We start from the raw sequence: 57671 nt of genomic DNA on the forward strand, positions 1-57671 counted from the left end.
TTTATAGGATTATCAATTCTGAATATGCCATATACAATGCTGGTCAGCGTGATCGTAGGAGTGACAAATGTAATTCCATTCTTTGGACCGTATATCGGAGCAATTCCGAGTGCAATTCTGATTCTGCTTGCAGATCCATTGAAAGGACTCTATTTTATCATTTTTGTTATTGCATTGCAGCAGTTTGATGGAAATGTGCTGGGACCAAAGATTTTAGGAAATTCGACAGGACTTTCCTCGTTCTGGGTTGTTTTCTCAATCCTGATCGCAGGGGGATTATTTGGTATTCCGGGAATGCTTTTTGGTGTACCGACATTTGCGGTGATTTATTATATTGTAAATATGCTGGTTAATTCTATCCTGAAGAAAAAAGAACTTCCAACAGATACAGAGTGCTATGGAAAGAACGGATATGTAGATTCCGAAGGAATTTATATACAGAAAGAAAAACAGGAAGAGATAAAAGAAATACAAGAAGAAAAGGGAGATAAGGACAATGCCGATTCGAGTACAAAATGATTTGCCGGTAAAGGAAATATTGGAACAAGAGAATATCTTCGTGATGGATGAGATGCGTGCGGCACATCAGGATATCCGTCCGATCAGTATCGGACTTCTGAATCTGATGCCACTTAAGGAAGATACAGAACTTCAGATTCTGAGAGCGCTTTCAAACTCTCCGCTGCAGGTGGATGTTACTTTCGTAAGAGTGACAAGTCATGTATCAAAGAATACATCAACAAGTCACATTTATAAGTTCTATGAAGCGTTTGATGATATCAAGGATAAAAAGTTTGACGGATTTATTATCACGGGCGCACCTGTAGAACAGATGCCGTTTGAAGATGTAGATTATTGGGAAGAACTGAAACGTATTATGGAGTGGACAAAGACAAATGTTGTGTCTACACTTCATCTTTGCTGGGGAGCACAGGCTGGTATTTATTATCATTATGGAATTGATAAGGTACAACTTCCGGAAAAACGTTCAGGTTTGTTCTGGCACCACGTAAGGAACAGAAAGATTCCGATTGTCAGAGGATTTGATGATAAGTTTCTGGCACCGCATTCAAGACATACAGAAGTTCCGCAAGATCTATTGGAAAAAGATGACAGAATTACAATTCTTGCAGATTCGGAAGAAGCAGGAGTTTATCTTTGCATGGCGCAGGATGGACGTCAGATCTTTGTAATGGGACATCCGGAGTACGATAGAATGACACTGGATTCCGAGTATAAGAGAGATCTGGGGAAAGGATTGAATCCACAGATTCCGGAGAATTATTATCCGAATGATGATCCAGAGAAGAAACCAATGCTGAGCTGGAGAGCACATTGCAATAACCTGTATACGAACTGGTTGAATTATTACGTATATCAGGTAACACCGTATGATCTGTATGGAACGCCGTTCTAAAGGTTTGGATTAGAGAGTTTTAGTATAACGATAAGAAAAAACAAAAAAGCACCTTCGGAAGATACTGTTCTTCCGAAAGTGCTTTTTCTATATCCTGTTGCCGATTACGAATATTCTCAACAACTCTGAGACCAATTCCTATCGCCCAATCCAGTTGTCGAAAGGATCCGGTTTTACAGATATGAAATCATTCTGTACATCCGCGCTGTTCAGCTTGATCTGCTGTCGGCTCTTTTCAGCAGCTTCTTCAGATTCAAATAGCTGATCTTCCGGCAGTGTCAGTGCGCCGCAGGAGCCGATCAGCTGAATGATATAGTTCTCCCCCTGCTTGCGTGCAATCTTTCCTTTACGGATTGTTGTGTTGTTCTCAAGAATATATATAACATCATCTTTGTTGTACATCATTTCACATCCTCTTCATCAAATTCCAGGGTGATATAGTTGAATCTGTCGTCCTTCCAGATCTTAATGACTTTGCCTTTGCGGGCCTTCAAGCGTTCCCGGTTCTTGAAATTCGTGCTTGCGCCGTAGGCATGCTCAAGCATATACCAATAGGAAGTGGGAAGCTCATGTTCGACAATCTCCAAATAATCACCGACAGAGCAGCAATCTGGCTGTTCTGTAGTAAAGTCCATTGTTCGCATACTCTCACCTTCTGTTTCGTGTCTATAAAATCTATTATACTCTAAACACAGAATATCTCAAGAGAATTATTTCACCAACTTGTTTTTTACTTTCAAGTATTTTATAATAATGAATTACAGTGCTTGCGGGCAGGAAAGAATAAACTTCCTGTATACGAGGCAAGAAGAATGAGAAAACAGATAAAATGTGAAAATAAATTGGAGGTTATTAACAGAGATGAATCGAATTGCAAGATTTGAAAAAGTGAGTAAAGAAAAGTTTTTTGAAGGGTGGAAAGACACATTTGAGACAGCGGAAGAAAAAGAGATGGAAGCAATCTACGAGTCTTTAAAACTGCCGGGAAGAGCGACAGCCGGAAGTGCAGGATATGACTTCTTCGCACCGGTGAAAATCACACTGAAACCGGGAGAAACCGTCAAGATTCCAACGGGAGTCCGTGTGTGGATGGAACAGGACTGGGTACTGAAGTGTTATCCGAGAAGCGGTCTGGGATTCAAGTACAGACTGCAGCTGAATAATACAGTAGGAATTATCGACAGCGATTATTATTATTCCGACAATGAAGGACAGATCTTTGCAAAGATCACAAATGATTCTAATGAAGGAAAAACCGTAGAAGTAGAAGCAGGAGATGGATTCATGCAGGGAATCTTCGTACAGTACGGAATTACATTAGATGATGACGTGACAGAAGTAAGAAATGGTGGATTTGGAAGTACAACAAAAAAGAAATAAAAGGCTGACAGAATAATTTGTAAGAAAAAGGGAAACCTAAACTCAGTGAAGCCAAGGCAAATAAGAGGCAGAAAAAGAGGGTTAGGTTTTATGATCAGAAAGATTAAAAAAGAAGTCGGTTGTTCTTTTAAAGAAAATATTCAATATATGGATCAGACCCTTCCGGTGGAGAAAAGCTTTGACATTATCCGCCGGGAGATGGAGATCGGTGGAAAAGAATCGGTATTCTACTACATTGATGGATTTATAAAAGATGAAGCAATGTTAAAGATTATGGATTCTTTTCTTTCTATTACAGCAGAAGATCTTCCGCGGGATGCGAAAACTTTTTCAAAACAGAAGATTCCTTATGTAGAAGTGGATGTGCTGAAATGTTTTGATGATATTCTGAGGAATGTACTCTCCGGTACAGCGGTGTTTTTTGTAGAGGGTTATGATGCGGCACTGTGTATGGACTGCAGAAGTTATCCTGCCCGCGGTGTAGACGAGCCGGATAAAGATAAATCGCTTCGCGGTTCCAGAGATGGTTTTGTAGAGACAATTGTATTCAATACGGCACTGATGCGGAGAAGGATCAGAGATCCACATCTGATTATGGAAATGACAGAAGCAGGTCAGAGTTCCAGAACGGACATAGCAGTCTGCTATATGTCAGACCGTGTAGATGAAGAACTTTTAAACAATATAAAATCAAGGATTGAGAAACTTGAGGTAGATGACCTGAGAATGAATCAGCAGAGTCTTGCAGAAGCACTTTTCAAGAGAAAATGGTTCAATCCTTTCCCAAAGTTCAAATTTACAGAGAGACCGGATACGGCAGCAGCCTGTCTTTTGGAAGGAAAGGTTGTGATTCTGGTGGATAACTCGCCGTCGGCAATGATACTTCCAACGTCTGTTTTGGATATGATAGAAGAGGCAAATGATTATTATTTTCCGACATTGACCGGAATGTATCTGAAGATTTCCAGAACCCTGATCACAATCGCAACGGTGTTTTTTACACCATTGTATCTATTATATATGCAGAATCCGCAGTGGCTACCGGACGTTTTTTCATTTGTAATGGTGCGTGATCAGATCAATCTTCCATTGATCTGGCAGTTTCTTCTGCTTGAACTGTCAATTGATGGTTTACGGCTGGCTGCGATGAATACGCCAACGATGCTCAGTACTCCGTTGAGTGTGATCGCCGGTATTGTGATGGGAGAATTTTCGGTAGAATCCGGTTGGTTCAATTCAGAAGTAATGCTATATATGGCATTTGTGGCAGTGGCAAATTATACACAGCCGAATTTCGAACTTGGATATGCATTAAAATTTATGAGACTGATGCTTCTTGTACTGACTGCAGTGTTTAATCTGTATGGATTTGTTGTGGGATGTATTTTGGTATTATGTTTCCTCGTGTTTAATAAAACACTTTCAGGAAGAAATTATCTAAATGTAAAAATTAACTGACAAAATCTTAATTTTGTTAATATATCTTTGCTCTTTATTATAAAAGGTGGTATGATATAAAAAATATTGCTTATCCGGAAAATACATGTCTGCTATATGGAATGTAGTGGTGGTTTCCGGAAGAAAGAGAGCAGGAGGTTATTGACATGAGAGAGTTCATTATTACCGTGAACAGTACTGTAGACTTACCGAAGGAATGGCTGGAAGAGAGACATGTTCCGGTTCTTCCGTTGAAATATACAATTGATGGAGAAACTTACACAGATATGTCAGGATTGACAGCAAAAGAGTTCTTTCAGAAATTAAGAGAAGGCCATATGTCTGTGACTTCTCAGATCAATCCGGAGGAAGCACGCGAGATGCTTGAACCGTTTGTGAAGGAAGGAAAAGATGTACTTCATCTTGGATTCTCTTCCGGATTAAGCGGAACATGCAATAGTATGCGAATCGCGGCGGAAGAACTGGCGGAGGATTATCCGGAAGCAAAGATTATCGTGATCGATACACTTTGCGCCTGCCTGGGAGAGGGCTTGCTTTTGTACTATGCTCTTAAGTTGAAAGAAGAAGGTAAGACGATTGATGAGATTGCAAAGTGGGCAGAAGAGAACAAGCTTCACGTTTGCCATAATGTTACGGTGGATGATCTGAATCATCTGCAGAGAGGTGGACGTATTTCCAAAGCGGCAGCAGTTTTGGGGACACTCGTGCAAGTGAAACCAATCATACATATGGATAACAATGGAAAACTTCAGGTGATTGCGAAAGAACGAGGTCGCAAGAAGTCTCTGAATAAAATTGTTGATATGGCAGTAGAACAGTCGAAAGGCTGGGAGAATGAGATCATAATGATCACGCACGGAGATTGCCTGAAAGATGCAGAGTATGTTGCCGGACGTGTCAGAGAGAAGATGGGAATAGAGAATATTCTGATCAATAATATCGGAACAGTGATCGGAAGTCATACAGGACCGGGTGTTGTTGCCGTATTCTGCATGGGAAATGAAAGATAAATTTCGAAAAAAATAAAAAAACAAAAGAAAATGCATTTAAAGTGTTGACAGGAAAGAGTGGATATGGTAGATTAGATGTTGCGTTAAGCAAAAAACAAAGTAGAGTATCCACTCTCACCGCAGCACAATTGAGTGACTGATGGTCCGATATCGATAATAAGGAGCTCCTGTTGGAGTTATTACATTTGTCGGGTGGATATGATATTCACTCGTTTTTTTGTGTTTTCGCGTAAGAACCTAAAGGAAATTCATTTGACGGAGGTATACGACAATTAGCGATTTAATGATTAACGAGCAGATCAGAGATAAAGAAGTAAGATTGATCAGCGCGGATGGGGAACAGTTAGGCATCATGTCATCCAGAGATGCAATGAAGCTTGCACAGGAAGCAGAGCTTGATCTGGTGAAGATTGCACCGGGAGCAAAGCCACCGGTATGTAAGATCATTGACTATGGCAAGTACAAATACGAGCAGACTCGTAAAGAGAAAGAAGCCAAGAAGAAACAGAAAACTGTTGAAATCAAAGAAGTGCGTTTATCACCGAACATTGATACGAATGACCTGAATACCAAAGTGAACAATGCTAAGAAGTTCATTTCCAAGGGAAATAAGGTTAAGGTGACACTGCGTTTCAGAGGTCGTGAGATGGCTCACGTACAGCAGAGCAAGCATATCCTTGATGATTTTGCAAAGCAGCTGGAAGATGTTGCTACGGTAGAAAAGGCAGCAAAATTGGAAGGCAGAAATATGAGTATGGTTTTAGCTGAAAAACGTTAAGACAATATGATCCGGGATGAAGATCCTGTAAGGCAGCACAATAAAGGAGGAAATTATCATGCCAAAAATCAAAACAAATAGAGCGGCAGCAAAGCGCTTCAAAGTAACAGGTACAGGAAAGCTGAAAAGAAATAAAGCTTACAAGAGCCATATCTTAACAAAGAAGTCTACAAAGAGAAAGAGAAATCTGAGACAGGCAACTATTACAGATGCAACAAATGTAAAGAACATGAAGAAGGTTTTACCATATCTGTAAGATTTGGAAGTAGATTAAGGAGGAGATTAGGAAATGGCAAGAATCAAAGGCGGAATGAACGCTAAGAAGAAACATAACAGAACACTGAAACTGGCTAAAGGATACAGAGGAGCTCGTTCCAAACAGTACAGAGTTGCAAAACAGTCTGTAATGAGAGCACTCACATCTTCTTACGCAGGAAGAAAACAGCGTAAGCGTCAGATGAGACAGCTTTGGATCGCTCGTATTAACGCAGCTGCAAGAATGAATGGACTTTCTTACAGCAAATTCATGTATGGTCTTAAACTGGCTAACGTTGACATGAACAGAAAGATGCTTGCAGAGCTTGCAGTAAGCGACAGAGAAGGATTCGCAGCACTCGCAGCAGTAGCAAAAGAGAAACTTGCTTAATTTGAGCTTGTATTTTCGCCCGGTTTTCTTCGGAAGACCGGGTTTTCTTATTGTATTAATTGTATATAAAAAATAAATTTTTAAAAAAATTAAAAAAACTGTTGACATTTAATGCCGCAACGTGTATTATAGTCGTTGTGGCAAGGCGGTAACGCAGATGACCACGGTAAAATGATGATATGCGGAAGTGTCGGAACTGGCAGACGAGCAAGACTAAGGATCTTGTGATCAATGCGATCGTGTGGGTTCAAGTCCCATCTTCCGCATCATTTTCAAAAAAATATTTTAGAAATGCGGAAGTGTCGGAACTGGCAGACGAGCAAGACTAAGGATCTTGTGATCAATGCGATCGTGTGGGTTCAAGTCCCATCTTCCGCATCATTTCAAAAAATATTTCAGAATGCGGAAGTGTCGGAACTGGCAGACGAGCAAGACTAAGGATCTTGTGATCAATGCGATCGTGTGGGTTCAAGTCCCATCTTCCGCAGTAAGATAAGACCAAGAGTACAGAACAAAGTATTCTTGGTTTTTTTATATATAAAACCGTTCTGCTTGGAAAATAATATTGGAAAAGAAAAAAAGAAGAAAATTAAAAAAATAAAAAGGAAAGAGAAGAGTTTTGTCGAATATATATAATAGAGTATTCTTTAAACATTAAGCGGAGGCATTCATGTACTACTCAGAAGAACTGATAGAAGAAGTAAGATCAAGGAATGATATTGTAGATGTGATTTCCGGATATGTCCGGCTGCAGAAGAAAGGCAGCTCTTATTTTGGATTATGTCCGTTCCATAATGAGAAATCACCATCTTTTTCTGTGAGCAGACAGAAGCAGATGTATTACTGCTTTGGATGTGGGGCGGGAGGGAATGTTTTTACATTTCTTATGGAATATGAGAATTTTTCTTTTGTAGAAGCAGTGAAGTTTCTTGCGGACAGAGCAGGAATCGAACTTCCGGAGATGGAATACTCGAAAGAAGCGAAGGAAAAAGCAGATTTAAAGTCTACGATTCTTGAGATGAATAAGCTGGCTGCAAAGTATTTCTACGTACAGCTGAAATCAGAGCGTGGAAGTCAGGCCTACAGTTATCTTAAGAACCGTGAACTCTCAGATGAGACGATCACAGCGTTTGGACTGGGATTTTCGAACAAATACAGTGATGATCTGTATAAGTATCTGAGAGAGAAGGGATACAGTGAAGACCTGATTCGACAGGCCGGACTGATCAACACGGATGAACGTCAGGGTGTGTACGACAAGTTTTGGAATCGTGTGATGTTTCCAATTATGGATGTCAATAACCGTGTGATCGGATTTGGTGGTCGTGTGATGGGAGATGGGAAACCGAAATATCTGAATTCACCGGAGACGGTCGTTTTTGATAAGAGCCGGAATCTTTATGGTCTGAACCGTGCCAGAACATCAAGAAAGCCATACTTTCTTCTTTGCGAAGGATATATGGATGTGATCTCTCTCCATCAGTCCGGATTTACGAATGCGGTAGCTTCATTGGGGACTGCATTGACAGCAGGGCATGCAGCTCTGATCAAGCGTTATGTCCAGGAAGTGTATCTGACTTATGACAGTGATGAAGCCGGTACAAGAGCAGCACTTCGCGCAGTGCCGATCTTGCGGGAGGCCGGGATTTCTGCTAAAGTTGTAAGGATGGATCCATATAAAGATCCGGATGAATTCATTAAGAACCTTGGAGCAGAAGAATATGAGAAGCGGATCCATGCGGCGCGTAATGGATTCATGTTCAGCCTGGAGATGCTGGAGAAAGAATATGATATGAATTCTCCCGAAGGCAAGACAGATTTTTTCAGGGAAGTGTCGAGGAGATTGCTTGAATTCGAAGATGAGCTGGAGCGTAACAACTATATCGAAGCTGTTGCAACAGCATACCGGGTCAGCCGGGAAAGCCTGGAGAAGATGGTCGCAAAGATGGCTGTGAATGCCGGAATGGCGAGACCGGTCGCAAGACCGAAACGGGCAGAGGGATCTGAGAAGAAGCAAAAGGAAGATGGAATCCTTACTTCACAGAAAGCATTGTTGACCTGGATGATCGATGATGACAGGCTCTTTGATCAGATCAGTCAGTACATAAGCCCGGGTGATTTTACAGAAAGTCTGTATCGGACGGTTGCAGAACTTTTATATGAGCAGAGAAAGCAGGGAGCCTTGAATCCTGCGAAGATACTGAATCACTTCACAGAGGAAGAAGATCACAGAGAAGCAGCCTCTTTGTTTAACACAAGAATCAAAGAGCTGAGGACAAAGGAAGAGAGAGAACAGGCTTTACAGGAGACAATCCTGCGGGTGAAGAGTTATAGCATTGAGCATCAGACAATGAATCTCGACCCGACAGATATGCGGGGGTTACAGCATTTGATGGAAGAAAAACGGAAGCTGGAGAACCTGAAGAATTTGAATATTACAATTCAATAAGGATAAAATAAAACAAGACAGGCTGCGGATGCGCGCAGCGAAGGAAGGAAGAACACATGGACGATATTACACAGAAATTTCTTGAGAGATTGAAAGACCTGGTTGCACTTGGTAAAAAGAAAAAGAGCATACTGGATGTTCAGGAGATCAATGATTTTTTCAATGATATGGAACTCAATACAGAGCAGATGGAGAAAGTATTTGATTACCTTGAGGCAAATAACATTGATGTGCTGCGCATTAGCGGAGATACACCGGACGAGGTGGACGTAGATCTGGATGACATTATCATATCTGAGGAAGATGAAGTGGATATGGAGAATATCGACCTGTCAGTTCCGGAAGGTGTGAGCATCGAAGATCCGGTCCGTATGTACTTAAAGGAGATCGGTAAGGTACCTCTTCTGAGTGCGGAACGTGAGATCGAGCTTGCACAGAGAATGGAAGAAGGCGATGAGGAAGCCAAGAAAGAGCTTGCAGAAGCGAACTTAAGACTTGTAGTCAGCATCGCAAAGAGATATGTTGGAAGAGGTATGTTATTCCTTGATCTGATCCAGGAGGGTAACCTCGGTCTGATCAAAGCAGTTGAAAAGTTTGATTATCACAAGGGATATAAGTTCAGTACTTATGCTACATGGTGGATCCGTCAGGCAATCACAAGAGCAATCGCGGATCAGGCAAGAACAATTCGTATCCCGGTTCATATGGTTGAGACGATCAACAAGCTGATCCGTGTATCCAGACAGCTTCTTCAGGAACTGGGAAGAGAACCGCTTCCGGAAGAGATTGCCAAGGAGATGGATATGCCGGTAGAACGTGTACGTGAGATCCTGAAGATTTCACAGGAACCGGTTTCTCTTGAGACACCGATCGGTGAAGAGGAAGACAGCCACCTTGGAGACTTTATCCAGGATGATAATGTACCGGTTCCGGCAGAGGCAGCTGCACAAACACTTCTGAAAGAGCAGCTGGATGAAGTACTGGATACATTGACAGAGAGAGAGCAGAAAGTCCTCCGTCTTCGTTTCGGAATGAATGACGGAAGAGCACGTACACTTGAAGAGGTTGGACGAGAGTTTGATGTAACAAGAGAGCGTATCCGTCAGATCGAGGCGAAAGCACTCCGTAAGCTCCGTCACCCAAGCAGAAGCAGAAAACTGAGGGATTATCTGGATTAATGATGGAATTATCGAAAAGATTACAGGCGGTCGCAGATCTTGTGACCGCCCATTATAAATTAGCGGACATTGGAACGGATCATGCATATATTCCGATTTATCTGACACAGCAGAAGAAGATTACAGAAGCAGTTGCACTTGATGTCAATGAAGGACCACTGCAGCGAGCAGAGGAACATATCCGCGAGAATGGACTTGAAGCAGAGATAGAGACGAGACTTTCCAATGGATTTCAGGCATTACAGCCGGGAGAAGTCCAGTCTGCGGTCATCGCAGGAATGGGCGGCGGACTTGTGATCCGGATCCTGACAGAAGGAGAGGAAGTGGTGCGAAAGCTCGAGGAGTGTATCCTTCAGCCACAGTCAGAGATTGAGAAAGTGCGGGCATTTCTTCTTGAGAAGGGATATGAATTTCTGGAAGAAGATATGGTCTGTGAAGATGGAAAATATTATCCTATGATGAAGGTAAGACCACCGGTGGCTGATACAGCAGGCGAAGATACAGAAGTAAAGTGCTGGGATACGGTTCAGTTAAAATATGGAAAGCTTTTGCTGGAGAAACAACATCCGGTACTCAGAGAGTATCTGGAAAGAGAGATACGCATTTATCAAAGTATTTTAGAAGGATTGAAAGCGAAAGATTCTGACCGGATCCGTCAGAGAAAAGAAGAATTGGAACAGGAACTTGTAGAAGCAGAGAAAGGGATGAAATATTATGCAGTGTAAAGAGATTATACAGGTAATAGAGGCAACATTCCCGCGAACAGCAGCTTTGGGATTTGACAATGTAGGACTGCTTGCAGGACGTTCAGAGAAAGAGGTGTCCAGAATTTATCTGGCACTGGATGCAACAGATGTTGTGATCGACCGTGCGATCAAGGAAGGCGCGGACATGCTGATCACACATCACCCACTTTTATTCTCAGCAGTAAAGAAAGTGACGGATGAAGATTTTATTACAAGAAGAATAGTGAAGCTGATCCAGAACGACATTTCCTATTATGCAATGCATACGAATTATGATGTGCTTGGTATGGCAGAACTGTCCGGAAAGATCATGGATCTTCAGAATGGGGAAGTGTTAGATGTTACCTATACAGATGAAGAAGGGAATCCGGAAGGAATCGGAAGAATCGGTAATCTGGAGAAAGATATGACATTGGAAGAGTGCTGTGTCTATGTGAAACACAGACTTGAACTTGGAAGTCTGAAAGTATTTGGAGATATGCAGAAGAAAGTACACCGTCTTGCAATTTCTCCGGGATCAGGAAAGAGCTCGATTGCAGTTGCTCTCGAGAAGGGGGCAGATGTTCTTGTAACAGGAGATATCGGGCATCATGATGGAATTGATGCAGTAGAGCAGGGGCTTGCAGTAATTGATGCAGGACATTATGGCACAGAATATATTTTTATTGAAGATATGAAGCAGTTCTTTGAGAAGAAACTTCCAGTGCTGGATGTACTTACAGATCCAATCGAGCATCCATTCCAGATCATATAATCAGAAGTGAACGCATAATAATGTTCAGCAGGGCAGCTGTGAGCGGAAAGCAGTTCACAAAGACAGTGGAGGTGGCTGAGGAGTTGGAAAGTCAGAAATGTAAGGTTACGATAAGCGGAAAAGAGTATCTTTATGAGAAGGGGACGTCTTATCAGGAGATCGCGAAGGATTTTCAGGAAGAGTATAAACATCAGATCGCACTTGTGATGCTGGATGGACATCGTCTGCAAGAACTTAGAAAACAGGTTTCCGGAGACTGTACGCTGCAATTTATTACAACACAGGATACGGCGGGATATGACACGTATCGGAGAAGTGTCTGCTTTCTTTTTATTAAGGCAGTACACGATGTGATTGGCCATGAGCGTCCGCAGCAGGTGCGGGTAAGGATTCATTTTTCGCTTGGTGCAGGATTTTACTGTACGGTGGAAGGAATCGATCATGTGGGAATGGAATTCCAATGGAAAGTTGAAGAACGCATGTATGAACTTGTACAGCAGAGACTTCCGATCACAAAAGAGTTGATCCATACAGAAGAGGCAGTGGAATTATTCCATCGATATGGAATGTTTGATAAAGAACGCCTGTTCCGGTATCGGAGAAGTTCCCACGTGAATCTGTATGCCATGAATGAATTCCGTGACTATTATTATGGTTATATGATGCCGGATACAGGAGATTTGAAGTATTTTGCATTGTATCTGTATCAGGGCGGAATCGTACTTCAGATGCCGTTGAAAGACGAACCGGAGAAAGTGCCTTTATTTGTGCCAAAGGATAAGCTGTTTCGTGTACTCAGTGAGTCTGTGAGATGGGGAGACCAGCAGGGGATTGATACCGTCGGCGCGCTCAATGACATGATCACGCAGGATGATATGCGTGAGATTGTTCTTGTCCAGGAGGCATTCCAGGAGCGCAAGATCGGAGAGATCGCAAAGCAGATCGCAGATCGTCCGGGGGTAAAGTTTGTTCTGATCGCAGGACCTTCTTCTTCCGGCAAGACAACATTTTCACATCGCTTATCCATTCAGCTCAGAGTGAACGGGCTTCATCCACATCCGATTTCTGTAGATAATTATTTCGTAGATCGAGAGAAAACACCGAAGGACGAAGATGGAAATTATAACTTCGAATGCATTGAAGCAATCGATGTGGAAAAGTTCAATGAGGACATGAGCAATCTGCTGGCAGGCGAGGAAGTCTATCTTCCGGTTTTTGACTTTAAGACCGGTAAACGGAATTTTGAAACAAAGCCAAAGAAACTCGGTGAAAATGATATCCTTGTAATCGAAGGAATCCATTGCCTGAATCCGAAGCTGACAGAACAGTTATGTGATGACCGGAAATTCAGGATCTATATCAGTGCATTAACACAGCTGAATATTGATGAGCATAACCGGATTCCGTCTACAGACGGACGTTTGATCCGAAGACTTGTCAGGGATGCAAGAACAAGAGGAGCATCGGCGACAAAGACCATCTCAATGTGGCCGTCAGTGAGAAGAGGAGAAGAGAAGAATATTTTCCCATATCAGGAATATGCAGATGTGATGTTTAACTCTTCCCTGATCTATGAACTGGCAGTGTTGAAACAGTATGTGGAGCCGTTGCTTCTTGGTGTAAGCAAAGACTCTCCGGAATATGTTGAAGCAAAGCGGTTGTTGAAATTTTTGGATTATTTCGTAGGAATCGGAAATGACACTGTGCCAACGAATTCACTTTTGAGAGAATTTATTGGCGGTGGATGTTTCCATGTCTAATGCAATAGAAAGATAGAAGAAAGAGGATACATAGAAAACTTGTATGTGACAAGAATTTCTATGTATCCTCTTTGCATTAAGATACCTCTTTGTTGATCATATCCTGCAATAAGCAGAAATATACAATATCTAATCCTAAAATCGAGAGAATCAGATAGAGAATAGAAGAATTCCCCTGTATTCCTCTGATGCGGTCACAGCGTTCTCCCATCTTATAAGCCCAGTAAATACCATAGATTCCACAGGTGATCAAAGAAAATAGGAATACCATGCCTCCGCTTGTTGCCTGTGGCTCTCCGGCCAGCTGATTCACCTCATCATTCAGCTTGATCATCCAGTAGATACTGTAGATGCCGCAGGTGAGAAAAGAAAAAACAATTGCAAGTACAAGATTACGTGGCATAATGCCTGCAGTTGCCCCGTTCCGGTAATAATTGTTCTGATTATAGTTGTTCTGGTATGCATTCTGGTAATATGCATTCTGCTGGAACTGGCTTTCCTGCTGCTTTTGATTCTCCTGTGTATGAGCATTATCATTAGGAGTGGGAAGCGGAGCACCACATTCCTGACAGAAAGAAGCACTGTCTTCGCAGAGTGAATTACATTTTGGACAGATTTTCATAGAAGATTCTCCTTTGCATGAATTAGTTCGAAAAATGTCAGAAGTTGACAAGATCCTTCTGAAAAGTATCGTAGCATAAAAAGATACAAGTTACAAGAAATGTAGCCAAGTTTTAGGATATCTTAAGATATTCGATAGAAATAAACCTGAAATATGCATAATATTCTTCCTTTTTCTTTCAAAAAGTTTGTGGTAGAATAGTAATGTTTCTGAAAACAAAACATGAGGAGATGAAAGTATGCCAGTATTTGACTTTAACAGTGCACCGGAAGATAAGAAAGAAGTTCAGTGTACTTATACAACATTTTGTTCCAACGAAGACCATGCGACACCGGAGTGTCCGATTCTTGTTCTGGATAATCAGAACCGGAAGTGGAATCATCATTCCTGCGGTGTATTTACCAATCAGAATAAGCAGACCGCATTTGAGTTTGATGAAAAGGACGGAACATGCAGTGCAGATATCCTGAAAGTGGATGCACGTTTTGTCAGCCTTTTAAAATGGCTTGGAGAAAATCACATTAATGTACGTCTTTCCGGAGAAAATAAGCCGGATGGTTATGCCGTTTACAGAATCCGTGAGATCGCATTTGGAGGCGGAACAAAATTATCTGCTGAGGACGGCTTCCTTCAGTTTATGATCGAGCGGCTGTTTGCAAGTGATGCGCCAAAAGAAGAAATCAATGATGACGAGCAGGAAGAGTCCGGAGATGACATGAAGCTTACAAGTATTCAGAGTATTACAGACTTTATGACATGCGCAGGACGTACACTTCCGGATAACATTCGTCTGTGGGCAAGAAGAAATCTTGCAGTTGCACGTTCTCACGAGGTCTCTCAGGAAGAGCGCCGTCACGCACAGAGAGCACTTTCTATCATGATGAATATTCAGTGGAAGAGTAATTACTTTGAAGCAATCGATCCGGATGAAGCGAGAAGAATTCTGGATGAAGAGCTGTATGGAATGGAGAAAGTAAAGCAGAGAATCATAGAGACAATCATTCAGATCAACCGTACACACACACTTCCGGCGTACGGACTTCTGCTTGTCGGACCGGCAGGAACAGGTAAATCTCAGATTGCTTATGCAGTTGCAAGAATCCTTAAACTTCCTTGGACAACACTGGACATGAGTTCCATTAACGATCCAGAACAGCTGACAGGAAGTTCAAGAATCTATTCGAACGCAAAGCCAGGTATTATCATGGAAGCATTCTCCATGGCAGGAGAATCCAATCTGGTATTCATTATTAATGAGCTGGATAAGGCGGCATCCGGAAAGGGAAACGGAAACCCGGCAGATGTTTTGCTTACACTGCTGGACAACCTTGGATTTACAGACAATTACATGGAGTGTATGATCCCTACCGTTGGTGTATATCCAATCGCTACAGCGAATGACAAGGATCAGATCAGTGCACCGCTCATGTCCCGTTTCGCTGTCATTGATATCCCGGATTATACACCGGAAGAGAAGAAAGTAATCTTCTCCAAATTCGCACTTCCGAAGGTGCTGAAACGCATGAGCCTGAAGGCAGAAGAGTGCATTATGACAGAAGAGGCACTCAATGAAGTGATTGAACTGTACTCCAATACATCAGGAATCCGAGATCTGGAACAGGCAGCAGAACACATCGCAGCAAATGCACTATATCAGATTGAGGTGAACCATGTGGAGAAAGTTGAATTTGATGCAGAGATGGTAAGAGAACTGCTTGGATAAAGTTGGGCTTTGCCCTGAAAAAATGAGCTCTGGAAAGTTTTGGCTTTCCAAAGCTCATTTTTTGAATTCCTACTGTCTATAGTACTGCAGGAACTCCCCGATCTTACCAACCGCCTCTTTCAGCACTTCAATACGCGGCAGATAAACCACACGGAAATGATCCGGCTGATGCCAGTTAAATCCACTTCCCTGAACGATCAGGATCTTCTTGTCACGAAGCAGATCAAGAGCAAATTTCTCATCATTCACAATATTGAACTTCTTCGTATCAATCTTCGGGAACATATAAAATGCAGCCTGCGGTTTTACTGCGCTGATTCCCGGAATATCCGTCAGAGCCTTGTAAACATATTCACGCTGCTCGTAAATACGTCCACCCGGAACAATATAATCATTTACACTCTGATGTCCGCCGAGAGCTGTCTGTACAATGGACTGTGCTGGAACATTAGAGCAAAGACGCATGTTGGAAAGCATCTTGATTCCTTCAATATAGTCTCTTGCAATATTTTTATTTCCACTTAAGATCATCCATCCGATACGGAATCCGGCGATCATATGGGACTTGGACAGTCCACTGAATGTCACGCAGAACAGATCCGGTGCAAGAGAAGCGATAGAAACGTGCTCTTTTCCATCCATAACAAGACGGTCATAAATCTCATCAGAGAAAATGATCAGCTGGTGCTCTCTTGCGAGGTCTACAATCTGCTGCAGTACTTCCTTCGGATAAAGAGCACCGGTCGGATTGTTTGGATTGATGATAACGATCGCTTTTGTACGGTCATTGATCTTCTTACGCATATCTTCGATATCCGGATACCAGTCAGACTGCTCATCACAGATATAGTGCACAGGCTTTCCACCGGCAAGTGTAGCACAAGCTGTCCAGAGCGGATAATCCGGAGACGGGATAAGAATCTCATCTCCTGTATCCAAAAGAGCAGACATGGTAAGATTGATCAGTTCACTGACACCATTTCCTGTGTAAATATCGCTCATCGTTACATTCGGCAGGTGCTTTAACTGGGCATACTGCATGATTGCTTTTCGCGCAGAGAACAGACCGGCAGAAGCAGAGTAGCCTTCGCAGTCAGAAAGCTGACGGCTCATGTCATAGATCACCTCATCCGGTGTACGGAAGCCAAACGGAGCCGGATTTCCGATATTAAGCTTTAGTACATGAGTTCCCATCTCTTCCATTCTGGCAGCCTCATCGACAACCGGACCTCTCACATCATATAATACATTATTTAACTTGGATGATTTCTTGAATTCTCTCACTTTCATACCTCCTGAATTATCTGCGGATGTCTGTATCTTATCAACATCTGACAGTGTGGAATCATTATCATTATTATTGTTTAACCAGTCAGGATCAACCTGCAGGGCATCTGCCAGAAAATGTAAGATGTCGGTACGCGGGATTGTCTTCCCGCTGACATACTGGCTGACATGACTTTTCCCAAGCTTGATCCCTTTCTGCTGGGCAAGACGAACAAGATCAATCTGTTTCAGGCCTTGCTCGTTCATAGCGGCTTTTAATCTGTCTGCAAAGGTTTCCATAAAGCTCCTTTCTGGGGGCATCCTTCCGGTGGTCAGACCCCATTAATAAAGTATTAACAAAATACAAAGTTCAATTTAAAATCTGCTTCGATACGAAAATCTCTAAAAAGTTCAATTTAAGAGTTCAAAACTTTAGCCAGAGTATACCACGATAAATGAAAAAGTTCAATAAAAAAATTAATGTTATAGAAAATCCGCAAAATCACGGTATCATTAAGAAAATATGATATACTAAAAGTGTTTATTACAGCAAAATACAAAGTACACAGAACGAAGGGAAACAGGGAAATGATTCTTGAAAATGAAAAAATAAAACAGGCATTGGAATATATAAAGGAAGAAGATCCGGCAACGACTCAGGACACGCTCAATATGTGTCAGATTCCGGCACCTTCTTATAAGGAAGAGAAAAAAGCGGAGTATATCCGGGAGCGGTTCCGGGAGATCGGGCTTAGGGATGTCAGGATTGACGCTGTTGGAAATGTGCTTGGGATCTGGCCGGGAACCGGTGAAGGACCAAGTGTAATGCTTGCAGCACACACAGACACAGTATTTCCGGAAGGGACAGATCTGTCGATAAGAAAAGAAGGGAATCGTTATTATTGCCCCGGCATTAACGATGACACACATGCAGTGGCGGAGATGATCGCAGTAGCGAAAGCAATGATCCATGCAGATCTTCACACAAAAGGGGACTTGATCTTCTGTGCAAATGTGTGTGAAGAAGGACTTGGAGATCTAAGGGGCGTGAAGTATCTGTTCGGATACGACAACAAAGCTTCAGAAGAATGTCCAGAGGTAGATGCATTTGTCTCGATTGATAACCAGTATACGGGCGGGGTGATCTATACGGCAACAGGAAGTCACCGTTATGAGGTGACATTTACCGGAAGAGGTGGTCACAGTTTCCAGAACTTTGGCATTCCTAATCCAATCCATGCAATGGGACGAGCCATCGCACAGATCGCAGAATTCCAGGTTCCGGATGAGCCGAAGACGACATTTAACGTAGGCGTGATCCAGGGAGGAACTTCTGTAAATACAATTTCAGGTTCTGCATCTATGCTGGTAGACCTCCGCTCGGACAGCGAAGAAGAATTGAACCGACTGGATGAAGAACTTCATAAAGTGATCGAACTGGCAGTGGAAGAAGAAAATGCAAGATGGGATGTTTCAAAGCCGCAGATCAAAGTGCAGATCGAAGGACGCGGTGTGAGACCGGCGGGGGCACAGCCAAAGGACTGTGCGATCGTGAAAGCAGCATTCCGGGCGGCAGAACTGCTGGGGATTGAACCGGAGTATCGGTATGAGAGTAGTACAGATGCGAATATCCCGATCAGTATGGGAATCCCGGCAATCACTGTTGGAAGAGGTGGAGAAGAAGACGGAATCCATACCCTTCAGGAATGGTACGAGCCAAAAGAAGCATGGCTTGGACCACAGAGAGATTTGCTTCTGATGATTCTGCTTGCCGGAGCAGAAGGAGTCTGTGAGCCGGCTATAGAAAAAAGATAAAAAATCTTAAGAAAATATCAATGTCTTTTTAGGCACATTTCCTGTATACTGATGGTATGAGAGAATATTTTGTGCAGATTGTACCGGATGTCCCGGAGATTTTATCTTTTGCACAAAAAGAAGTAAAAATAAAATAAAGCAGGAGGGCAAAAGATGCGGGGAATCAGAAAGCAGTCATCCGACACACAGAGCTCCAGTCAGCCGAAAGAAAAAAGAAGATTGGATACAAAACAGAAAAAAGGAATGTTGATCGGCGGAGGTATCTTCCTTGTGGCAGTGATCGCCCTGATTCTTGTGAAGAATCTGACAGGCGGAGGTGGAGCAGATGGAGAGAATGTTCTCTATGCGGATTCCGTCGGAATGATCACAGGGACAGGACTTGGGACACAGAACCGGTTTACAGGAGTGGTTGAAGCACAGGATACGTTGAAACTGACACTGGCAGACAATCAGAAGGTAAAACAGATCTTTGTTGAAAAAGGGCAGGAAGTAGAGCCTGGAACAAAGTTGTTTGAATACGATACAGAAGAGCTTGCCATGACATTAGATCAGGGAAAACTGGAGCTTGAGAAGATCACGAACAACATCAGCAGCCTGAATTCACAGATCGCGACACTTACAACGGAGAAGAAGAGTGCGCCGGCCAGCGAACAGCTGTCCTATACGACACAGATCCAGGAACTTCAGATGGAGATCAAGCAGGAAGAGTACAATTATAAAGTAAAAGAGCTGGAAGTAAATCGTACACAGAAGAGCCTGGAACAGTCTACAGTAACTTCTACAGTTGCCGGAATTGTACAGGAGATCAACGAACAGCAGGGAACAGACCCTTCTACAGGAGAGTCCCAACCGTTTATGAGTATCCTTTCTACAGGAAAATACAGAATCAAAGGAAAGATCAGCGAGCAGAACATCGGAGATCTGACACCGGGCACACAGGTGACGATCCGCTCCAGAGTGAATGAAGATGAGATCTGGACAGGTACAGTAGATAATGTAGACACAGAGAAGCCGGAGAACAGTTCCCAGGATTCTATGAGTTATGGTTCTGAGAACAGCGATAATCAGGCAACAAAGTATCCATTCTATGTCACATTGGATACAATAGATGGATTGATGCTCGGACAGCATGTCTATATCGAGACAAGTACTTCACTGGAAGCAGACAAGATGTGGCTGATGCGTGACTACATTGTAGACGCAGATTCAGATCATCCATATGTATGGGTAGCAGGAGATAATGACAAGCTGGAGAAGCGTTCTGTTACACTCGGAGAGACGAACGAAGATATGGGAACCTGTGAGATCGTAGACGGACTGAAAGCTTCTGATTACATTGTATGGCCAAGCGAGGAGTGCAAAAAAGGTGCGGCTGTTGTGAAGAACGATTCAGGTACATCAGGCAGTACTTCAGATATGTCAGGAGCCGAGGGCGGTTACGAAGAACCTGTAGAAGAAAATGCAATGCAGGAAGGAGTTCCGGGAACGGAGGAGAGTGTGGATGAATAAAAAGAAAATAATCAAGATCGGCATTCCTGTGGCAGCAGGCTGTATCGTTCTTGCACTTGGAATCGGTTTCGCAGTGAAGAACAGCGGAAAGGCTGTTAAAGTAGCTCCTGTCAGCAGTTTGAATTCCGGCGGCTGGTACGATGATAGCGGGATTGCAAGTTACGGAACCGTCACAACGAACCAGAAGCAGGACATTTACGTGGATGATACTATGCCGATCACACAGGTTTACGTGAAAGCCGGGGATACGGTGAAAGTTGGAGACCGTCTTGTGGCATACGACACGACACTTTCTTCCCTGGAGCTTGAGATGAAAGAAATGCAGATTCAGGGGATTGACCTGAACATTCAGAACCTGCAGAAAGAGATCACCCAGCTCAAGGGGACAAAGACCGCGAAGGCAGATACAGGGGTATCCGTCGTGCAGACAAGCACAGCTGGAGAACAGCAGCCAACTGTACAGAAGATGAGTGCTGTAAAGACAACCATTCTTAATACATCAAAAGAGGATGAGAATAAAAAACCGGATGGCGATACCTCGAAGGATGATACTTCAAAAGACGATGCTTCGAAAGATGATAATACAAAAGACGATACATCCAAAGACGATAACAAAAAAGACGATGTACCGTCTTCCGCAATCGAGCGTCCATTTCCTGAAGCATTAAAGGGAAAAGAGGTTTACAGTGAGATCACATTAGATTCTGCTCCTTATAATAAAGAAGACGCAGACGGAACAATGGAAAAACCGTATCGTTATCTTTGTGCACCGGGGGCAGCCGTAAATGCACCGTTTATGCTCAAAGTATTAAAAGAGGGTCAAGTGTGTGCCTTTGATGTCGTAGATAACGCAGAAGCGCCGACAAAATTCTTATCCTGTTGGATCCTCGATGGAAAAACAGGACAGGTAGTCATACCGGATCCACAACCAACTCCAGACCCGGAGCCGACTCCAAATCCAGAGCCGACTCCAAATCCAGAGCCGACTCCGGAACCAGAGCCAACTCCGGAACCAGAGCCAACTCCGGAACCGGATATTTCAGAAGATCCGGTTATCCCAGACACCCCGGACCTCCCGTCAAAGGAAGAGGTGACGAAGCAAATCAAGGAGAAAGAGCAGAAGATCAAAGATCTGGATCTTTCCAAGAGATCCGCTGAACTGGAACTGAAAAAGCTGAAGAAAAAGGTCGGGGACGGCGTGATTAAAAGTACGGTAGAAGGTGTAGTCAAAGAAGCGACTGACGAAGCGTCTGCAAAGAATGAGAACAAACCGGTCGTCAGCGTTGTCGGAGAAGAAGGTTTTTATGTGACCGGAAGAGTCGGAGAGACAATGCTTGATCAGATCAAAGAAGGAATGACTGCGACTGTAATGTCCTGGCAGTCGGGAGAATCCTACGAAGCGACAGTTACAGGTGTTGGCAACTCACCGGTAAGCGATTATTCCACAGGAGAGAACCAGAATCAGTCCTTCTATCCGTTCACGCTCGTGATCCACGGAGACGCAAATCTCTCGAATGGTGAGTCTGTGAATCTGTCGATGGATGGAATTGCAGCAGGTAGTGATGGATCAATCTATCTTGAAAAAATGTTTGTCCGCGAGGAAGGAAACCGCTATTATGTCTACAAGCGGGGCGATAACGGCAGATTAACAAAACAGTATGTAGAGGTTGGCAAAAATATGTACAATTCACTGGAGATCACCTCCGGTCTCACAATGGACGACATGATCGCATTCCCTTACGGCAGAGATGTCAAAGAAGGCGCAAAGACACAGGAAGCAGATACCCTGTACGACTATTATTAAGAAGACTGAACAGTATCAAAATGAAAGAGAGTGAGGTGCCATTATGTTAGAAGACATCAGACTGGCGTTTCAGGGAATCTGGAATCATAAATTAAGATCTGCGCTCACAATGCTCGGAATCATCATAGGAATCGGTTCCATTATAGCAATTGTGTCCACGATCAAAGGAACGAATGAACAGATTAAGAAGAATCTGGTCGGTGCAGGAAATGACGCGGTAAATGTACAGCTCTATCAGGGTGACTGGCCGATCGATCTGCAGTATCAGTCACTCCCGGACGGAGTGCCGGAGATCTCAGACGAGACATTGCAGGAAGTCGTTGAACTCCCGGAAGTGGAGACAGCGTCTTTATATCATACAAGAAATGAATACGACGCAGTTTACCGCGGCGCAAAGTCATTAAGTAACAGCGTGATCCTTGGAATTGACAGAAATTACCTGGATGTTTACGGATATCAGATAACCAAAGGAAGAGGATTAACAGACAAAGATTATTCCGAAGGACGAAAAGTAGCCTTGATAGACAAGACAACAGCGGCAAGTTTATTCGACAATGCAGATGTGATCGGAAGAACGATCGAAATTAAAGGAGAACCTTTTGTTGTCGTTGGAATGGTTGCAAAGAAAGCAGAGTCCCAGCCGGTAATCAACTCAATGGAAGATTACTACCGCTACATGTCAGATGACCAGAGTGGAAAGATCATTATTCCGGATAATGTATGGCCGGTCATCTACCAGTATGACGAACCACAGAACCTTGTCGTGCGTGCAAAAAGTACAGATGATATGACAACGGCAGGAGAGAAAGCCGCAGATATTTTAAATGCTATGCTGACAGTTTCAGATGATACCGTGAAATACAAAGGAGAAGATCTGTTAGAACAGGCAACACAGATCCAGGAGATCAGTAACTCGACAAATCAGCAGCTGATTTGGATCGCCAGCATTTCCCTGTTAGTTGGTGGAATCGGAGTTATGAATATCATGCTCGTGTCGGTTACAGAACGTACCGGCGAGATTGGATTAAAGAAGGCACTCGGAGCGAGAAAGCGCAGAATTCTGACACAGTTCCTGACAGAGGCGGCGGTACTGACACTGCTTGGAGGAATTATAGGTGTTCTTGGAGGAATCGCACTTGCGTACATTATATCCAAAGTCTCAGCGGTTCCAGTAGCGATCAGCGGAGTTTCGATTGTGATAGCAGTGCTGTTCTCCACACTGATCGGTATTATCTTCGGACTGATCCCGTCCGTGAAAGCGGCGAACATGAATCCAATCGAGGCACTTAGACATGAATAAAAAAACAGAGGAAAAAGAAAATACTTGTTTCAATTTCCTTCTATATCTGTTATAGTATGTGTTAATTAAAAGAGTCAGGAGAATCTGAGTGATCGGATTCTCCGTCTTTCTATGCAAAGAGAAAATAGCAATTATTAAAAGGAAAAGAGAAAAGGGGCATGTAAATTTGAGCAGCAGTACACTCGAGGGAAAGAAAAAGACAGAGAACGGAACAAAGAGGCTGATCTTCACAGCAGTATCTATCTTGCTGGAGATCGTCTTCCTTCTCTTTCTGTTTACAAAGGTAAGTGAATACGCAACCATTATTGACTGGGCAACAAGAATCGTGGCAATCTTTCTTGTGCTTGGACTTTACAGCATGGATAAGACTTCATCAATGAAAATGCCATGGATCATACTGATGCTTGCATTCCCGATTCTTGGTGTGAGTCTTTATCTTCTCGTAGGTCTGAACGGAAGCACGAAGAAGATGCGGGCAAGATATGAAGAGATTGATAAAAAACTGCTCCCATATCTTCCGGATAACAGACAGATTCTCGAATGGATGAAAGAAGAGAGTCCGCAGGCGGGGGCAATCGCTTCTTATCTGACGAATTACTCTTGTTACCCGGTTTATCAGAACACAGATGTTACATATTATGATGAGGCGATCAAAGGGCTGGATGCACAGCTGAAGGATCTTTCAAAGGCAGAAAAGTTCATCTTTATGGAGTATCATGCCATCGAAGACGAAGAGGCATGGCAACGGATCCAGACGGTACTTGAAGACCGTGTGAAAGCAGGCGTAGAAGTCCGTATCTTCTATGATGATATGGGATCGATCTGGTTTGTGAACATGGATTTTGCAACAAAACTGAAATCTTTAGGAATCAAATGCCGTGTATTTAACCCGATTCTGCCGGGATTGAATATGTTCCTGAACAATCGCGATCACCGGAAGATTACTGTGATTGATGGAAAGGTTGCTTACACAGGTGGATACAATCTGGCGAATGAGTATTTCAACATCACACATCCGTATGGAATCTGGAAAGATACCGGGATCCGTATGGAAGGAGATGCGGTCAAGTCTATGACAGTAGCATTTCTGGAAATGTGGAATGCAGCAGGAAATGTAAAGTCAAAAGAACTTGTACCGGAGAAATATGTGCTCAACTATGCATACCAGGCACAACAGCGTGGTTATGTCCAGCCATATGCAGACAGTCCTCTGGATGGAGAGCAGGTAGGCGAGGAAGTATATATCAGTATGGCGAACAAAGCGGAGAAATACTGCTGGTTTATCACTCCATATTTGATTATTACAGACGAGATGACGCATGCACTCACACTGGCAGCAAAGCGTGGTGTTGATGTACGTATCATAACACCGGGTATCCCAGACAAGAAGATGGTTTACAGTGTGACCCGTTCCTTCTATCATAATCTGGTTAAGCATGGAGTCCGTATCTATGAGTGGACACCGGGATTCTGTCATGCGAAGATGAGTGTGGCAGATGATAAAATGGCGACCTGCGGAACGATCAATCTCGATTACCGCAGCCTGTACCATCACTTTGAGAATGGATGCTTCCTGGCAGATTGCGACGCAGTGCTGGAGATCCGGGATGATCTGATCCGCACGATGGGAGAAAGCAGAGAAGTGACCGAGCAGTATAAAGAAGGAAGAAGTGCGGGCTTAAGACTCGGACAGCTGATCTTACGTCTGTTTGCGGAGCTGCTCTGATAATATCGTTTGTGGGTTGAATTTGCATTGGATTGATTGTATAATGAACTTGATTATTTTTTGAAGGAGGAATCAACGATGATTACCTGGAACAATTTGGATAAGCTTACTTCTTATCAGGAACTTGAGAAGACAGAAAGTGTAGACCTCGCAGCAGTGATGGCCGGAGAGAACGGAGCAGAGCGTGTGAAGAACTACAGCGTTCCGATGGCAGAAGGATTAGCATACAATTATGCAGCGAAGAAAGTGGATGACACAGTTCTCTCAGCTCTTGAGAAACTGGCAGAAGAAGCACAGCTGACAGAGAAGTTCGAAGCACTTTACAACGGAGAAGTTGTGAACACAGGAGAGAAGCGTCTCGTACTTCACCATATGACACGCGGACAGCTCGGAGATGCTGTTGTGGCTGACGGTGTTGACAAGCGTACTTTCTATGTAGAGCAGCAGAAGAAGATTGCTGAGTTCGCGAACAAAGTACATGCAGGTGAGATCACAAACGGTGCCGGAGAGAAGTTTACAACAGTTGTTCAGATCGGTATCGGCGGAAGTGACCTCGGTCCTCGCGCAATGTACCTTGCACTTGAGAACTGGGCAAAGAAGAATGATACATTCAAGATGGAAGCAAAGTTCATCAGCAACGTTGACCCGGATGATGCGGCAGCAGTTCTGAATTCTGTAGATGTTGCTCACTCTATCTTCGTACTTGTATCCAAGTCAGGAACAACACTTGAGACTCTGACAAATGAGTCCTTTGTAAAGGATGCTCTTAAGAACGCAGGACTTGACGCATCCAAGCATATGATCGCAGTAACAAGTGAGACTTCACCACTTGCCAAGAGTGATGATTACCTTGCAGCCTTCTTCATGGATGACTATATCGGAGGACGTTTCTCATCTACATCAGCAGTTGGTGGAGCCGTACTTTCCCTCGCATTCGGACCGGAAGTATTCGCACAGTTCCTTGACGGAGCAGCAGCTGAGGATAAACTGTCCCTCAATAAGAATATCAAAGAGAACCCGGAGATGCTCGATGCATTGATCGGTGTATATGAGAGAAATGTACTCGGATACCCAAGCACAGCAGTACTTCCATACTCCCAGGCACTTAGCCGCTTCCCTGCACATCTGCAGCAGCTGGATATGGAGTCTAACGGAAAATCCGTAAACCGCTTTGGTGAGCCGGTTGATTACGTGACAGGACCGGTTATCTTCGGAGAGCCTGGAACAAACGGACAGCACTCCTTCTATCAGCTCCTTCACCAGGGAACAGATATTGTGCCGCTTCAGTTCGTAGGATTCAAGAACAGCCAGATCGGTACAGATGTTGTGATCCAGGACAGCACAAGCCAGCAGAAACTCTGCGCGAACGTAGCTGCTCAGATCGTAGCATTTGCATGTGGTAAAGAAGACGAGAACCGTAACAAGAACTTCGAAGGAGGACGTCCTTCAAGCATCATTATCGGAGACCAGTTAACACCGGCATCTCTCGGAGCACTGCTTGCTCACTTCGAGAACAAGATCATGTTCCAGGGATTCCTGTGGAATGTAAACAGCTTCGATCAGGAAGGTGTTCAGCTCGGTAAAGTCCTTGCAAAACGCGTACTTGCACATGAGACAGACGGAGCCCTGAAAGTATTCAGTGATCTTCTGAATATCTAATAGAATCATATAAGTAAAAAGTATAGGAATCGTGCTGTCGGCGGAGAGTTCTGCTGACAGCACGATTTTTTAAGGAAAGGATTTTGTAAAAGAGAGAGGAAGCAAATGAAAAAGCGAAGGATTAAAGGAATTCAGATGATTCCATATGGACTTCTGGCCGGAGTTATGACAGAAGATTCAATAGAAGAGAGGCAAAGAGAAGTCCGCCTGACAGAGATTTCATCCGAAGGATTCCGCATCCGGCTTTGCAGGAGAGGGAAAGCAGAGGAGAACATTTATCCGAAAGCATTCAAGATCTGCTTCTATCAGATGGATCAGGCAGAGTATCGGGAGATTGAAATTCGTCATTTTCAGATAGAGGCTGGGGAACTGACAGAATTCTATCAAGCCTATGATATTTTCACAGTTCAGGAAGATTATAAAGAAGCCTTTCAGAAGCTCTGTGTCGAATACAGCCGATACATTTCGCTCAAGCTGGAACAGGATGATGCACATCTGGCGCAAGAAATGACCGGTTATCCCGCGCAGGAAGAAGAGGAACATTTCAAGAATGAAACAGAACAAAATAAAGCGTGGTTTCAGAATGCGGAGATCTTCCGAAATCTGCCGGCAGAATTAGCGGTAGAACTGGATCATCCGAAACTATACGAACAATATCTGACCAGACCGATTGAACGGTTCATGAAAGAATACTGGCAGCAGCATGGAATCAAAGATGCGCGGATCCTGGGAAGACAACCGGACCGGTTGTATCTCGGCAACCAATTCTGTCCACATCTATTTCCGAAAGAAGAACAGTTCTTTGCACTTCTTGAGAAAGCAGATAAAGAACGGATAGAAGTGACCGTTGCCTTTTCCTTTATTCGGGAAGACAGGCTTGCACAGACAGAACAGCTGTTGACACGCCTGGATGAGTGGTGTGAACAACAGGAGACTTCCGGGGCGGAGAAGAAACGACTTGAGGTTGTAGTCAATGATTGGGGACTGGCACATCTTGTGAAGCGGACAGAACATCTGATCCCGTGTCTTGGGACGCTCTTAAATAAGCGGAAGAAAGATCCGAGAATGTCCTACAAGATGGGAGATAAGACGCTGTTGGAACAGAATAATCTGAATGCAGGATTTTATCGCACTTATCTGGAAGAAAGTTTTGGAATCAGCTGTTATGAGTGGGAAAGCTGCGGTTATACACAGGAAATATCGCAAAAGATACAGAACCATCTCCATGTGCCGTTCTATCAGACAAATACGTCGAGCTATTGTACACTTTGCGCTGTACTGGAACACGGTGAACGTGGAAAACAAAGGGAGAGACAAGAATGTCCGGCACCGTGTCTGGAACATAGCTTCTTCTATCCAAAGCATTTATATATGAAGGGAAAATACAACAGTCTGTTCGCATTGGATAAACATCTGTTAGATGAACCGGAGCAGTTGAAGAGAGAACTTGGAATAAAATGGAACCGTCTTGTGGTCAATCTATTGTGAAATGTGAAAAATAGAAGGATGATGGAAGAATGGAGACACAGAAAAGAAAACAGAATGAAAAAGAAAAAGCAGAGCGAAGGATGAAAATCGTTGCAGGACTTGGCTCTATAGATGAATATATTCCATATGTCCTGGCAGGAGCAGACGAATTGTTCTGCGGATATGTGCCATATAACTGGACAAAAAAATACGGAACCGTACTTCCACTGAACCGCAGGGAAGTGCTGGCTTATAATGTGCAGCTCGGTTCTTTCAGTGAATTAGAGATCCTCTTAGCAATGATCAGGAAGTATAGAAAGCCGGTGCATATCGCGATGAATTCTCTCTATTATATTCCGGAACAATATGAAGAGATCGCAGACATTGTGAAACAGTGTATGAAAATCGGATTCGACAGCTTCATCCTTGCCGATCCGGCATTGATTTTGTACCTGAGACAGAAAGGCATATCCTGTAAGATCCATCTTAGCGGTGAAGCCGGAGAAATGAACCGGGAGGCAATCAAAGTTTTCCGGGAAATGGGAATCGGTCGGATCATCTTCCACAGGAAAAACACAGTTGCATCGATGCGGCAGATGATAGAAGCTGTAAATGCAGAAAAACTGGAATTCGAGGCCTTTGCATTGAACGAATTGTGTCAGTTCACAGGAGCATTCTGCAATTCCCTTCACTGTGACGAGATGGGGTATCTGTGCAGGACGACTTACTGGGGAGATGCTGAGATGGAAGAGCGTATGGAACGAATGATAAAAAGAACATTGGAGATAGAAGAGCAACAATATCTCTGTGGGAAGAGTGGATGTGCGTTGTGTGCGCTGCCACAGCTGGAGGCAGCAGGGATTACCCATCTGAAACTGGTTGGACGAGGAAATTATGTGGAAGATATGATTCGGGATATTCGGAATCTGAAGGCTGCGCTGGGAGTTCTGGAGGAGAATCGAAGAGAAGAAAAAGAGACAGGGGGATATATCGATCAATTAGATAAGAAAATCTTTGCTGGTCAGCCGTGTGGGAATAATTGTATTTATAATCCGGGGCAGTTTCTTTGAGGTGTATGGGGAAAAAGAGAAAAGTTCAGAATAGAAAAAGAAAGCGTATTTCGTGGAGTAGATTACTCTACGAAATACGCTTTTTCTTTAAATTGTTTCAAATCTTAGTATAATTATCATGTATAGTCTACTCTTTTCAAACATTTCTGTCAATGAATATACGTTCATTTCATGAATTTATACAATCTTTTAGCAAAAAAAATCGAAAAACAGATACTTTCGCCATTTTAATCTCCTTTTTTGAATGGATTTTTATCTATTCGCCGTCAAATTCATGGTCAATTGTCAGTCAATTTACAAACCATCAGATCAGAAAATTAAAAATAATTATCTTACTTTATCTAAGTTACTTCGTACTTTTATAATCACATGTATTTAAAAATCAATCGTAATTACAATTTTACAGCATTTATTTACCGTCAAATTTTTGGTCAGACGTCTGGAATCCCTTGATCTTCAAGGGGGTTCATAAAAATTTCGTAGAGTAATCTACTCTACGAAATTTCTTGCAAAAAGGGTGGAGACTTATGGGAAGAAGACCAGCAGATCTGTCAGGAAGAAAATTTGGTATGTTGACAGCCAAGTATGCGACAGAGAAAAGAGATAAACGAGGCTCCGTTTATTGGCATTGTGTCTGCGATTGCGGAAATGAAGTTGACGTGACGGCAGCAGGTCTTGTGCATGGTAATTATCATAGCTGCGGTTGTTTACAAAAGAAGAACCGTCAGGAAATTGCGCAGAGACGACATCTCGTAGACGGAACCTGTGTTGAAGTACTAGAAAAAAGAAAAAGCAGAAAAGATAACATGAGTGGTTTTCGTGGCGTTTTCCAGTTGAAGAATTGTAATCGGTATCGTGTGGATATCGGATTCAAGGGAAAGCGCTATTATGTTGGTCTTTTTGACAATTATGACGAAGCGGTGCAGGCAAGACTCGCAGCGGAGAATCTGATCCACAATGGTTTCATTCAGAAATGGAAGGAATGGAATGAGAAGGAGAAGGAAGATCCAAAGTGGGGGAAGGAGCATCCGCTTGTGTTTGATGTGAAGAAAGAGGATGGGGAGATTCGGGTGAGTGTGTGAGATATGATTGTCGCGCCGAGAGGGGATGGCATCATAAGGAAACACTTAGCCGTGTGATGAACACACAGGGAATTAGAAAAAGAAATCATTTATGAAAGCGAATGTGCATATAAAGATAATTTTGGGATGAAGGAGTTTAGAGAACATGAAAGTATGTTTAGTTGGTTCATCAGGAGGACATCTGACACATTTATATATGTTAAAGCCGTTTTGGAAAGATAAAGAACGTTTTTGGGTTACGTTTGATAAAGAGGATGCAAGAAGCTTGCTTGAAGGTGAAAAAATGTATCCTTGTTATTATCCGACAAACCGGAGTCTAAAGGCTCTTATTAAGAATACCAAGATTGCATGGAATGTATTACATAAGGAAAAGCCAGACTTGATTATTTCCTGTGGTGCAGCAGTTGCGGTCCCGTTTTTTTATATTGGTAAAATGATGGGCGCAAAGTTGGTCTATATTGAGGTTTTTGATCGAATTGATAAACCGACAATGACAGGAAAGATGGTTTATCCCATTGTGGACAAGTTTGTTGTGCAGTGGGACGAGCAGAAAAAGGTTTATCCGAAAGCAGTCAATCTGGGAAGTATATTCTAAGCAGGGGACGAGAAAATGATTTTTGTGACGGTAGGAACACATGAGCAGCCATTTAATCGGCTGATTCAGAAAATAGATGAATTAAAGAAAGACGGCATTATAAACGAAGATGTAATTATCCAGACTGGCTTTAGTACATACGAGCCGAAATACTGTCAGTGGAGTAAGCTGATTCCATATCAGCAGATGGTGAAAAATGTGGCCGACGCCCGTATTGTAATCACTCACGGTGGCCCGGCAAGTTTTATCATGCCACTACAGATAGGTAAGACTCCTATTGTTGTGCCGCGTCAGCATCAGTTCAATGAGCATGTGAACGATCATCAGGTGGAGTTTGCGAGAAACGTGGCTCAGAGAATGGGAACGATTATCCCGGTAGAAGATATTGAAACATTGGGAGATATCATAACGAACTATGATCAGATTGTTGCTGGCATGGGACATGGTATGAGCAGTAACAATGCAAAGTTTAATGAAGAACTTGAAAAATTAGTAGATGAATTGTATTGAGGATGAATGGATGAGAAAAGTTGGAATCATGTCGATGCAGCGCATTGCAAACTACGGTTCGTTTTTGCAGGCATATGCATTGAAGCAGCTAATTGAGGAAGTTGGCTGTAATGTAGAATTTGTGGACTACCATGTAGGTGCTCCAGTAATTACAGAAAATGCAGATAGTAAAAACAAGGTTGTCCGAAAGATAGAAAAGGGACTGGAAACCTTTCGGTATCGGGCTCCTCTTGCACACAAATTATCGTTCATCCGATATAAACAGTCCTTTGCTCAAAAGTATATGCCGCTTTTGGGAATTGCAGACGAAATGAACTACAACCCGACAGTGGATTGCCTTGTGATTGGTAGTGATGAGGTTTTTAACTGTATTCAAAAAAATTCCAATGTGGGATATTCGCCAGAATTGTTTGGAAAAAATAACCATGCAAAGAAACTTATCACTTATGCAGCGTCTTTCGGCAATACAACATTAATAAAGCTGGAAAAGTATAAAAAGGCCAATGAAGTCGGAGCCTTGTTGAAGAAGTTTGACGCAATTTCTGTACGAGATGCTAATTCAGGAACTATTGTAGAGCAGCTCACTGGGAAAGAACCAGTGTACAATCTGGATCCGGTTCTGACCTATGATTATATGAACTGCTGCGACAAAATCCCACAGGTTCAGACTAATGAGAAGTATTTGATTCTGTACGCGTATGCAGGTCGTATTTCCAATGATGAGGCAGATTGGATTGTTGCTTATGCAAAGAAAAAGAATTTGAAGGTATATGCAATTGGTGGTATCCAAAAATGTGCAGACCGATTTGTGGACTGCTCACCCTTTGAGGTTCTGGCCTATTTCAGAAATGCAGAAGAAGTTATTACCGATACATTCCACGGCAGCATCTTCTCGGTGATCACACATCGGCCGTTTACAACATTGATTCGCAAGAGTGTAGGTAACAGCTATGGTAATGAAGAAAAGTTGAGCGATTTGCTAAAGCGACTGGGACTGGCCAATCGGATGACAACGAAAATTGAAGATACAGAAAACATCAATGAAAAGGCGATTGATTACGCGAAAGTTGATGAGCAGTTGAAAGCACATAGAGAAGTGGCGAAGGAGTATCTGAGAAAAAATTTAGAGGAATAAAATGGAGAACATATCGAGGATAAAAGAGAAATGTGTGGGATGTAAAAGCTGTGAGCAAAGCTGCCCAAAACACTGTATCTCTATGGTAGAAAACAAAGAGGGATTTTGGTATCCGTCTGTTGATGAAAAAAGCTGCATCGAGTGCAAGGTGTGCTTGAAAAAGTGTCCAGTAGAAAATACGGAATTTCATCGGAATGAGCCACATAAAGTTTGGGCGTGGCGCAATAAAAATGATGTGGATATTATGCGCTCTGCATCTGGCGGTGCGGCAGATAGTGCAGCGAAAACTATATTGCAAATGGGCGGTGTGGTTTATGGTGCTGCCTATGACGAGCAGCTGGCAGTAAGCCACATTGAAGTGACAGATGAAGCAGAAAGAGAGAAACTACAGTCCTCTAAGTATGTTCAGTCTGACCCGAAAGATAGCTACACAAAGGTCAACCAGCGTTTGTCAGAGGGGAAAACGGTACTTTTTACAGGAACTCCCTGCCAGATTGCAGGTCTGTATGCTTTTTTGGGTGGCAATCCAGAAAATCTATATACAGTTGACCTGATTTGCCACGGTGTGCCTTCGCCGAAGTTCTTCAAAAAGTATCTGGAATACCAGAACAAGCAGACGGCTGGCAGAGTAATCTATTTCAACTTCCGTTCCAAAGACAAGAGGGGTTGGGGAACACAATACCTGCTAAAGACAAAGACAAAGACAAAGACAAAGACACTCTCCCTTGATCGCTATGGAAAACATTTTATGGATGGCGACTGCTATAGGGAGAGCTGTTATCAGTGTGCTTATGCGAATATGAGCCGTGTGGGAGATTTGACAGTGGGTGATTTCTGGGGAATTGCAAAGAGCCATCCGAGCTTCAATTCTCCAAAGGGCGTGTCCAGTGTATTTGTAAATACCGAAAAAGGTCAAAAGCTCTTTGAAATGATGCGAGTTCTTGCAGAAGTAGAAGAAGCAACGTTGGAAGAGGGCATGGTGAAGCAGCATAATCTGGTGCAGCCGAGCAACAGGCCTGTGACTAGAGATACTTTCTATAAGAGCATCGATGAACTAGGCTTTATAGAGAATATAAAGGTTGGCTTTCAGCCAAAAGCACGGTTGAAATCTGTGCTGCCGAATAAACTGATTCAAAAAATCAAATCTCTTTGAGATTTTGTGGAGGAAGAATACATGGGAGAGCCTATAAGAGTTTTGCATATCTTGCAGCGAATGGAAGCTGGCGGTACGCAGGCTTTGTTGATGAATATATACCGGAAAATTGACAGAACGAAAGTACAGTTTGATTTTTTGGTCGTTTATAAGGAAAAACAGTTTTACGATGATGAAATTGAAAAAATGGGTGGACATGTTTACAAACTGTCTTTCCGGGAGGATTTGAATCTTCCTAAATTTCAAAAAGATTTGGCAGTTTTCTTTGCTCAGCATCACGAATATAAAATTGTTCACTGTCACGCCTATACGATTGGATATTTCTGCCTGAAAGCTGCAAAGAAAGCAGGTATCCCCGTCAGAATTGCTCATTCACATAATAATGAGACAGTACACGATATAAAATATTTACCGAAGCTGTTCATGCAGCGAATGTTTACCAAAAACGCAACAGATCTTTTCGCCTGCTCTGAGGAAGCTGGAAAATATCTGTTCAAAGACAAGCCGTTTCAAGTGCTGAAAAATGCGATTGATTCGCAGAACTTTATTGCGGATGCGGATACCAGAAATGAAATCAGGAAAGAACTGGTGTTAAAGGATAAATTTGTTGTCGGCCATGTTGGTCGCCTACATCCTCAGAAAAACCATGATTTCCTGATTGATGTTTTTGCAGAAATCAAGAAGGAAAAGCCTGACGCTGAATTGATTCTTGTTGGCACCGGGCCATTAGAAGAGAAAGTAAAAAGCAAAGTGGTCGAAAAAGGCCTTTCAGATTGTGTGCATTTTCTTGGAAATAGAAAGGATATGAACAGAATTTATCAAGCGATGGATGTGTTTGTTTTTCCATCTTTGTTTGAAGGTCTGGGCATTGTTGCAATCGAAGCACAGGCGGCAGGTGTTCCTATTGTCTGCTCTGAAGGATTGCCGCCGGAAACGGATATTACACCAATCTACCGGAAACTGCTGTTGAGTGATGGGGAAGAAAAGTGGGCGAATGCAGCACTTGAAATGGCACAGAATCTGAAAGCACATACCAATATGCAGCAGTATGTGATTGATGCAGGATTTGATATGGACGCAACTGCAAAATATATGGAAAGTTATTATTTACGAAAATATAATTAAGCGAATGATACTTAATTATATTATAGAGGTGAAAAATGTTTATTTCAGTGATAGTTCCAGTATATAATGTTGAAGAATATCTGGACAAATGTTTAGAAAGTTTGTTGAACCAGCATTATTCAGATATGGAGATTGTTGTTGTTGACGATAAGTCAACAGATGGATCTTTGAATATTGCAAAAAAATATGAAAAATATGCAAATGTAAAAGTAATCGCTAAGGAAAAGAATTCAGGTTTATCTGATACTAGAAATGTTGGAATAAAAGAATCATGTGGGCAATATATTATGTTTTTAGACTCGGATGATTATGTAGAAAATGGATGCATTGCTAAAATACAAGGTATAATTGAAAAGGAAAATACACCGGATATTATATATTTTGGGTATTGTGAAGAATACGAAAGTACCGATAAACAATTAATAAAATATGGGTATGTGTCGGCTAAAAATTGTTCTTTTACAGGTGAGAAGTTTGCACTTGAGGAACTAAAGCAAAGGAATTTGTATGCGGCAGCTTGCTTCGGCGTGTACAAAAGAGCATTTATTGTAGAAAATCAATTATACTTTGAGTCAGGAATTCTACATGAAGACGAGCTTTGGACACCACAAGTTATATTGAGAGCAAACAAAGTATATACATCAGATTATGTGTTTTACCATTATTTAAGAAGAAAAGGATCTATTACAAGATCGGGAAATAAAACAAAACATGGGCAAGATATGCTCTGTATTTGTAAGAAATTAGATATATTAGCAAATGAAATTAAGAATCCAGAATTAAAAAAATACATGGATAATCACATTGCGATGCTTTATATGAAAGGTATGACAGAAGGAAGACTGTATCAAACGAATATGGAGATTGATCGGTTTTATCCATTGCGTAAGGTTTGCTTTAAAAAGGACAGAGCAAAAGCCATTCTGTTTGCATTTAGCTTAAGATTGTACTATAGGATTAATATAATGAAGATGCAAGGATAAGAGGATGAAGATTACATATAAAATCAATGTATATAACTTGTTGACATATTTGTTGGTATTTGCAATTATTAAACCATATTTTTTGCCTGTAGGACTAAGGCAGGCAAGTAAAATTATTATTCTCATAAGCGTTTTTTTGTTTACAATTTCAAGAGAAAAAAAAGAAAGAATTGTAAATTTGTCGTGGTTATTTTCTGGCTGTGTTTTGCTTTCAGCGGTTATGGCATATCTTAAAGGTGGATATCAGGATAAAGACTTTTTGGACGCACTTCTCTATGCCGTTACATTTTATGATATTTATTCGTTTATTGGACTTTGCAAGCAAAAGGATCGATTTAACGAGACAATAAAATGCTTATATAATATCGTTGGACTATATTGTATATTGACAATTGTTTCAATATTATTGGTCGGTACAGTGAATAACAGCAATCAGTCTGCATATATCTTTGGAAATAAATTTACATCTTCATATTTATTTATATTTTTTGTTGCTTTATATGGTGCAACACATGAGATGATTTTATGGAAAAATAAAATTTGCTATATTGCTTTGTTTATAAGTTCAATTGCACTTACCTTATACATAGGTTGTGCTACGGCTACGGTAACTTTGGCAGTGCTGTTTATAGCAACAATAGTTCCATTTCAAAAAATCAGAATGTTGCTGTTAAATGAAAGATTTGCGGTAACAGCACTAATTATGTCTGCACTGGTTGTTTTGGTGATGGGACAAATTCTTAAAAATGAATTTATAAATAATATCGTATTTGGATACTTCAACAGATCTTACACTGTGACTGGGCGTTTGGAAATATATAATGATTATTTGCTGAATATCATTAGAAGTAGATTCTGGTTTGGATATGGGTATAGCAATTCGATGATGAAGAATATGACAGGATTATATGCAAATGCACAGAATGGATTACTTGAAATCATGGTGAATATGGGATTTTTGAGTGTAGTTTCATTAATTGTTACTGTCTTCTGGAGCTTTAAAAATACTCTCAAGACAGATAAGTCTTTTTATATTTCAATTATTGTGTATGGAATGATTATTGCATCAATTTTTGAAGTGGCCTTGAACTGGTTTTTTTTCTTAGGTGTATGTCTAATTCGATGGAATTGCGATGCCGATGGTTCAATACGGTCGAGTGATTGAAGGAGAAATTAAATATGAAGGTATATATTTTATCAATGCAACAGGTTAACAATTACGGATCTGTCTTACAAGCGTATTCATTAAAAAAAATGATAGAAAGTCTAGGTAATGAGGTGAGGTTTCTTGCGATAGAAAAAGGAACGGATGATACTCTAAATATACAATGTGAAAAAAAGGATATTGACAAAAAAAATGATAGCTGGTTAGAAACACAATGGAATCGCGTTAAGGGCAAAATACTTGGAAGAAATTTGCGGAGAGTTTTTTATGAATTTAGAAATAGCACAGGTCTGAATAGTGTGAACGGCGACGAGCATTTTGATACATGCGTAATAGGAAGTGATGAAGTTTTCAATTGCTTACAAAAATCCAAATGGGGTTTTTCTTCGCAGCTATTTGGGAAAGTTGAAGCTGCTGAAAGGATAATCACATATGCAGCAAGTTGCGGATCGACAAAAGTGGATGATTTGTCGGACGAATTGAGAGAAGCTATTAAAAGTGCGATGTCGAATTTGTCAGTTGTATCCGTGCGGGATAAAAACACTGCAGACTTTGTAGAGAAAATTTCCGAAAAAAAGCCTGTATATAATTTAGATCCGGTGGCTGTAGGAAACTTTGATGATGAAATCAGGAATGTTACAGTGAATTCTAAACTTCCTAAAAAATATTGCATTGTTTATTCTTATGCCGAGAGATTTAGTGACCCAGAGGAAATTAAGGCAATTTCTGAATACTGCAAGAAGTACAATTTGAAGATTGTGGCTCCGTTTGGAAGGCAGAAATGGATACCTTCGTATGAAACACTAACTCCGTTTGAGTTGTTGAAAGCTTTTCAGAATGCAGAATGTATTGTAACGGACACATTTCACGGAACACTGTTTGGTGCAAAATTTGGAAAGAGAATGGCGGTATTGATTCGGGAGAGTAACCAGAATAAATTAGAGGATTTAACGCAACGCCTTCAAATACAGAGTCATGTTATTACCGATATCTCTCAATTGGATACAGTGCTGAAAAAAGAGCTGGATAAGAAAAAAATCGGTGAGATACTGGGTTTGGAAAGAGAAAAATCATTGAAGTATTTGAAAGAAAACTTATAAATGGGTGACGAAGATGGAAAAAATAAATAAGATTTATAGAAGAATTCTTCGTATATATATGGATAAAGAGTATCAAAGAAAAATAAAAAACAAGGATTGCTCGATTATTTCAATGAACTGCGTGGGGGGGGTGGTGAGTCATGAATTGGGATTACGATTCAACTCACCAACTGTAAATCTTTGGTTTACTCCAAAGGAATTCATCAAATTTTTGAGTCAATTGGAGCATTATATATATGATTGCAAAATCGAAATGGATGAGAAAAACAGTGAAAAATACGGTTATCCGGTTGGAAAGTTAGAAGATATCCATGTCTATTTTACACATTATGAAACGTTTGAACAGGCAAAACAGAAATGGATCGAACGTTTGAAGCGGCTGAATATGGACAATCTTTATATTATTATGGTGCAAAAAGATGGATGTACGGAACAGGATATTTGTTCATTCGATAGTTTGAAATTTAAACATAAAGTCATTTTTACGGTAAAAGAATATCCACAGTATCGTTCGGCGTATTATATTCCGAAAAGCGAAGTAGATATACAAAATGTAAAAAATCTTTGTGATTATCAAAGTAAATTTACTGGAAAACGTTGGCTTGATGAATTTGATTGGATTTCATTTTTGAATGAAAGATGACTATAAAAATAATCAAGGAGCAAGCAGTAGAGAATGGGAAATAGCAGAAACAGTTATTTGATAAAAAACACTATTATATTTACTTTGGGAAATCTTGGATCAAAACTTATTTCATTTTTTTTGATTCCGTTATATACAAATGCACTTACAACTGCTGAATATGGAGTCGTTGATTTGGTTGCGACAGTTGGAACAGTTGCGGTTCCACTTCTTACTTTAAATATCTGTGAGTCTGTTATGAGGTTCTCATTGGATAAGGATGCCAATACTAGAAAAATTACCCAAATAGGAACGGGAATACTGTTAATCGGAATGATGGTTGGGTTATTGATTTTTCCGATATGTCGTTCTTTTGACAAGATTTCTGAATATGCCGTGTTTGTTTATTTCTATGTTGTTTCTTTGGCAGCAAGTCAGCTTTATTTGTGCGATTTGCGCGGGAAAGAATTGTTGATTTATTACTCGATAGGAAATGTCCTACATACTTTTTTTATTGCGGTGTTAAACATTCTGTTCCTCTTGGTCTTTAAAGAAGGTGTTGATGGGTATTTAAAAGCTTACATTATAGCAAATACACTCACTGCCATATATGCAATTATTGTAGGAAAAGGATATAAATCATTCTCATTTTCAAGGATTGATAGAGATCTACTGATCAAGATGGCGAGATATTCCGTAGTATTAATTCCGAATTCATTTATGTGGTGGATTATGAATTCCTCGGATCGCATTATGGTGTCTAGCATGATAAGTGTGGCAGCCAATGGAATTTACGCCGTTTCATATAAGTTCCCTACGCTAGTTTCTACATTGACAACAATATTCAATCAAGCGTGGAGTTATTCTGCAATTCGTGAAGAAGGAACAGAAGATGAAAGCGAATATAATAATAAAATATTTAGAGTTCTAATTGGAATTGTTATGTTGATTGGAATAGGTTTGTTAACATTTATGAAACCGTTTTTAAGTGTGTATGTGGGAAAAGAGTATTATTCTGCATGGAAATATACGCCGTTTTTGACAGTTGGATGCGTATATTTGACAATGGCTAGTTTTATGGCTACAAGCTATACGGTTCACAAAGATAGTTTTGGCTATCTTTTTTCTGGTACTTTTGGAGCAATATTTAATATTGCAATGAATTTTATATTAATTCCACAAGTAGGCGTTTATGGTGCTGCAATTGCTACGTGTATTAGTTATATACTTGTATTTGTCTTTCGACTTTTTCATACAAGAAAATATATTCAATATAATATAAATAATAAAGAATTTATAGCGGGAAGTACGGCTTTAGTGTTGTCTGCGGGCTTGATGTTCATTGATAATAGGTTTGGTTTTTTACTACAATGCGTCATTCTAGCCGTTACTATATATTTGTTTTCAGATATCTGGCTCCCCATAGTGAGAAAAATACTAAAATTAAAAGGAAGATGATGATATGACTACAGTATGTGAAAAAGGTAAGTGCACAGGGTGTATGGAGTGTATTGATGTTTGCCCTAAAAAAGCCATAAAAGTAATTGATTCGTGGATAGAATATAATGCAGTAATTGATTCTGAGAAATGTATTCAATGTAATGCATGCCATAGTGCATGCCAAAACAACGCAGAACAAGTACTAACTAAACCGATTTATTGGAAACAGGGATGGGCGCAAGATGATTGCGTTCATATGCGTTCTTCATCTGGAGGAGTTGCAACAGCAGTAGAACGAGCTTTCATAAAAAATGGAGGGATTGTTTGTAGCTGCACATTTAGTTTTGGGAAGTTTGAGTTTGATTTTGCTGAGACAGAAGATGAAGTATGTAAATTTACAGGTTCAAAATATGTGAAAAGTAATCCTGAGGGAGTATATAAGAAAATTTTACAAAAACTCAAATTGGGAAGAAAGGTGCTTTTTATTGGGTTGCCATGTCAGGTTTCAGCGGTCAGGCATTATACAAAGAATCATCAAAATTTGTATACCGCTGATTTAATTTGCCATGGAACACCTTCACCACAAATTTTGGACAGCTTTTTGTTTGATTATGGGATTCGATTAACAGAAGTTCAAAGCATTAGATTTCGGGAGAAAAATAATTTTAAATTGGAACAGAATGGAAAGCGTTTTGCAGTTCCGATAACAACTGATAATTATATGATGACATTTTTGAACTCGACAACATACACGGAGAATTGTTATCAATGTCAATATGCCAAGATTGAAAGGCCCGGTGATATTACCCTGGGGGATTCATGGGGAAGTGAACTTGAAAAAAGCACCCAAGATAAGGGTATTTCTTTAGTGCTTTGCCAAAATGAAAAGGGAAAAGAACTTATAGATCAAGCAGATTTAACTCTTGTAGATGTTGATTTGAAAAAAGCGATAGAAAGCAATCATCAATTATATCAGCCCTCTCAGAAGCCTAAGCAACGGGCAGTGTTTTTTAAGGAATTGAAAAAGGGGTATGGATTTAAGAAAGCAGTAAAAAGATGTTACCCTAAGAAGTACTTGAAAAATATCGTAAAGACCGTGTTATATAATATGAAATTTATAGGGGGCAGAACCGCTATTAAGTAATAGTTGTTATGGCTACAAAGGGCAGGTTGAAATAAATATTTCGAACGCTTGCAAAAATTATACTTAACTGGTTTATGAAAAGCCAGAGAAAACAGGATGTACATTTTCTGTCGTTAAAAATCCTTTTTGGGAGATGGTTTGCGACGGCTTCACTATAAAATGTCTTAATCTTCATAAGCTAAAATACGCGATTTGTGAAAGTAGAATCCGATTGGTTTGTTGGGATTTTATGGTTTACAAATATATCTTATGAAGAAAGAGGCATAATATGAAAAAAGTAATGAGCGTTATTATACCTGTGTATAACGTAGAAGAATTTATTTTTAGAACAGTGGAATCGGTAATGAACCAAGACTATAAGAATATAGAAATTATTTTGGTCGATGATGGTTCGCTAGATAATTCGGCAAAAATAATTAACGAACTGGCGAAGAAAGACGATAGAATTACTTGTGTACATAAAGAAAATGGTGGCGTTTTGTCCGCAAGAAATGCGGGGCTTAGAATAGCTTCAGGTGAGTATGTGACATTTATTGATGGAGATGATTGGGTAGAGCCAAAGTATATTGCATATCTATTAAATCTTGTGGAAAGTAATAAGTGTGAAATTGGCATGAATAAAAATAATTATTCAGATTATAATACAAAATCCAACGAAGAAGAGTATGTTGTATCAGCCGAAAAAGCTATTGAATGGATTTACTTGGGCGATATTTTTGTTGCAGTTTGGAATAAGATTTATAGCATGAAGTTTCTAAAAAATAATATTCTTTTTGATGAAAAAATTTGGTACGGTGAAGGAATGCTGTTTAATATTGACTGTCTTCAATTTGTAGATAGTATTGCCGTTGGAGAAAAAAGTGTTTATCATCAGGTAAGTAATCCAAATTCAGCGATGCGAAAATTTAATGTTGATAGCAACCTTTGTGGAATCAGATCACTGGAAATTCAAAAGAAACATTGGAGAAAGTCAAATCCGGCAATAGTAGATGCTTGGAATTATCATAGGAGAGCATTCAATTTATCAATTGTGCGAGGACTTTTAAAGAGCGATATAGAGCAGGAATATCAGGAATTGTACGACTCCTGTATGAATAACTTGAAAAAGCAACTTTGGATTAGTTTAAAAGTGCCGATTTCATTAAGAGAAAAGTTATCATATATTGCTTGGGCGATAATTCCGAGCTTTATGCCAAAACGCTGTAAAAATAAAGTTAGAATTAAAATAAGAAAAAGGTAAAAATGTCAAAATACTTTGGAACCGATGGTTTCCGTGGTGAAGCCGGAATTACATTAACAGCAGATACAGGAAACAGAAGCAGGGATAATAATATTTATGTGATTAGTAAAGAGACAGAAATTGGAATGCTGGTAGAAACATATCAAAAATTAGATACAAATGCACAGAAAAGATTAATCGGATATTTGGAAGCACTAAAAGAACTTTCATAAAAAATTTATCTACAAAATACGCATAAACGAATAAATAAGATGAAACGGTGAGCTGAGGTGAGAATATAGGAAGAAAACAAAGAGAGTGTATTCATCAAGAAAGAAAAGGTGCATGACACCATAAGTCATGCACCTACCACCCATATTGTACAATTATTAGTTGAATAAATGATTTTAAAAGCGATTGTGGTGATTATGAATCGCGCCGTTTTTCTATTAAAGCTATCAATTCAATTAACATATTACCAAATAACATAAGAAGTGTTAATACTTGATATGTATCCATATGCATCACCACCTTTCGCCTAGGTGGTATAATTATAATAGCATAAAAAACCACAAAAGCAAATGTGAACTTCCAATAAATTTTAAGGCACTAGGTGTAAGCAATGCCATTAAGCTAATTGTTCGATAAAGTGTTTGGTAGATAATAAATGTCAAAATCTAAAAATGAGTATAGAAAATTAAGAGAAAATCAGTAAAAAAAGGTATGCCAAAAAGACAGATAAGAAATCTGTCAAAAAAATAATATTTGATTAAAAGAAACTATCGATATCCAAAATGAATAGCACCAATTCCGCGTAATGGACGTGAAAATTGTCGAAATTTACATTTGACAGCATGAATATATTTAGCTATGAGTTTTATAATTCGATTTTCCGATGATCGTCCACGGATAAAATATTTTCTGGAAATCTTAAGTGCAGAAGAAAAATCGACTTCATATTGATGTTTGTTAGTGGTACGACGTTTCTTTTTTTGATTTTCTAGTACTGCTTCATTGGCAAGAAATGGTGTGGAGAGCCTGACGTTCATCAGGCTTTTGACCCGTCTGTATAACAATGTCAATAAAAGCTTTGCTAATAACATCAACGAAGCCGTTAAGATGCATATGGTTATAACCTTTATAATCAATAAGGTGTGGCTTATTAAAATCTTTGATAATTTCGGAACTTGTTGTGTAAACAACATGACAACCATCACAAGCCAGGATGCAATGGTCTTTAAAAGTATTAGTAGTGGCAGGAAAGGCTGACGAGAATTCCGAAAAGAGATATTCAAAAGCGGAAAGAGAAATCTGAGTCCTTCTTTGATTGAAGGCAGACTGGGAAGGGATGCGATCAGGATCAAGATCAAAGTAATCCATGATTTCATCATTTGTGTTACCTTTTCCCATACTAATAATCAGTCGCATAGTATCATAAAAAGAAAGTTTGCCATGGTTCTGACGCATAAAATCATGCCCAGGTCTATTGGCGAAGAGCCAATGGGGATTTGCCATATCAGAGATAATAAAATTCAATTTTTCTTTTACATTTGATGGATAATCGTTCATAATATAAATGTGCCTCCTTAGATTAGAGATTTAACTGACTGTGAATTAAAAATCTCTTATTAATCTAAGGGCTGCGTTATCTGACAGTTCTGTCAGATAACGCAGCCGCACATTTTCAAATGAATGTCAAGTAAAAAAGTAATAATGGAACAAAAAGTTATTACAAAAGTGTTAAAAAAGTACTAGCCTTGAAAACATCAAATGTGAGAAAAATGTTGTAAATAAAGGCTGGTATATATTTTTGAGAAAAAGTTATTAAGTTAAGATGGCTAACTGGCATTGAAGTAAAAGGTGTCAAGCACTATTAAATTTTTAGATCTTAGTTTACATGATTTGATAGATAAGTTAAATCCAGAGCTTCGGTCAATTGACAACTTTGATGGCAAAGAGCGTAAACGTGAATTTTATGCGATGTCACCGGAAGGGCATGAAATTCTTGATGAAGAAACAGCAGCTGAAGTTGCAAAAGAAGCTAAATGTGGTTCGTTTAGATTTAGCGCTGTAGGTATCCCAGTAGGTGCTACGATTCATTATATAAATGATGAAAGTATCATAGCGACAGTTTTAGATGACTGTCATATTTCATATAAAGGTGTTACAACTTCAATGTCCGCAGTTGCAGCGGAACTACTTAATGTTGAAGGAACTATTCAAGGTATTTTGCATATGAGGGATAGAATAGAAGAAAAGAGATGAGGTGGTTTGCTTGAAAAACAATAAGGGGATGTTTTCTGATGAATATAATCGAATGATAAAAAAGATGGATCGAATTACAAAAAATATGTCACCTGGATTTGTAGAATTGTGTCAGAATATTTCTAAATTAGATTCCGTATTAAAAATAAATATTAGTCTAGACCAGTTAAGCGCAAGTAAAAGAGTTGAAAATCAGATACAAGATTTCACGCAGATATCAAAACAACTAACGGGGATACTTCCTTCAATTCAGTTGTCTAAAGAAATGCAAGAGTATATTCAAGAAGCCAAAAAGAGTGAAAAGTTGACCGAGGAAGAATTCGAAAAAAAGTATTTTGAAGAATTCGAAATATGCCAATCTTTAGGTGCTAAAGGATGGGTTGTTTCAAGATACAGCAATCCAAGACATATAAAGAATTGGTATAAAGCCCTCATTGAAGACGAGCCGGAGAAAATCACGCAATTTTTTGAAAAAGATAATGGTTGTGTTATAAAAAGTGCTATAAATATGCTAGAGAGTAAATATGATGATCCGGTAAACAGAAATTATTATTCTCGAGGAATTAAAGCATTTCAAGATAATGATTATATGACATGTGCAATGTATTTGGTTGGTTTATTGGAGGCGAGAGTAAATGCATTGGTTCAGTTTCGTCCAAAAACAAGATATAGGGAAAAGTTTTCTGATAAAGGCTTTGCAGATGTAAAACAGAAACAATTTTCAAAGAGTGAATTCTTTTTTGCTAAGAGATTCTATTTTTTAAATGTATATCCTTCCTTAATAGCTTTTTTGAACCGACTATTTGTGGATGGAGAGTATATATTTGATAAAGGTGTAGAGCCGCCATATATTAATAGAAATTGGCTGTTGCATGGGAAATGTGGTAGAGAGATAGAACGATTTGAATGCATACAGTTAATAAATGCTCTTGAAACAGTCGAATACGTTTTAGGGGAAAAAGAGAAAGAAGGTGCTCTTGATGACGAACAAGATGGAGAAAATGAGAATTGAGATTGCTAGGGCCATTATAACATGTTTTCCGAGGAAATATATTGAAATGGTTTTTGTAGGTGGCGTATCCGAAAAAGAGTTTATTGATGAAATGATGGTTGAGTTTATAAAATATGCGTTCGATAATTCTCAGGAAAAACATCCACTCAGATATTATGTACCGTACGGGGTAGACAAAAATACAGATGCGAGAATGAAATATAGTAGAGTACTTAAATACTGTCAGAAGTATCGTGATCAGGAGTATGATGAATTTAAACGTAGAGGTATTAATATCGAAGAGCTCAAAGCAAAAAGCATGAAGACAATGGATGAAAAAAAGGAAGGTTATTCTCTTACTCCTATGCAATATTTTGAACTTACCAGTATCTGTGATATGCCGATATTGAAATCGTTTGTTGAAAATAGACTTTCAGATGTCAAAAAAGTGCCTAATATGACATTTAGAGATATGATGGAAGATTATGATCGAAAAATAGTAGATTGGAAGCAGAAAAGTCTCGAAACGGATTATAATATGGTTTTTTATTCATTGGCCTTTTTTACTCTGGATTGGAAATATGCATTTGAATTCGCATATATCTTAGCCAATAAAATGGAACAAATAGGAGTAAAAGAAGTAGATAGAGATTTTTACTCTATTCTCTGTGCAAGAATGACAATACACTCTTTTCTAGGATGCGAGGTTGGACTTGATAGCAGAATGGTTAGGCCACGGCAAAAAATGATTGATATTCTTGTGCCAAAGGATTTAAAGATATCAGATGATTTGGAAGTTGATAACCGGTGTTATGCGGAATTGTTAGTTATTATGGCGCAGCTTAATAATCATTTAAAATTAGTTAATGGAAATACGTTGCGAGAACAATTTGCCAAGGAAACTACATTAGAAGATTGGGCGTCCTTTTTTAGAGAATATGATATGTTCGAAGCATGGCATAAAAAGGAATTATCTAATAACAAGATTCGAAATATGAGAAAAGTTCTGAAGCAGATACATAAATAAAAGAATTCCGGTTTTTCGTTCCTAGGAAATTTGAAGCTTTATATGATAAGCTATAATCACAGTAGGACCTACTGAAAAAGAAAGAAACAGGTGATTATATGGAAGAAGCTACGATAGTAACAGAGAAAATATCTGAGGAAGCATCAGGTTTTCTAGAACAAGCAGTGCACAATATTTATTCAGAGTATCCTCATGAAATACAAGTGCTATTATTTAGTACAGCCTCGATAATTTTTTGGGTTGGTGCTTATAAGGAATATGGATTAATATCTAAGAAAAACATCATGGAGGAGTTCTAGTATGAAAATAAAAAGAATTTATTCAAACCAAGAATACCATCCAGGTTACGGTGCAGGAGATGGCAATATAGAGCGATACGAATATGAATGCCCTTGCGGGAAAGGAAAAATTATAGAGGAACATGAAAATGTTCCAGGATTTAGAGAGCATGATGTATGGTTAGAATGCCAAAAATGTTCCCCAAAATACAGATTAGATACTTCCAAAGGCTTGCGAAGGTGGGAGATTGTTGCGCTTGAGAATCAGAATAAATAACGAACGAAAGTGACCCCAATGTGGTCAACCTAGTGTCAACTTAAGACAAGTGCCTGGCCAGAGCAATGGTCAATGGTGTGAAATCGGGAAAAGAGCAAAGTAGATTAGAAAAGAAGACGCACTTTAATAGAGCTTCACGGAAAAGCCATATTAAAAACTATTGATTATTAGAATGCAATTTTTTTGTTGTTAAAATGTGTTCTGCCTATTGCTTTGTTCTTTTTTCGTTGAAATGTTCTTCCAGGCATAATTTGAGATCTGCTGTATATTCCGATCACACAGAACCACCTGCACGGTAAAACTGAGCCAGTCTCACGGAGAATGGGAGCCACCATTTCGAGTAGGTGATCCAATCGCAGAAATCAAGAATTCTGCTTGTTTGTTAGTAATCATGCACATATTTCTTGTCAAGGGCTTGTTGGCTTTGACGATGCGAAGTACCCTTTACACGAAATATGGGTATGATATTGAAGTTGGCCCTGTTTCTGTCACTATGGCTCTGAATTTCCGTGCAAATGGTTCTAAGCTAACGAAATATACAATCTGTATCGGAGAGAGTCCTTATATAATCTATCAATTGCAGATAAATCGAAAAGATTAGACAAGATTTTAGGAACTATTGTTTTGATACGTCCGATGATAAATGCCCGGTTTGCTTGGTATCGATACTTATTCGTACTTTTAGCGGTAATCTGAATTTTTTCATCAACTTGATTCTTAATAAGAGATGACAGATTTGAGAGAAGTACGTTGATATAAAATTCTTGAAGTACCGAAGTGGTTGTTGCCCCGGAAAATTCTTCAATAGCAAGACGACTTTTCAATTCCTTATATTTTGTTTCGACTGGCCAGCGATAGAAGTAAAGTTCGCGGAACATCTGTTGAGAAATATGTGAATCAAAAAGATTGGTGGCAAGATACTCTTTCGTTCCATCATTGAGAATAACTTCGATGACTCTTATCTTGACATTCTCAGTTCCGTCTTTTGTGTTGCCAGGAAGAACAGTGATTATGTCGCCAAAGCATTTCTTAGCAATGTTATAATTCTGTTTTAAGCGTATAAGACAAAGGTGCTGATGCTCGACACAGTAACGAAACAAATCTTCAGAATAATAGCCACGATCAAAGATTACAACGCTGTTTTGATAGATATTTAAATCTTCTAAATTATGCAAATGTTCTAAAGCAGCAGAACGTTCAGATGCAAGATATCGCTGAAAAGAAGCATAGACGATATAATCATCAAGAACATCATAAACAATGGAACCAAGTCCCATAGTAAAACGGCGGCTTGGATCAGGATATCCAAACATTTCACCGAAGAATTCAAAATTCGATTTGGAATTAGGCAATTCTATTTTGGAACCATCAATGGCAAATAAATGATATCCATTCCAAAGTTTACGAGATGGGAGCTGCTTATAGAATAAATCAACCGATAAATAATAGAGCTGATGTAAAACCATCCGGAATATTCACTTAGAGCCATGCTTGGTAAAATCACTGGGTATGGATATAAAAAAATCGGTTTCATTAGACTTTATTTCCAGACCAAGATGCTTGGGGCTATTTTGGGATGGAAATTAAGGATATGTATGTACCCGAAGTAGTCCCTTATGATTTTTATCTTTCACATATTTCTCAAGAGTGCTATAATATAGATATATTTTTAGCCAGGAGGATAAAATATGCTGTCAATTAATCGGCTTATGAAATATTTGAGAAATCATCATCAGATTACAGTTAAAAGCAACCAGGCGCAGTCTTTACGAAACATTGGCTATTACCACGGATACAAGGGGTATCGTTTCATTCGTAACCCAAACCAGCGCATTCCTTTTTCATCCCTGGATGAGGTTATAGCATTAAACAAATTTGATATGCAGCTAAAAGCCACAATTTATCCGAAGGTAATGTTTATTGAAAATGCATTAAAAAGTTATGTGATTGAAGCTGTACTTCAAGACAGCAAGTCGGAAAATCTTGATGTCATTTTTAATAAATCCATTACAGATTACCAATCCTATGCTCCTGGAAGTAAGCAATATCATAAGCAATATGTTAAGAGGATGAATCTTAAGGGCAAAATTAACAATGCACTTTTGCGTGATTACTCAAATAAGAAACAAACAGTCAATCATTTCTTTGATTCGGATCGCCCAATTCCTATTTGGGCTGTTTTTGAGTCTCTGGCACTTGGAGAGTTTGGAACCTTTTTTGCCTGCTCAAATTTAAATGTCAAATTAAAAACTTCAAGTATTCTTCACTTACCAAGTAATTTTGATGCGGATGGAAAAATTACCGAATATATGATTTATGCCATCAAGGATTTGCGGAATGCAGTTGCACATAATAATACTATTTTTGACACTCGGTTTCAAACAAGCACAATAAACGGACGCCTTAACGCGCTACTTGAAGCAGAGGTAGGAATTACAGGACTTGACTTTAAATATATTGATGCTTACATAATCCTAATTACTTACATTCTAAGAAAAATGGGAGAAACCAAAACGGCTTGCAAGCAATTTGTGAGTTCCTTTGTTGAGTGTACAGATTTATTAAGAACGCAGATTTCTCCTAATATTTGTAATCAAATTCTTGGAACTCAGCAGAGGGCACATTTGAATCAGCTACAAAATTTCATTAGCAATTCTTAAAAAATCTTGCATAATTTTATTCCGTGTAGTATATTATAACTATGAATTGCGATGGTCGTCTTCGGACAACATCTTGAAAGAGCTTGATGCGTCGGGCTCTTTTTTTATTAACTTCTAATCATAGGTACAACTAAAATTAGATATGATAGTTTTTGCTTTTAAATAAAATAATTTTTGAATCTTAGAAATTTTATATATTAATATGGTAAAGTTTTTATAAACTTTACGGAAAAAGGCATACACAAATGATAAACACCATTTTAACATCAATATTTTCATACAATCCCAAAGACTGGCTTTTCCTGTTATTTCTGCTTATCCTTGCTGCCATTACCGTACATACTATTTCCTGGTGTGGAAGTGTATTACACAGTGTCACCAATAGTGGAAGACCGTATGCGGTATTTACATTTCGCGCGGATCAGAACAAAGGAATGTCAACAAATATTTTAATGAATATATTGATTCCTAATATCGTTTTGATCTTTCTGTCAATGTTTTGCTATCACGTGAAGGAATTGGCCTTTGGCAGAAAATTCTTGATTGTTTACGTGGTAACATATTATATATATCGTGCATTTCTTATTTGTATTTTACTGAACAGAAGAGAATTATATAATGTTCGATATGAACTTTTTAATGCGGTATTGGGAATCGGAGCAGCCTGTTTTCTGATTAAGTATTTTCTCTGCGAACCGGAAAAAGTATTTATACCGGCTTCTGAACTTGTGAGTGAATTCTGGCTCGTTGTAATTGCTGTGGTATACAAATTTATGACCGTTTTTCTTGATAAAGTGTATACACAGAAAAAGGTCGTGAATGAATCAAGACTGGACAAATATATCAGTAATCGATTTAATTATTTTTACAAGAAGTATAAAGATATTATTCAGATTACGGAAAACGATAACCGGATCTGGATTTTGCTTTTTTCAATCATGATTTTTGAAAATTATAACAGAGGCAGATTTAAAAGAAAACTGGAGAGAATTAAAGTACGGTCGGGAAGACATACAACAGTAGGAATCATGCAGGTGGAATCAGATGCAGATTTGACAGATGAAGAGTCGATCAATCGGGCATATTTCAAATTAAAAGATGAAATTGTGATGGGGAATATTGTGACGGATGACGAAGGTGAGATCAATCACTATGCATTTCAATATAATCCGGATGAAGATTATGCACGATCTATCACTTATATTTACCAGAGGCTATGCGGTTATCTGAAGACTACACAGAGATTTTATATTGCCTTTCATCTGGAGGATCATCCGGAGGAAGAGTACCCGGTTGATCTTCCGGATGAATCAATGATGAGCTTTGGAGAGCCTAAGAGTTATCTGACGTTTGATGATGTTAGGAGACTGACGGGATTATCAAAAAAGGAACTTAAGAAAAAGCTGAAAGAGAAACAGATTGTGGCAATGTATGATGAGGACGCAGTTCGGCAGGCATTTGATGAGGATATTTGTTAACTTCCAACTGTTTCGGCAGCAATTAGGGAACTTGAGAAAATCGAAATGATAAGACAACTGGATAAGATATACCGATTGGATCATGCAGTGTCAAAAAACACAAAAAGTTGTGCTGAGTGCATATGGAAAAATTTTTAGAAACAAAGGGCCTTCTTGTAGAAGCTGAAGACTATGTGGAGAAGGCTATACAGGACACGGAGGAGTTATCATTTGATTAATAAATCGGTATATCTTTAAAACGAGTCGTAAAAATACTGGAAGTTAACAACACGGTCTTTTTTGAAGGTCGCCATATAGTTTGTGATGGAAATAAAAGAAATGGAGCGTGAGAAAAATGAATTTATCAAAAATACATCATGTTGCAATCATTGTATCTGACTACGAAGTAGCTAAGGATTTTTATGTAAACAAGCTGGGTTTCGCTGTCATCAGAGAAAACTATCGCCCGGAGCGCAAGGACTGGAAACTGGATCTGCGTGTTAATGAACACACGGAACTGGAGATTTTCGCTGAGGAAAACCCGCCGAAGCGTGTAAACCGGCCGGAGGCCTGTGGTCTGCGCCATCTTGCGTTCTGCGTTGATAGCGTGGAGCAAACGGTGAATGAGTTGGCAGAAGTCGGTATTGAATGTGAGCCGATTCGGATTGACGATTATACCGGAAAGAAGATGACTTTCTTCCATGACCCGGACGGGCTGCCGTTGGAACTGCATGAGTAAAGAGGTAGGCAAAATGATATTCCGTAAGGCAGAAAAAGAAAGAATGAAAACAATCTACTGTAAGCAGAGAAATATGCTATATAGAACAGCTGTTTTGAGATTGCAAAAAAATATCAGAGCATTAAAAAATTCAGCTTGCAACAATAGAATTCTCATGCTAATCTAATACCACGCAGTCATCATTCTGATGAACTGCAAAAAGATCTATGAACCAAATCGGTAATTATTCAATAAGCTCAGATTTTCGAGCAGATAATCCGATGACAACCCAAAAAGATGAATATTGTTTGAAGATTATGTGATGGAGTAAGTTTCTCAAATATCTGATTTTAAGGGGATAGTTACTTCCATAGAAAACTATCTTGTGTTAAGATAAATATAACTTTAGAATCCTCTTCTTCAGGCAATCATTCGTTGCACAGAAGAGAGGAGAATTCTATGAAAGAAAACAAGAAAAGTGTATCAACTAAGAGCGTATCATCACATTGTAAAGAATCGAAAGAGGAGCAGGAAGACTTTATCATGCTTCCAACGGTAGATTTCTGTTTCAAGGAATTGATGCAGAATGATAACATCCGCAAGAATATTATCGCAGCACTATTGAACGTTCCATCCGGTGAGGTAGAGAACACGGAACTTATGCCTACGATTCTCAGAAAAGAATCGAAAGATGATAAGTATGGGATTTTAGATGTCCGGGTGAAACTGAAGAATGGAGAACAGATTGATTTTGAGATGCAGGTAGAAGCATTTGATTGCTGGGCAAATCGTTCTGTTTATTATCTAAGTAAGATGTATACAAGTGAAATAAAAGAAGGCGAGGGATACGATTGCTTGAAGAAGTGTATCCATGTGAGCATTCTTGCATACGATCATTTTCTAGATGATAAAGAGTGTTATCGGAGAATTGCATTTTGTGATACAAAGACAGGAAAAGAGTATACAGATCTTATGGAGATGCATATCTTAGAATTGTCAAAACTTCCACCGGAAGAGAAAAATGAGACAAGCCTGTTACAGTGGATGCGCTTTCTTGGAGGAAAAACCAGAAAGGATTTTGAAGAAATGGCAAAGAAAAATTCTGAATTGGAAGAAGCATATGACGTGTTGGATAAATTAAGCGCAGATGAAAAGAAGAGGTTAGAATACGAGACAAGACAAAGAGCGATTAGAGATTACAATATAGGAATGTTAACCGCAGAAAGACGAGGAATTGAGAATGGACGTAAGATTGGGATAGAAGAAGGAAGAGCAGAAATCAATCAATTAATTCTCGAACTGTCAAAACTTGGACGTACAGAAGACATTACAAAAGCGGCGGCTGACAAAGAATATCAGAGAAAACTATTGAAAGAGTTTGGGTTACATTAAACAATTATGAAGTCGGAGAGCTTTTTAAGAAGCATGAATATCTCATGGAAAGCCCTGTGCTGAATGCAGAAGAAAAAAAGAAGTTTGATGACATTCGGTATGGACGAGCGGGGAAGATCGAAGTAATGCGTTCGCTTCAAAAAACTTGCTGTTATTACTGGCTGTCTGAAAATTGCAAAGGAAAGCATTTTCGCAGGTACAAACAATTTTTCGAGACAGAAGTTTCTAAGTGGTTTGAGGATAGTTCTAAAAAATGGAATAGAACGGAATTTATAAAAAGCGTTGCCTGGTAAAGAAAAAATAATAAGATAAACAAAAAACAGGAGTCGCTGCGTACAACACGGGTAACGCAAACCGACTCCTGTTTCATTTTTTCACTTAATCACCAATATCAGTATGTCCCTGTTCGAACTCCCATTGGAGACCGTATTTGTCAATAAAGTAGAAATACCGCACTTCACTGAGGATTTTAGCTGTCTGCTGTTTCCTTTCATCCATTTCTTTCATATCCTGATCGAAGAAATGAACTTCATCCGGATAGGTCTCGCTGATTTGGAATACTTGATAATCGTCAGTTTCATTGATCAGTCGTGTGTCCGGCATGGATTTGATATGTAAAAAGGCTTCATCAATGTTCGTGATTTTCAGTGCTACATGACGTGCACCGCTGACATCGTTGGCAGCGAAGAAGACAGGTTCTTTTCGTCCTTCCGGTGAATGGTACTGCATGAGTTCCAGTGTCAGTTTTGTGCCTGGTACATTTACAAAAGCGATAGAGACATCGCCGTCTGCCGCTTCTTTGACAAATCCGCCGGCTTTAAAGAAACCTTCGTTTCTCCAGTGGGACAGGTAATGATCCGGTACAACGCCCAACAGTTTCTGGTAATAGTCAACCGCCTCCATCATATCATCCACGAAAATACATACATGGGATAATCCGGCGAATTTTGGCATAGCAGCCTGTACATTTGAGTTCATCATTTAAATCAGATCCTTTCTTCATAAATTTGGGTCACAATGAGTAACGATCCCAAGAATGTTTTATTATGTGTAAGTATAAAAGAAAAATGCAGAAAAAACGCGTTCCTTTCGTGAAACCGTGTTTTTTCTGCGTGAAATAATGATCTGATTTTTCTGCAAAGATCAGCAGTTAAGGATGACGCATGCTGTCAGAATACCGTCTTCCATCTGATAACGGATATTTCCATCGTATTTATCAATAGCCATCAGGATACTTTCTATCCCGGTTCCTTTTGGCTTGATGATATCATCTTCGATCACAAGATCCGTTTTACAAGGGTTACTGCACACGATCACAAGTTTCTCCTTTTTCATGCGGAGGTTTACTGTGATCTCATCCCGGTAACCGCATTCGATACATCCGTTTACAGCATTTTCCAGAAGATTTGAAAGGATCGCAACAAAATCCATATCTGCAATTGTTATATGCTCTGGTGTATCGGCAGTTATAGAGATCGGAATTCCTTCTTTCTGTGCTTGATTATAAAAGTTGTTTAAAATGGCGTTGGCTGTAATATGTGGGCAAAAATCAATCTGACTTGCCACATCCAGGCTTTGGATAAATTCTTCTATATAATGTATCGCTTCTTGTGGCTTCTGTTGTTTCAGAAGCAGGTCAATGTTTTGCATGTGATGTCGAAAATCATGACGCATGGCTTTGGCGGTTGATGCATGTTCTTTGGCCATGGCAAGCTGTCCTTGCAGGTATTGTACATTTTGAGTGATCAGTTCCATCTTCACTTCGGCATTCATGTGTTGGATCGTGCCAAATACAATCCACAGTACTGCACAATAAATCATCATGGTTGTGATAAACAGGATCATCTGTTCGACGGTATGACCATCACGCATGAGGAAGTTGATAAGCGTTGCAAACACGGTTAAAAACAGAAAGGACACGAGGGAAATAGAGTACCAGGTCCGTTTTCTGTCTCCGGGCACTGTACGCATATAAGGACGCGCAAACCACAGATACAGCAGGACTGCAGGAACATTCAACAGTATTCGTACCAAGCTTCGTATGTACATCTGTTTTACAATGGATAAATCCGGAAATAATCCATCACAGATCAAAATAGAAAGGCAAATGATGATGCAGAACAAATTTGCATAAGTAACGATCAAAAATATTTTTTTGCTGAAACTATCAGATGAAGTATATAGGAAAAGTAGAATTGCTGGCAGGATGGTTCCGACAAATGAAAATGGAATCACATACGGAGAGTCTTTGCCAAGCAGGGAATATGCAAGTATGGACCATACAGTGAAGAATATAGCGTAAAGTCCATAGAGCAGAACCGTTTTTTTGATCGGATATTTTCGTTCTGTCATAGAAGCAAACCAGATGATATGTGCTACAACAGTGAGTATTGAGGTAACAGCCAGATGATTCATTGTATCATTACATCTCCTTCAGAGTGATCGAACTGCTGCTGAGTTCGGAATTGATAATTTGAGTATACCGTATCGTTAAGGGGATGTCCACTTTATTATTTTTCTAAAAATGATTGGAAGAGTCAGATTTATAGTGTATGATAAGAATGCAGGGTTAAGCTGTCAGAATTTACAACAGGAGGTTTACATCATGGAAAAAGCAAAGGTATATTATACTGATTTCCGGGCGAAGCTTGGCGAAGGTCTTCCAACGAAGCTGAAACGTCTGATGAAGAAAGCAGGAATCAGTGAGATTGATATGGAAAATAAATTTGTGGCGATCAAGATGCATTTTGGAGAGATGGGGAATATCAGTTATCTTCGTCCGAATTATGCCAAGGCGGTTGTTGATGTCGTGAAGGAGCTTGGGGGAAAGCCATTTCTTACAGATTGTAATACACTATATCCGGGTAGTAGAAAGAACGCACTGGAGCATCTTTACTGTGCATGGGAGAATGGATTTACACCGTTGAGTGTCGGATGTCCGGTGATTATCGGAGACGGCCTGAAGGGAACGGATGATATTGAAGTTCCGGTACAGGGAGGAGAGTACATAGAGAAAGCGAAGATCGGACGTGCCGTGATGGATGCGGATGTATTTATCAGTCTGACGCATTTTAAAGGGCATGAGACGACAGGTTTCGGTGGTACGATCAAGAATATCGGAATGGGATGTGGTTCCAGAGCCGGTAAGAAGGATCAGCATTCTGTTGGTAAGCCGACGATCGATCAGGAAGCCTGCAGAGGATGTAAGAGCTGTCTGAGAAAGTGTGCGAATGACGGCCTGATTTATGATGCTGATGCAAGAAAGATGTCGATTGATCTTGAACATTGTGTCGGATGTGGAAGATGTATTGGGGCATGTAACTTTGATGCAATTTCATTTATGGACAGTGCGGCAACCAAGGTATTGAACTGCAAGATGGCAGAGTATACAAAGGCGGTTGTGGATGGAAGACCGAACTTCCATATTTCACTGATCGTTGATGTATCACCGAACTGTGACTGTCATCCGGAGAATGATGCACCGATCCTTCCGAATATCGGTATGTTTGCCTCTTTTGATCCGCTGGCACTGGATCAGGCGTGCGCAGATGTCTGTCTTAGCGCGACACCGTTGCCGCACAGCCAGCTTGCAGATCGTATGGAAGAAGAGAATTTCTGCGATCATCATGATCATTTTGAGAATACAACACCGAATTCAGAGTACAAGACTTGTCTGGCACATGCAGAGAAGATCGGTCTTGGAACAAGAGAGTATGAATTGATCTATATGAAATAAATGTCAGATAAAAGAAGTATTGTAGTAAATGGTTACTGTTCACTCCCGTGTCAATCACTT

54 protein-coding genes and 3 tRNA genes (1 of these 57 only partly in view) are annotated in these 57671 nt (G+C 40.0%); 49 read left to right on the forward strand and 8 right to left on the reverse strand.

Translation table 11 applies throughout. The features are described 5' to 3' along the window. Positions 1 to 519 carry the 3' portion of an AI-2E family transporter gene (locus tag ACZ47Z_RS06900; protein ID WP_055156173.1) on the forward strand. The gene continues 885 nt to the left of window position 1, outside the view, so only the last 519 of its 1404 coding nucleotides appear in the window; its start codon lies off the left edge, out of view; the stop codon is at positions 517 to 519. Continuing rightward, a complete protein-coding gene (metA, locus tag ACZ47Z_RS06905) occupies positions 497 to 1417 on the forward strand; it encodes a homoserine O-acetyltransferase MetA (RefSeq protein WP_117824940.1) in 921 nt (306 codons plus the stop codon). Before ACZ47Z_RS06900 ends, metA begins: the two co-directional genes overlap by 23 nt. Positions 1418 to 1555: 138 nt before the next feature. On the opposite strand, the gene ACZ47Z_RS06910 is transcribed toward metA, so the two are convergent. Together ACZ47Z_RS06910 and ACZ47Z_RS06915 are read right to left on the reverse strand one after the other, a co-directional pair. Then, the gene (locus tag ACZ47Z_RS06910; protein WP_242999336.1) at positions 1556 to 1822 is read right to left on the reverse strand and encodes a hypothetical protein; all 267 of its coding nucleotides are present in this window, start codon (positions 1820 to 1822) and stop codon (positions 1556 to 1558) included. Continuing rightward, positions 1819 to 2061 carry a hypothetical protein gene (locus ACZ47Z_RS06915; RefSeq protein ID WP_015529020.1) on the reverse strand — a complete coding sequence of 81 codons (243 nt, stop codon included), beginning with the start codon at positions 2059 to 2061 and terminating at the stop codon, positions 1819 to 1821. Before ACZ47Z_RS06915 ends, ACZ47Z_RS06910 begins: the two co-directional genes overlap by 4 nt. Before the next feature lie 217 nt (positions 2062 to 2278). Between ACZ47Z_RS06915 and ACZ47Z_RS06920 the strand changes: the two genes are divergently transcribed. The 14 genes from ACZ47Z_RS06920 to ACZ47Z_RS06985 all read left to right on the forward strand — a co-directional run bounded on the left by ACZ47Z_RS06920 (position 2279) and on the right by ACZ47Z_RS06985 (position 13576). Further along, positions 2279 to 2797 carry a dCTP deaminase/dUTPase family protein gene (locus ACZ47Z_RS06920; protein WP_020435921.1) on the forward strand — a complete coding sequence of 173 codons (519 nt, stop codon included), beginning with the start codon at positions 2279 to 2281 and terminating at the stop codon, positions 2795 to 2797. 90 nt (positions 2798 to 2887) lie between these two features. Then, positions 2888 to 4255 (forward strand): spore germination protein, encoded by a 1368-nt coding sequence (locus tag ACZ47Z_RS06925; RefSeq protein ID WP_054751111.1) that lies wholly within the window; start codon positions 2888 to 2890, stop codon positions 4253 to 4255. 146 nt (positions 4256 to 4401) lie between these two features. Continuing rightward, on the forward strand, positions 4402 to 5265 hold the full coding sequence (locus ACZ47Z_RS06930; protein ID WP_020435923.1) for a DegV family protein: 864 nt from the start codon (positions 4402 to 4404) through the stop codon (positions 5263 to 5265). A 283-nt stretch (positions 5266 to 5548) separates the two neighbouring features. After that, complete coding sequence (gene infC / locus ACZ47Z_RS06935; protein WP_020435606.1) at positions 5549 to 6043, forward strand: translation initiation factor IF-3; 495 nt, start codon at positions 5549 to 5551, stop codon at positions 6041 to 6043. 58 nt (positions 6044 to 6101) lie between these two features. After that, positions 6102 to 6299: a 50S ribosomal protein L35 gene (gene rpmI, locus ACZ47Z_RS06940; protein ID WP_015529025.1), complete on the forward strand. Its 198-nt coding sequence runs from the start codon at positions 6102 to 6104 to the stop codon at positions 6297 to 6299. 33 nt (positions 6300 to 6332) lie between these two features. Next, positions 6333 to 6689, forward strand: coding sequence for a 50S ribosomal protein L20 (gene rplT, locus ACZ47Z_RS06945; protein WP_015529026.1), 357 nt, complete (start codon positions 6333 to 6335; stop codon positions 6687 to 6689). 181 nt (positions 6690 to 6870) lie between these two features. After that, positions 6871 to 6955 (forward strand) — tRNA-Leu (locus tag ACZ47Z_RS06950). Positions 6956 to 6982: 27 nt separating this feature from the next. Beyond that, positions 6983 to 7067, forward strand: a tRNA-Leu gene (locus ACZ47Z_RS06955). Between the two features lie 24 nt (positions 7068 to 7091). Then, positions 7092 to 7176 (forward strand) — tRNA-Leu (locus ACZ47Z_RS06960). A gap of 183 nt (positions 7177 to 7359) precedes the next feature. Beyond that, positions 7360 to 9138: a DNA primase gene (gene dnaG / locus ACZ47Z_RS06965; RefSeq protein ID WP_464526003.1), complete on the forward strand. Its 1779-nt coding sequence runs from the start codon at positions 7360 to 7362 to the stop codon at positions 9136 to 9138. Positions 9139 to 9194: 56 nt separating this feature from the next. Further along, positions 9195 to 10316: an RNA polymerase sigma factor RpoD gene (gene rpoD / locus ACZ47Z_RS06970; protein ID WP_054751114.1), complete on the forward strand. Its 1122-nt coding sequence runs from the start codon at positions 9195 to 9197 to the stop codon at positions 10314 to 10316. Positions 10317 to 10318: 2 nt separating this feature from the next. After that, the gene (locus ACZ47Z_RS06975) at positions 10319 to 11041 is read left to right on the forward strand and encodes a tRNA (adenine(22)-N(1))-methyltransferase (protein WP_054751337.1); all 723 of its coding nucleotides are present in this window, start codon (positions 10319 to 10321) and stop codon (positions 11039 to 11041) included. After that, entirely contained in the window at positions 11031 to 11816 is a 786-nt protein-coding gene (locus tag ACZ47Z_RS06980) for a Nif3-like dinuclear metal center hexameric protein (RefSeq protein WP_015529030.1), read from the forward strand. The genes ACZ47Z_RS06975 and ACZ47Z_RS06980 overlap by 11 nt, the downstream gene beginning before the upstream one ends. Before the next feature lie 83 nt (positions 11817 to 11899). Next, positions 11900 to 13576 carry a uridine kinase family protein gene (locus ACZ47Z_RS06985; RefSeq protein ID WP_464526049.1) on the forward strand — a complete coding sequence of 559 codons (1677 nt, stop codon included), beginning with the start codon at positions 11900 to 11902 and terminating at the stop codon, positions 13574 to 13576. Positions 13577 to 13652: 76 nt separating this feature from the next. Here ACZ47Z_RS06985 and ACZ47Z_RS06990 read toward each other — a convergent pair whose 3' ends face one another. Further along, positions 13653 to 14198, reverse strand: coding sequence for a DUF4234 domain-containing protein (locus ACZ47Z_RS06990; RefSeq protein ID WP_227165367.1), 546 nt, complete (start codon positions 14196 to 14198; stop codon positions 13653 to 13655). A gap of 238 nt (positions 14199 to 14436) precedes the next feature. Here ACZ47Z_RS06990 and ACZ47Z_RS06995 point away from each other — a divergent pair, with 238 nt between their 5' ends. Continuing rightward, positions 14437 to 15921 (forward strand): AAA family ATPase, encoded by a 1485-nt coding sequence (locus ACZ47Z_RS06995; protein WP_054751116.1) that lies wholly within the window; start codon positions 14437 to 14439, stop codon positions 15919 to 15921. Positions 15922 to 15990: 69 nt separating this feature from the next. Here ACZ47Z_RS06995 and ACZ47Z_RS07000 read toward each other — a convergent pair whose 3' ends face one another. Next, complete coding sequence (locus ACZ47Z_RS07000; protein WP_464526004.1) at positions 15991 to 17487, reverse strand: aminotransferase class I/II-fold pyridoxal phosphate-dependent enzyme; 1497 nt, start codon at positions 17485 to 17487, stop codon at positions 15991 to 15993. Between the two features lie 288 nt (positions 17488 to 17775). Here ACZ47Z_RS07000 and ACZ47Z_RS07005 point away from each other — a divergent pair, with 288 nt between their 5' ends. The 22 genes from ACZ47Z_RS07005 (at position 17776) to ACZ47Z_RS07110 (ending at position 43043) form a co-directional block, all read left to right on the forward strand. Next, positions 17776 to 19002 carry a M20/M25/M40 family metallo-hydrolase gene (locus ACZ47Z_RS07005; RefSeq protein WP_464526005.1) on the forward strand — a complete coding sequence of 409 codons (1227 nt, stop codon included), beginning with the start codon at positions 17776 to 17778 and terminating at the stop codon, positions 19000 to 19002. A gap of 153 nt (positions 19003 to 19155) precedes the next feature. After that, the gene (locus tag ACZ47Z_RS07010; RefSeq protein ID WP_464526006.1) at positions 19156 to 20511 is read left to right on the forward strand and encodes an efflux RND transporter periplasmic adaptor subunit; all 1356 of its coding nucleotides are present in this window, start codon (positions 19156 to 19158) and stop codon (positions 20509 to 20511) included. Then, positions 20504 to 22315: an HlyD family secretion protein gene (locus ACZ47Z_RS07015; RefSeq protein WP_464526007.1), complete on the forward strand. Its 1812-nt coding sequence runs from the start codon at positions 20504 to 20506 to the stop codon at positions 22313 to 22315. Before ACZ47Z_RS07010 ends, ACZ47Z_RS07015 begins: the two co-directional genes overlap by 8 nt. 43 nt (positions 22316 to 22358) lie before the next feature. Then, positions 22359 to 23615 carry an ABC transporter permease gene (locus ACZ47Z_RS07020; RefSeq protein ID WP_054751119.1) on the forward strand — a complete coding sequence of 419 codons (1257 nt, stop codon included), beginning with the start codon at positions 22359 to 22361 and terminating at the stop codon, positions 23613 to 23615. A gap of 166 nt (positions 23616 to 23781) precedes the next feature. After that, positions 23782 to 25341, forward strand: coding sequence for a cardiolipin synthase (gene cls, locus ACZ47Z_RS07025; RefSeq protein ID WP_054751343.1), 1560 nt, complete (start codon positions 23782 to 23784; stop codon positions 25339 to 25341). Positions 25342 to 25419: 78 nt separating this feature from the next. Further along, on the forward strand, positions 25420 to 27000 hold the full coding sequence (locus ACZ47Z_RS07030) for a glucose-6-phosphate isomerase (RefSeq protein WP_054751120.1): 1581 nt from the start codon (positions 25420 to 25422) through the stop codon (positions 26998 to 27000). Positions 27001 to 27105: 105 nt separating this feature from the next. Then, positions 27106 to 28488: a hypothetical protein gene (locus ACZ47Z_RS07035; RefSeq protein ID WP_464526008.1), complete on the forward strand. Its 1383-nt coding sequence runs from the start codon at positions 27106 to 27108 to the stop codon at positions 28486 to 28488. Positions 28489 to 28517: 29 nt separating this feature from the next. Next, positions 28518 to 29537, forward strand: a complete 1020-nt coding sequence (locus tag ACZ47Z_RS07040) for a peptidase U32 family protein (protein ID WP_464526009.1) — start codon at positions 28518 to 28520, stop codon at positions 29535 to 29537. A 527-nt stretch (positions 29538 to 30064) separates the two neighbouring features. Next, positions 30065 to 30619, forward strand: coding sequence for an AP2 domain. (locus ACZ47Z_RS07045; RefSeq protein ID WP_015529043.1), 555 nt, complete (start codon positions 30065 to 30067; stop codon positions 30617 to 30619). A gap of 145 nt (positions 30620 to 30764) precedes the next feature. Beyond that, the gene (gene pssD, locus ACZ47Z_RS07050; protein WP_117569774.1) at positions 30765 to 31214 is read left to right on the forward strand and encodes a PssD/Cps14F family polysaccharide biosynthesis glycosyltransferase; all 450 of its coding nucleotides are present in this window, start codon (positions 30765 to 30767) and stop codon (positions 31212 to 31214) included. Between the two features lie 15 nt (positions 31215 to 31229). Beyond that, the gene (locus ACZ47Z_RS07055) at positions 31230 to 31724 is read left to right on the forward strand and encodes a glycosyltransferase (RefSeq protein WP_054751124.1); all 495 of its coding nucleotides are present in this window, start codon (positions 31230 to 31232) and stop codon (positions 31722 to 31724) included. Between the two features lie 10 nt (positions 31725 to 31734). Next, positions 31735 to 32859 carry a polysaccharide pyruvyl transferase family protein gene (locus ACZ47Z_RS07060; protein ID WP_054751345.1) on the forward strand — a complete coding sequence of 375 codons (1125 nt, stop codon included), beginning with the start codon at positions 31735 to 31737 and terminating at the stop codon, positions 32857 to 32859. 1 nt (position 32860) lies between these two features. After that, positions 32861 to 34012: a Coenzyme F420 hydrogenase/dehydrogenase, beta subunit C-terminal domain gene (locus ACZ47Z_RS07065; protein WP_278460573.1), complete on the forward strand. Its 1152-nt coding sequence runs from the start codon at positions 32861 to 32863 to the stop codon at positions 34010 to 34012. 21 nt (positions 34013 to 34033) lie between these two features. Then, positions 34034 to 35137, forward strand: coding sequence for a glycosyltransferase family 1 protein (locus ACZ47Z_RS07070; RefSeq protein WP_117569777.1), 1104 nt, complete (start codon positions 34034 to 34036; stop codon positions 35135 to 35137). 35 nt (positions 35138 to 35172) lie between these two features. Further along, positions 35173 to 36120, forward strand: coding sequence for a glycosyltransferase family 2 protein (locus ACZ47Z_RS07075; RefSeq protein ID WP_054751128.1), 948 nt, complete (start codon positions 35173 to 35175; stop codon positions 36118 to 36120). Positions 36121 to 36124: 4 nt separating this feature from the next. After that, complete coding sequence (locus ACZ47Z_RS07080; RefSeq protein WP_117569779.1) at positions 36125 to 37285, forward strand: O-antigen ligase family protein; 1161 nt, start codon at positions 36125 to 36127, stop codon at positions 37283 to 37285. 14 nt (positions 37286 to 37299) lie between these two features. Then, on the forward strand, positions 37300 to 38385 hold the full coding sequence (locus ACZ47Z_RS07085) for a polysaccharide pyruvyl transferase family protein (protein WP_117891151.1): 1086 nt from the start codon (positions 37300 to 37302) through the stop codon (positions 38383 to 38385). Positions 38386 to 38398: 13 nt separating this feature from the next. Beyond that, entirely contained in the window at positions 38399 to 39028 is a 630-nt protein-coding gene (locus ACZ47Z_RS07090; RefSeq protein WP_464526010.1) for a DUF1919 domain-containing protein, read from the forward strand. Positions 39029 to 39061: 33 nt separating this feature from the next. Next, positions 39062 to 40465 (forward strand): oligosaccharide flippase family protein, encoded by a 1404-nt coding sequence (locus ACZ47Z_RS07095; RefSeq protein ID WP_464526011.1) that lies wholly within the window; start codon positions 39062 to 39064, stop codon positions 40463 to 40465. A 4-nt stretch (positions 40466 to 40469) separates the two neighbouring features. After that, a complete protein-coding gene (locus ACZ47Z_RS07100; protein ID WP_464526012.1) occupies positions 40470 to 41591 on the forward strand; it encodes a Coenzyme F420 hydrogenase/dehydrogenase, beta subunit C-terminal domain in 1122 nt (373 codons plus the stop codon). 268 nt (positions 41592 to 41859) lie between these two features. Continuing rightward, entirely contained in the window at positions 41860 to 42831 is a 972-nt protein-coding gene (locus ACZ47Z_RS07105; RefSeq protein WP_054751133.1) for a glycosyltransferase family 2 protein, read from the forward strand. A 2-nt stretch (positions 42832 to 42833) separates the two neighbouring features. Beyond that, positions 42834 to 43043: a phosphohexomutase domain-containing protein gene (locus tag ACZ47Z_RS07110; protein WP_181980287.1), complete on the forward strand. Its 210-nt coding sequence runs from the start codon at positions 42834 to 42836 to the stop codon at positions 43041 to 43043. Between the two features lie 778 nt (positions 43044 to 43821). Here ACZ47Z_RS07110 and ACZ47Z_RS07115 read toward each other — a convergent pair. Continuing rightward, positions 43822 to 44379 carry a transposase gene (locus ACZ47Z_RS07115; RefSeq protein ID WP_464526013.1) on the reverse strand — a complete coding sequence of 186 codons (558 nt, stop codon included), beginning with the start codon at positions 44377 to 44379 and terminating at the stop codon, positions 43822 to 43824. Between the two features lie 291 nt (positions 44380 to 44670). Between ACZ47Z_RS07115 and ACZ47Z_RS07120 the strand changes: the two genes are divergently transcribed. The 5 genes from ACZ47Z_RS07120 (at position 44671) to ACZ47Z_RS07140 (ending at position 47648) form a co-directional block, all read left to right on the forward strand. After that, the gene (locus ACZ47Z_RS07120) at positions 44671 to 45075 is read left to right on the forward strand and encodes a hypothetical protein (RefSeq protein WP_054751135.1); all 405 of its coding nucleotides are present in this window, start codon (positions 44671 to 44673) and stop codon (positions 45073 to 45075) included. A 10-nt stretch (positions 45076 to 45085) separates the two neighbouring features. Next, on the forward strand, positions 45086 to 46087 hold the full coding sequence (locus tag ACZ47Z_RS07125; protein ID WP_147338216.1) for a hypothetical protein: 1002 nt from the start codon (positions 45086 to 45088) through the stop codon (positions 46085 to 46087). Then, complete coding sequence (locus ACZ47Z_RS07130) at positions 46056 to 47093, forward strand: hypothetical protein (RefSeq protein ID WP_118111453.1); 1038 nt, start codon at positions 46056 to 46058, stop codon at positions 47091 to 47093. The genes ACZ47Z_RS07125 and ACZ47Z_RS07130 overlap by 32 nt, the downstream gene beginning before the upstream one ends. Before the next feature lie 98 nt (positions 47094 to 47191). Beyond that, positions 47192 to 47392: a hypothetical protein gene (locus tag ACZ47Z_RS07135; RefSeq protein WP_054751139.1), complete on the forward strand. Its 201-nt coding sequence runs from the start codon at positions 47192 to 47194 to the stop codon at positions 47390 to 47392. Position 47393: 1 nt separating this feature from the next. Next, positions 47394 to 47648, forward strand: coding sequence for a hypothetical protein (locus tag ACZ47Z_RS07140; protein WP_118111456.1), 255 nt, complete (start codon positions 47394 to 47396; stop codon positions 47646 to 47648). Between the two features lie 521 nt (positions 47649 to 48169). On the opposite strand, the gene ACZ47Z_RS07145 is transcribed toward ACZ47Z_RS07140, so the two are convergent. Next, the gene (locus ACZ47Z_RS07145) at positions 48170 to 49114 is read right to left on the reverse strand and encodes an IS4 family transposase (protein WP_464526014.1); all 945 of its coding nucleotides are present in this window, start codon (positions 49112 to 49114) and stop codon (positions 48170 to 48172) included. Positions 49115 to 49336: 222 nt separating this feature from the next. Here ACZ47Z_RS07145 and ACZ47Z_RS07150 point away from each other — a divergent pair, with 222 nt between their 5' ends. The 4 genes from ACZ47Z_RS07150 (at position 49337) to ACZ47Z_RS07165 (ending at position 53875) form a co-directional block, all read left to right on the forward strand. Next, entirely contained in the window at positions 49337 to 50308 is a 972-nt protein-coding gene (locus ACZ47Z_RS07150; RefSeq protein WP_117539709.1) for an Abi family protein, read from the forward strand. A gap of 245 nt (positions 50309 to 50553) precedes the next feature. Next, positions 50554 to 51786: a hypothetical protein gene (locus ACZ47Z_RS07155; protein ID WP_054751141.1), complete on the forward strand. Its 1233-nt coding sequence runs from the start codon at positions 50554 to 50556 to the stop codon at positions 51784 to 51786. A 334-nt stretch (positions 51787 to 52120) separates the two neighbouring features. Next, entirely contained in the window at positions 52121 to 52504 is a 384-nt protein-coding gene (gene gloA2 / locus ACZ47Z_RS07160) for an SMU1112c/YaeR family gloxylase I-like metalloprotein (protein ID WP_054751142.1), read from the forward strand. Positions 52505 to 52942: 438 nt separating this feature from the next. After that, entirely contained in the window at positions 52943 to 53875 is a 933-nt protein-coding gene (locus ACZ47Z_RS07165) for an Rpn family recombination-promoting nuclease/putative transposase (protein WP_054751143.1), read from the forward strand. Positions 53876 to 54253: 378 nt separating this feature from the next. Here ACZ47Z_RS07165 and ACZ47Z_RS07170 read toward each other — a convergent pair whose 3' ends face one another. Then, complete coding sequence (locus tag ACZ47Z_RS07170) at positions 54254 to 54856, reverse strand: VOC family protein (protein ID WP_015529069.1); 603 nt, start codon at positions 54854 to 54856, stop codon at positions 54254 to 54256. A gap of 162 nt (positions 54857 to 55018) precedes the next feature. Beyond that, positions 55019 to 56290, reverse strand: a complete 1272-nt coding sequence (locus ACZ47Z_RS07175; RefSeq protein WP_117568152.1) for a sensor histidine kinase — start codon at positions 56288 to 56290, stop codon at positions 55019 to 55021. Between the two features lie 190 nt (positions 56291 to 56480). On the opposite strand from ACZ47Z_RS07175, the gene ACZ47Z_RS07180 reads away from it, so the two are divergent. Beyond that, positions 56481 to 57611 (forward strand): DUF362 domain-containing protein, encoded by a 1131-nt coding sequence (locus ACZ47Z_RS07180; protein WP_464526015.1) that lies wholly within the window; start codon positions 56481 to 56483, stop codon positions 57609 to 57611. Positions 57612 to 57671: the final 60 nt, after the last annotated feature.

It is taken from the genome of Mediterraneibacter faecis, from assembly GCF_055383675.1.

Excerpts from the sequence above, each read along its gene's own strand:
- metA (WP_117824940.1), top strand. The coding sequence starts at position 497 with ATGCCGATTCGAGTACAAAATGATTTGCCGGTAAAGGAAATATTGGAA.
- ACZ47Z_RS07175 (WP_117568152.1), bottom strand. The coding sequence starts at position 56,290 with ATGAATCATCTGGCTGTTACCTCAATACTCACTGTTGTAGCACATATC.
- ACZ47Z_RS07030 (WP_054751120.1), top strand. The coding sequence starts at position 25,420 with ATGATTACCTGGAACAATTTGGATAAGCTTACTTCTTATCAGGAACTT.
- ACZ47Z_RS07085 (WP_117891151.1), top strand. The coding sequence starts at position 37,300 with ATGAAGGTATATATTTTATCAATGCAACAGGTTAACAATTACGGATCT.
- ACZ47Z_RS07080 (WP_117569779.1), top strand. The coding sequence starts at position 36,125 with ATGAAGATTACATATAAAATCAATGTATATAACTTGTTGACATATTTG.
- infC (WP_020435606.1), top strand. The coding sequence starts at position 5,549 with ATGATTAACGAGCAGATCAGAGATAAAGAAGTAAGATTGATCAGCGCG.
- dnaG (WP_464526003.1), top strand. The coding sequence starts at position 7,360 with ATGTACTACTCAGAAGAACTGATAGAAGAAGTAAGATCAAGGAATGAT.
- ACZ47Z_RS07170 (WP_015529069.1), bottom strand. The coding sequence starts at position 54,856 with ATGATGAACTCAAATGTACAGGCTGCTATGCCAAAATTCGCCGGATTA.
- rplT (WP_015529026.1), top strand. The coding sequence starts at position 6,333 with ATGGCAAGAATCAAAGGCGGAATGAACGCTAAGAAGAAACATAACAGA.
- ACZ47Z_RS07055 (WP_054751124.1), top strand. The coding sequence starts at position 31,230 with ATGATTTTTGTGACGGTAGGAACACATGAGCAGCCATTTAATCGGCTG.
- ACZ47Z_RS07115 (WP_464526013.1), bottom strand. The coding sequence starts at position 44,379 with ATGAACGATTATCCATCAAATGTAAAAGAAAAATTGAATTTTATTATC.
- ACZ47Z_RS07095 (WP_464526011.1), top strand. The coding sequence starts at position 39,062 with ATGGGAAATAGCAGAAACAGTTATTTGATAAAAAACACTATTATATTT.
- ACZ47Z_RS06920 (WP_020435921.1), top strand. The coding sequence starts at position 2,279 with ATGAATCGAATTGCAAGATTTGAAAAAGTGAGTAAAGAAAAGTTTTTT.
- ACZ47Z_RS07045 (WP_015529043.1), top strand. The coding sequence starts at position 30,065 with ATGGGAAGAAGACCAGCAGATCTGTCAGGAAGAAAATTTGGTATGTTG.
- ACZ47Z_RS07075 (WP_054751128.1), top strand. The coding sequence starts at position 35,173 with ATGTTTATTTCAGTGATAGTTCCAGTATATAATGTTGAAGAATATCTG.
- ACZ47Z_RS07130 (WP_118111453.1), top strand. The coding sequence starts at position 46,056 with ATGACGAACAAGATGGAGAAAATGAGAATTGAGATTGCTAGGGCCATT.
- ACZ47Z_RS07005 (WP_464526005.1), top strand. The coding sequence starts at position 17,776 with ATGATTCTTGAAAATGAAAAAATAAAACAGGCATTGGAATATATAAAG.
- ACZ47Z_RS07165 (WP_054751143.1), top strand. The coding sequence starts at position 52,943 with ATGAAAGAAAACAAGAAAAGTGTATCAACTAAGAGCGTATCATCACAT.
- ACZ47Z_RS06930 (WP_020435923.1), top strand. The coding sequence starts at position 4,402 with ATGAGAGAGTTCATTATTACCGTGAACAGTACTGTAGACTTACCGAAG.
- pssD (WP_117569774.1), top strand. The coding sequence starts at position 30,765 with ATGAAAGTATGTTTAGTTGGTTCATCAGGAGGACATCTGACACATTTA.
- ACZ47Z_RS07035 (WP_464526008.1), top strand. The coding sequence starts at position 27,106 with ATGAAAAAGCGAAGGATTAAAGGAATTCAGATGATTCCATATGGACTT.
- ACZ47Z_RS07060 (WP_054751345.1), top strand. The coding sequence starts at position 31,735 with ATGAGAAAAGTTGGAATCATGTCGATGCAGCGCATTGCAAACTACGGT.
- rpmI (WP_015529025.1), top strand. The coding sequence starts at position 6,102 with ATGCCAAAAATCAAAACAAATAGAGCGGCAGCAAAGCGCTTCAAAGTA.
- ACZ47Z_RS07070 (WP_117569777.1), top strand. The coding sequence starts at position 34,034 with ATGGGAGAGCCTATAAGAGTTTTGCATATCTTGCAGCGAATGGAAGCT.
- ACZ47Z_RS07020 (WP_054751119.1), top strand. The coding sequence starts at position 22,359 with ATGTTAGAAGACATCAGACTGGCGTTTCAGGGAATCTGGAATCATAAA.
- ACZ47Z_RS07140 (WP_118111456.1), top strand. The coding sequence starts at position 47,394 with ATGAAAATAAAAAGAATTTATTCAAACCAAGAATACCATCCAGGTTAC.
- ACZ47Z_RS06980 (WP_015529030.1), top strand. The coding sequence starts at position 11,031 with ATGCAGTGTAAAGAGATTATACAGGTAATAGAGGCAACATTCCCGCGA.
- ACZ47Z_RS07150 (WP_117539709.1), top strand. The coding sequence starts at position 49,337 with ATGCTGTCAATTAATCGGCTTATGAAATATTTGAGAAATCATCATCAG.
- ACZ47Z_RS06990 (WP_227165367.1), bottom strand. The coding sequence starts at position 14,198 with ATGAAAATCTGTCCAAAATGTAATTCACTCTGCGAAGACAGTGCTTCT.
- ACZ47Z_RS07010 (WP_464526006.1), top strand. The coding sequence starts at position 19,156 with ATGCGGGGAATCAGAAAGCAGTCATCCGACACACAGAGCTCCAGTCAG.
- ACZ47Z_RS07065 (WP_278460573.1), top strand. The coding sequence starts at position 32,861 with ATGGAGAACATATCGAGGATAAAAGAGAAATGTGTGGGATGTAAAAGC.
- ACZ47Z_RS07015 (WP_464526007.1), top strand. The coding sequence starts at position 20,504 with ATGAATAAAAAGAAAATAATCAAGATCGGCATTCCTGTGGCAGCAGGC.
- rpoD (WP_054751114.1), top strand. The coding sequence starts at position 9,195 with ATGGACGATATTACACAGAAATTTCTTGAGAGATTGAAAGACCTGGTT.
- ACZ47Z_RS06975 (WP_054751337.1), top strand. The coding sequence starts at position 10,319 with ATGGAATTATCGAAAAGATTACAGGCGGTCGCAGATCTTGTGACCGCC.
- ACZ47Z_RS07040 (WP_464526009.1), top strand. The coding sequence starts at position 28,518 with ATGGAGACACAGAAAAGAAAACAGAATGAAAAAGAAAAAGCAGAGCGA.
- ACZ47Z_RS06995 (WP_054751116.1), top strand. The coding sequence starts at position 14,437 with ATGCCAGTATTTGACTTTAACAGTGCACCGGAAGATAAGAAAGAAGTT.
- ACZ47Z_RS06925 (WP_054751111.1), top strand. The coding sequence starts at position 2,888 with ATGATCAGAAAGATTAAAAAAGAAGTCGGTTGTTCTTTTAAAGAAAAT.
- ACZ47Z_RS07110 (WP_181980287.1), top strand. The coding sequence starts at position 42,834 with ATGTCAAAATACTTTGGAACCGATGGTTTCCGTGGTGAAGCCGGAATT.
- ACZ47Z_RS07105 (WP_054751133.1), top strand. The coding sequence starts at position 41,860 with ATGAAAAAAGTAATGAGCGTTATTATACCTGTGTATAACGTAGAAGAA.
- ACZ47Z_RS07090 (WP_464526010.1), top strand. The coding sequence starts at position 38,399 with ATGGAAAAAATAAATAAGATTTATAGAAGAATTCTTCGTATATATATG.
- ACZ47Z_RS07145 (WP_464526014.1), bottom strand. The coding sequence starts at position 49,114 with ATGGTTTTACATCAGCTCTATTATTTATCGGTTGATTTATTCTATAAG.
- ACZ47Z_RS07135 (WP_054751139.1), top strand. The coding sequence starts at position 47,192 with ATGGAAGAAGCTACGATAGTAACAGAGAAAATATCTGAGGAAGCATCA.
- ACZ47Z_RS06915 (WP_015529020.1), bottom strand. The coding sequence starts at position 2,061 with ATGCGAACAATGGACTTTACTACAGAACAGCCAGATTGCTGCTCTGTC.
- gloA2 (WP_054751142.1), top strand. The coding sequence starts at position 52,121 with ATGAATTTATCAAAAATACATCATGTTGCAATCATTGTATCTGACTAC.
- ACZ47Z_RS07100 (WP_464526012.1), top strand. The coding sequence starts at position 40,470 with ATGACTACAGTATGTGAAAAAGGTAAGTGCACAGGGTGTATGGAGTGT.
- ACZ47Z_RS06910 (WP_242999336.1), bottom strand. The coding sequence starts at position 1,822 with ATGATGTACAACAAAGATGATGTTATATATATTCTTGAGAACAACACA.
- ACZ47Z_RS07000 (WP_464526004.1), bottom strand. The coding sequence starts at position 17,487 with ATGGAAACCTTTGCAGACAGATTAAAAGCCGCTATGAACGAGCAAGGC.
- ACZ47Z_RS07155 (WP_054751141.1), top strand. The coding sequence starts at position 50,554 with ATGATAAACACCATTTTAACATCAATATTTTCATACAATCCCAAAGAC.
- ACZ47Z_RS07180 (WP_464526015.1), top strand. The coding sequence starts at position 56,481 with ATGGAAAAAGCAAAGGTATATTATACTGATTTCCGGGCGAAGCTTGGC.